General features: G+C 71.1%; 49 protein-coding genes and 2 pseudogenes (2 of these 51 only partly in view). 23 read left to right on the top strand and 28 right to left on the bottom strand.

Features of this window, described 5'->3' with window-relative positions; all coding sequences use genetic code 11:
- The 4 genes from A6A29_RS39975 to A6A29_RS39960 form a co-directional block, all read right to left on the bottom strand.
- Positions 1–1,298: the 5' portion of an ATP-binding protein gene (locus A6A29_RS39975; RefSeq protein ID WP_073728547.1), read on the bottom strand. The gene continues 736 nt to the left of window position 1, outside the view; only the first 1,298 of its 2,034 coding nucleotides appear in the window; its start codon is at positions 1,296–1,298; its stop codon lies beyond the left edge, outside the window.
- A gap of 177 nt (positions 1,299–1,475) precedes the next feature.
- On the bottom strand, positions 1,476–1,982 hold the full coding sequence (locus A6A29_RS39970) for a DinB family protein (RefSeq protein ID WP_073728545.1): 507 nt from the start codon (positions 1,980–1,982) through the stop codon (positions 1,476–1,478).
- 82 nt (positions 1,983–2,064) lie between these two features.
- Positions 2,065–2,637 (bottom strand): DUF4291 domain-containing protein, encoded by a 573-nt coding sequence (locus tag A6A29_RS39965; protein ID WP_073728543.1) that lies wholly within the window; start codon positions 2,635–2,637, stop codon positions 2,065–2,067.
- Positions 2,638–2,680: 43 nt separating this feature from the next.
- Complete coding sequence (locus A6A29_RS39960) at positions 2,681–3,109, bottom strand: GerW family sporulation protein (RefSeq protein ID WP_073728496.1); 429 nt, start codon at positions 3,107–3,109, stop codon at positions 2,681–2,683.
- A 162-nt stretch (positions 3,110–3,271) separates the two neighbouring features.
- Here A6A29_RS39960 and A6A29_RS39955 point away from each other — a divergent pair, with 162 nt between their 5' ends.
- A complete protein-coding gene (locus tag A6A29_RS39955) occupies positions 3,272–3,910 on the top strand; it encodes a hypothetical protein (RefSeq protein WP_198953569.1) in 639 nt (212 codons plus the stop codon).
- Between the two features lie 135 nt (positions 3,911–4,045).
- On the opposite strand, the gene A6A29_RS39950 is transcribed toward A6A29_RS39955, so the two are convergent.
- A complete protein-coding gene (locus A6A29_RS39950; RefSeq protein WP_073728494.1) occupies positions 4,046–5,101 on the bottom strand; it encodes an alpha/beta hydrolase in 1,056 nt (351 codons plus the stop codon).
- 126 nt (positions 5,102–5,227) lie between these two features.
- Between A6A29_RS39950 and A6A29_RS39945 the strand changes: the two genes are divergently transcribed.
- Positions 5,228–5,839, top strand: a complete 612-nt coding sequence (locus tag A6A29_RS39945; protein ID WP_073728492.1) for a TetR/AcrR family transcriptional regulator — start codon at positions 5,228–5,230, stop codon at positions 5,837–5,839.
- Between the two features lie 27 nt (positions 5,840–5,866).
- Here A6A29_RS39945 and A6A29_RS39940 read toward each other — a convergent pair whose 3' ends face one another.
- On the bottom strand, positions 5,867–6,757 hold the full coding sequence (locus A6A29_RS39940) for a sigma-70 family RNA polymerase sigma factor (protein ID WP_073728490.1): 891 nt from the start codon (positions 6,755–6,757) through the stop codon (positions 5,867–5,869).
- 107 nt (positions 6,758–6,864) lie between these two features.
- Here A6A29_RS39940 and A6A29_RS39935 point away from each other — a divergent pair, with 107 nt between their 5' ends.
- Entirely contained in the window at positions 6,865–8,022 is a 1,158-nt protein-coding gene (locus tag A6A29_RS39935) for an alkene reductase (protein WP_073728488.1), read from the top strand.
- On the opposite strand, the gene A6A29_RS39930 is transcribed toward A6A29_RS39935, so the two are convergent.
- Positions 7,953–8,828 carry a hypothetical protein gene (locus A6A29_RS39930; RefSeq protein ID WP_073728486.1) on the bottom strand — a complete coding sequence of 292 codons (876 nt, stop codon included), beginning with the start codon at positions 8,826–8,828 and terminating at the stop codon, positions 7,953–7,955. The genes A6A29_RS39935 and A6A29_RS39930 overlap by 70 nt on opposite strands.
- A 33-nt stretch (positions 8,829–8,861) precedes the next feature.
- Entirely contained in the window at positions 8,862–9,752 is an 891-nt protein-coding gene (locus A6A29_RS39925) for a hypothetical protein (protein ID WP_073728484.1), read from the bottom strand.
- A 162-nt stretch (positions 9,753–9,914) separates the two neighbouring features.
- Here A6A29_RS39925 and A6A29_RS45655 point away from each other — a divergent pair, with 162 nt between their 5' ends.
- A complete protein-coding gene (locus tag A6A29_RS45655; protein WP_158074509.1) occupies positions 9,915–10,193 on the top strand; it encodes a hypothetical protein in 279 nt (92 codons plus the stop codon).
- Here the strand turns inward: A6A29_RS45655 and A6A29_RS39915 are convergent.
- Positions 10,186–10,548 (bottom strand): annotated as a pseudogene (locus tag A6A29_RS39915) (substrate-binding domain-containing protein); the annotation flags it as partial. The gene A6A29_RS45655 and the pseudogene A6A29_RS39915 sit on opposite strands and share 8 nt — an antisense overlap.
- A gap of 251 nt (positions 10,549–10,799) precedes the next feature.
- On the opposite strand from A6A29_RS39915, the gene A6A29_RS39910 reads away from it, so the two are divergent.
- The gene (locus A6A29_RS39910) at positions 10,800–11,597 is read left to right on the top strand and encodes a phytanoyl-CoA dioxygenase family protein (protein WP_198953568.1); all 798 of its coding nucleotides are present in this window, start codon (positions 10,800–10,802) and stop codon (positions 11,595–11,597) included.
- Positions 11,594–12,178: a DUF6309 family protein gene (locus A6A29_RS39905; protein WP_241838824.1), complete on the top strand. Its 585-nt coding sequence runs from the start codon at positions 11,594–11,596 to the stop codon at positions 12,176–12,178. Before A6A29_RS39910 ends, A6A29_RS39905 begins: the two co-directional genes overlap by 4 nt.
- Here A6A29_RS39905 and A6A29_RS39900 read toward each other — a convergent pair.
- Entirely contained in the window at positions 12,107–12,856 is a 750-nt protein-coding gene (locus A6A29_RS39900; protein WP_073728895.1) for an SDR family oxidoreductase, read from the bottom strand. The genes A6A29_RS39905 and A6A29_RS39900 overlap by 72 nt on opposite strands.
- Before the next feature lie 90 nt (positions 12,857–12,946).
- Here A6A29_RS39900 and A6A29_RS39895 point away from each other — a divergent pair, with 90 nt between their 5' ends.
- Positions 12,947–14,278 carry an aspartate aminotransferase family protein gene (locus A6A29_RS39895; protein WP_073728478.1) on the top strand — a complete coding sequence of 444 codons (1,332 nt, stop codon included), beginning with the start codon at positions 12,947–12,949 and terminating at the stop codon, positions 14,276–14,278.
- A 17-nt stretch (positions 14,279–14,295) separates the two neighbouring features.
- Here the strand turns inward: A6A29_RS39895 and dnaE are convergent, their stop codons facing one another.
- A complete protein-coding gene (gene dnaE / locus A6A29_RS39890; RefSeq protein ID WP_073728476.1) occupies positions 14,296–17,892 on the bottom strand; it encodes a DNA polymerase III subunit alpha in 3,597 nt (1,198 codons plus the stop codon).
- 261 nt (positions 17,893–18,153) lie between these two features.
- On the opposite strand from dnaE, the gene A6A29_RS39885 reads away from it, so the two are divergent.
- Positions 18,154–19,092, top strand: coding sequence for a LysR family transcriptional regulator (locus A6A29_RS39885; protein WP_073728894.1), 939 nt, complete (start codon positions 18,154–18,156; stop codon positions 19,090–19,092).
- A gap of 169 nt (positions 19,093–19,261) precedes the next feature.
- On the opposite strand, the pseudogene A6A29_RS39880 reads toward A6A29_RS39885, so the two are convergent.
- From A6A29_RS39880 to A6A29_RS39860, 5 genes and pseudogenes are all read right to left on the bottom strand, one after another.
- Positions 19,262–19,603, bottom strand: a pseudogene (locus A6A29_RS39880) (flavoprotein); the annotation flags it as partial.
- Positions 19,604–19,669: 66 nt separating this feature from the next.
- Positions 19,670–19,873 (bottom strand): hypothetical protein, encoded by a 204-nt coding sequence (locus A6A29_RS46080; RefSeq protein ID WP_198953567.1) that lies wholly within the window; start codon positions 19,871–19,873, stop codon positions 19,670–19,672.
- Between the two features lie 334 nt (positions 19,874–20,207).
- Complete coding sequence (gene fabV / locus A6A29_RS39870; protein WP_073728472.1) at positions 20,208–21,452, bottom strand: enoyl-[acyl-carrier-protein] reductase FabV; 1,245 nt, start codon at positions 21,450–21,452, stop codon at positions 20,208–20,210.
- 232 nt (positions 21,453–21,684) lie between these two features.
- The gene (locus A6A29_RS39865) at positions 21,685–22,182 is read right to left on the bottom strand and encodes a cupin domain-containing protein (RefSeq protein ID WP_073728470.1); all 498 of its coding nucleotides are present in this window, start codon (positions 22,180–22,182) and stop codon (positions 21,685–21,687) included.
- A 92-nt stretch (positions 22,183–22,274) separates the two neighbouring features.
- A complete protein-coding gene (locus A6A29_RS39860; protein ID WP_198953566.1) occupies positions 22,275–22,712 on the bottom strand; it encodes a RidA family protein in 438 nt (145 codons plus the stop codon).
- A 97-nt stretch (positions 22,713–22,809) separates the two neighbouring features.
- On the opposite strand from A6A29_RS39860, the gene A6A29_RS39855 reads away from it, so the two are divergent.
- Entirely contained in the window at positions 22,810–23,481 is a 672-nt protein-coding gene (locus A6A29_RS39855) for a FadR/GntR family transcriptional regulator (protein ID WP_073728468.1), read from the top strand.
- Between the two features lie 145 nt (positions 23,482–23,626).
- Here A6A29_RS39855 and A6A29_RS39850 read toward each other — a convergent pair whose 3' ends face one another.
- Entirely contained in the window at positions 23,627–24,160 is a 534-nt protein-coding gene (locus A6A29_RS39850; protein ID WP_073728466.1) for a GNAT family N-acetyltransferase, read from the bottom strand.
- Between the two features lie 122 nt (positions 24,161–24,282).
- Between A6A29_RS39850 and A6A29_RS39845 the strand changes: the two genes are divergently transcribed.
- Positions 24,283–24,819: a DinB family protein gene (locus A6A29_RS39845; protein ID WP_073728464.1), complete on the top strand. Its 537-nt coding sequence runs from the start codon at positions 24,283–24,285 to the stop codon at positions 24,817–24,819.
- Positions 24,820–25,082: 263 nt separating this feature from the next.
- On the opposite strand, the gene A6A29_RS39840 is transcribed toward A6A29_RS39845, so the two are convergent.
- Entirely contained in the window at positions 25,083–26,531 is a 1,449-nt protein-coding gene (locus A6A29_RS39840; RefSeq protein ID WP_073728462.1) for an MFS transporter, read from the bottom strand.
- A gap of 367 nt (positions 26,532–26,898) precedes the next feature.
- Here A6A29_RS39840 and A6A29_RS39835 point away from each other — a divergent pair, with 367 nt between their 5' ends.
- The 3 genes from A6A29_RS39835 (at position 26,899) to A6A29_RS39825 (ending at position 31,087) form a co-directional block, all read left to right on the top strand.
- Entirely contained in the window at positions 26,899–28,383 is a 1,485-nt protein-coding gene (locus A6A29_RS39835; RefSeq protein ID WP_073728460.1) for an NAD(P)/FAD-dependent oxidoreductase, read from the top strand.
- A gap of 440 nt (positions 28,384–28,823) precedes the next feature.
- Entirely contained in the window at positions 28,824–30,032 is a 1,209-nt protein-coding gene (locus tag A6A29_RS39830) for a hypothetical protein (protein WP_073728892.1), read from the top strand.
- A gap of 65 nt (positions 30,033–30,097) precedes the next feature.
- Entirely contained in the window at positions 30,098–31,087 is a 990-nt protein-coding gene (locus A6A29_RS39825) for a hypothetical protein (protein WP_073728458.1), read from the top strand.
- Between the two features lie 265 nt (positions 31,088–31,352).
- Here the strand turns inward: A6A29_RS39825 and A6A29_RS39820 are convergent, their stop codons facing one another.
- Positions 31,353–31,553 (bottom strand): hypothetical protein, encoded by a 201-nt coding sequence (locus A6A29_RS39820; RefSeq protein ID WP_143197157.1) that lies wholly within the window; start codon positions 31,551–31,553, stop codon positions 31,353–31,355.
- Between the two features lie 437 nt (positions 31,554–31,990).
- Between A6A29_RS39820 and A6A29_RS39815 the strand changes: the two genes are divergently transcribed.
- Positions 31,991–34,750: a hypothetical protein gene (locus A6A29_RS39815; protein ID WP_073728453.1), complete on the top strand. Its 2,760-nt coding sequence runs from the start codon at positions 31,991–31,993 to the stop codon at positions 34,748–34,750.
- A 214-nt stretch (positions 34,751–34,964) separates the two neighbouring features.
- On the opposite strand, the gene A6A29_RS39810 is transcribed toward A6A29_RS39815, so the two are convergent.
- The 7 genes from A6A29_RS39810 to A6A29_RS45650 all read right to left on the bottom strand — a co-directional run bounded on the left by A6A29_RS39810 (position 34,965) and on the right by A6A29_RS45650 (position 43,351).
- On the bottom strand, positions 34,965–35,597 hold the full coding sequence (locus A6A29_RS39810) for an isochorismatase family protein (protein WP_073728450.1): 633 nt from the start codon (positions 35,595–35,597) through the stop codon (positions 34,965–34,967).
- A 61-nt stretch (positions 35,598–35,658) separates the two neighbouring features.
- Positions 35,659–37,299: a (2,3-dihydroxybenzoyl)adenylate synthase gene (locus A6A29_RS39805; protein ID WP_073728448.1), complete on the bottom strand. Its 1,641-nt coding sequence runs from the start codon at positions 37,297–37,299 to the stop codon at positions 35,659–35,661.
- Entirely contained in the window at positions 37,296–38,501 is a 1,206-nt protein-coding gene (gene dhbC / locus A6A29_RS39800) for an isochorismate synthase DhbC (RefSeq protein WP_073728446.1), read from the bottom strand. Before dhbC ends, A6A29_RS39805 begins: the two co-directional genes overlap by 4 nt.
- Before the next feature lie 71 nt (positions 38,502–38,572).
- Entirely contained in the window at positions 38,573–39,403 is an 831-nt protein-coding gene (locus A6A29_RS39795) for a 2,3-dihydro-2,3-dihydroxybenzoate dehydrogenase (RefSeq protein ID WP_073728444.1), read from the bottom strand.
- A gap of 246 nt (positions 39,404–39,649) precedes the next feature.
- A complete protein-coding gene (locus A6A29_RS39790; protein ID WP_073728442.1) occupies positions 39,650–40,585 on the bottom strand; it encodes an NAD-dependent epimerase/dehydratase family protein in 936 nt (311 codons plus the stop codon).
- Positions 40,586–40,736: 151 nt separating this feature from the next.
- On the bottom strand, positions 40,737–42,197 hold the full coding sequence (locus A6A29_RS39785) for a N,N-dimethylformamidase beta subunit family domain-containing protein (RefSeq protein ID WP_338012917.1): 1,461 nt from the start codon (positions 42,195–42,197) through the stop codon (positions 40,737–40,739).
- On the bottom strand, positions 42,194–43,351 hold the full coding sequence (locus tag A6A29_RS45650) for a glycosyltransferase family 4 protein (protein ID WP_073728440.1): 1,158 nt from the start codon (positions 43,349–43,351) through the stop codon (positions 42,194–42,196). Before A6A29_RS45650 ends, A6A29_RS39785 begins: the two co-directional genes overlap by 4 nt.
- 961 nt (positions 43,352–44,312) lie before the next feature.
- Here A6A29_RS45650 and A6A29_RS45645 point away from each other — a divergent pair.
- The 6 genes from A6A29_RS45645 to A6A29_RS39755 all read left to right on the top strand — a co-directional run bounded on the left by A6A29_RS45645 (position 44,313) and on the right by A6A29_RS39755 (position 50,082).
- A complete protein-coding gene (locus A6A29_RS45645) occupies positions 44,313–44,462 on the top strand; it encodes a hypothetical protein (RefSeq protein WP_158074508.1) in 150 nt (49 codons plus the stop codon).
- A 128-nt stretch (positions 44,463–44,590) separates the two neighbouring features.
- Entirely contained in the window at positions 44,591–45,505 is a 915-nt protein-coding gene (locus A6A29_RS45640; protein WP_073728438.1) for an aKG-HExxH-type peptide beta-hydroxylase, read from the top strand.
- On the top strand, positions 45,505–46,860 hold the full coding sequence (locus tag A6A29_RS39770; RefSeq protein WP_073728436.1) for a YcaO-like family protein: 1,356 nt from the start codon (positions 45,505–45,507) through the stop codon (positions 46,858–46,860). The genes A6A29_RS45640 and A6A29_RS39770 overlap by 1 nt, the downstream gene beginning before the upstream one ends.
- Positions 46,861–46,958: 98 nt before the next feature.
- Positions 46,959–47,789, top strand: a complete 831-nt coding sequence (locus A6A29_RS39765; protein ID WP_079183233.1) for a class I SAM-dependent DNA methyltransferase — start codon at positions 46,959–46,961, stop codon at positions 47,787–47,789.
- 143 nt (positions 47,790–47,932) lie between these two features.
- Positions 47,933–49,135 (top strand): cytochrome P450, encoded by a 1,203-nt coding sequence (locus A6A29_RS39760; RefSeq protein WP_073728434.1) that lies wholly within the window; start codon positions 47,933–47,935, stop codon positions 49,133–49,135.
- Between the two features lie 122 nt (positions 49,136–49,257).
- Positions 49,258–50,082 (top strand): aldo/keto reductase, encoded by an 825-nt coding sequence (locus A6A29_RS39755; RefSeq protein WP_073728432.1) that lies wholly within the window; start codon positions 49,258–49,260, stop codon positions 50,080–50,082.
- A 117-nt stretch (positions 50,083–50,199) separates the two neighbouring features.
- Here A6A29_RS39755 and A6A29_RS39750 read toward each other — a convergent pair whose 3' ends face one another.
- Positions 50,200–50,724 carry an SET domain-containing protein-lysine N-methyltransferase gene (locus tag A6A29_RS39750; RefSeq protein ID WP_079183232.1) on the bottom strand — a complete coding sequence of 175 codons (525 nt, stop codon included), beginning with the start codon at positions 50,722–50,724 and terminating at the stop codon, positions 50,200–50,202.
- A gap of 351 nt (positions 50,725–51,075) precedes the next feature.
- Here A6A29_RS39750 and A6A29_RS39745 point away from each other — a divergent pair, with 351 nt between their 5' ends.
- Positions 51,076–51,768, top strand: coding sequence for a TetR/AcrR family transcriptional regulator (locus A6A29_RS39745; protein WP_073728430.1), 693 nt, complete (start codon positions 51,076–51,078; stop codon positions 51,766–51,768).
- 52 nt (positions 51,769–51,820) lie between these two features.
- Positions 51,821–52,972 carry an FAD-dependent oxidoreductase gene (locus tag A6A29_RS39740; protein ID WP_073728428.1) on the top strand — a complete coding sequence of 384 codons (1,152 nt, stop codon included), beginning with the start codon at positions 51,821–51,823 and terminating at the stop codon, positions 52,970–52,972.
- 185 nt (positions 52,973–53,157) lie between these two features.
- Here A6A29_RS39740 and A6A29_RS39735 read toward each other — a convergent pair whose 3' ends face one another.
- The gene (locus A6A29_RS39735) at positions 53,158–55,920 is read right to left on the bottom strand and encodes a hypothetical protein (RefSeq protein ID WP_073728426.1); all 2,763 of its coding nucleotides are present in this window, start codon (positions 55,918–55,920) and stop codon (positions 53,158–53,160) included.
- A gap of 328 nt (positions 55,921–56,248) precedes the next feature.
- Between A6A29_RS39735 and A6A29_RS39730 the strand changes: the two genes are divergently transcribed.
- A protein-coding gene (locus A6A29_RS39730) for a serine hydrolase domain-containing protein (protein WP_073728424.1) crosses the window boundary here: on the top strand, positions 56,249–56,811 show its start. The gene runs 580 nt beyond the window's last position; 563 of the gene's 1,143 nt are visible here — the first part of the coding sequence; the start codon lies at positions 56,249–56,251; its stop codon lies beyond the right edge, outside the window.

Below are 56,811 nucleotides of genomic sequence, written 5' to 3'. Positions count from 1 at the left end.
AGGGCCCAGAGCGCGCGGGTGCGGTGCGGGCCGGGGGAGAGCGGCAGGGCCAGGGCCCGCTCGATATAGACGCGGGCCTGGTGCAGATAGCCGCAGCAACTCCAGAACAGGCCCGTGCAACCGGCCATCTCGACGGCCTTCTCGGGGTCCTCGGCCAGCAGGTGGTCGAGGGCCGCGCACAGATCCGCGTGGGTGTCGGCGATCCTGCGGTACCAGGCGACCTGGGACGGGCCGAGCCAGCCGGCGTGGGCCTGCGCCGCGACGCTCGCGAAATGCCGGGCGTGCCGGTCCGCGAGGGAGGTGTTCTCCGCCAGTTCCGCGAGCCACATGGCGCCGTACTCGCGCAGCGTGTCGAGCATCCGGTACCCCTCACCGACCCGCTGGAGCACGGACCGGGTGGCGAGTCTCTCCAGCGCCGGGGCGATCGCGTCGGTGGTGAGCGGACCGCCGGAGCACACGGCCTCGGCGTCGGCCGTCCCGACGACGCCGCGGAACACGGAGAGCCGGGCCCACAGGAGGCGTTCGAGGGGCTCGCACAGCTCGTGGCTCCAGCCGATCGCGGTGCGCAGTGCCCGGTGGTGGCGGGGCCACCGGGCCTCGTCGGTGAGGGCGTCGAGCCGGGAGGCGAGCCGGCCGGTGATCTCCTGCGTGCTGCTCTCGCGGAGCCGCGCGCAGGCCAGCTCGATGGCCAGCGGGACCCCTTCGAGGCGGCGGCAGATCTCCTCCACGGCCGTGGCGGTGCCCGGGTCGTCGAGCGCCAGAAAGGGTGCCGCGATCGCGGCACGGTCACGGAACAGACGCACCGCCTCGTCCCCGTCGTCGCCCGCAGGCAGCGGCGGCACGTCGAGGCAGTGCTCGCCCGCGATGCCGAGCGGCTGCCGGCTGGTGGTGAGGACGGTCAGCCCCGGCGCGGCGGCGAGGAGTTCGTCCACGAGGTGCCCACAGGAAGCGAGCACCCGCTCGCAGCAGTCGAGGACGAGCAGCAGCCGCCGGTCGGCCAGCCACTCGCGCAGCGCGTCCTCGGGGAGGCGCGAGCTGTGATCCAGCAGTCCGACGCCGTCGCAGACGGTCGTGGTGAGCAGCTGGTCGTCGTGGAGATGGGACAGATCGGCCCACCACACACCGTCGGGGAATCGGTCTTCGGCGCGGTCGGCCGCGCGCAGTGCCAGCCGGCTCTTTCCGACCCCGCCACTGCCCGTGAGCGTGACCAGCCGGTGTTCTTCGAGTGCCCGTTCAATGCTGCCCAGTTCGCCGCTGCGGCCGATGAAACTGGTCCTCACGACGGGAAGGTTGCCCATCACGCACGCCATCCTGCCCCGGCCGGATCCAGGGTCCACGTCCATGACGGATAACAGTCAAAAACGGCCGACAATGAATCCTGAAGGGTCAGGAATTGGCGTGATCTGACGCCGCGTGAGCAGATGGGTGTAGGAACGGGACGCCTCGCCGGACGCCGCCTCGCGGGGGCGCCGCGCCTACTCTCCGGTGACTCCGTCGATGGCTTCACGCAGCAGATCGGCGTGCCCGTTATGGCGGGCGTACTCCTCGATCATGTGGGTGAGGACGTAGCGGAGGCTGAACACCTCGTCGCGCCACCGCACACTGGTGTCGAGGGAGTTGACGGATTCGACGATCGCCCGGGACCGCGCGCAGGCCGTCCGCCAGAGCGTGAACGCCTCGTCGGGATCGGCCGTGTCCACATCGAAATCGGCGAACGTGCCGTCGGGATTCTTCGGCCAGTACGCGGGGATGTCCTCCATGTTCCAGACGACCTGGAACCAGCTGCGCTCGATCTCGGCCCCATGCCGTACCAGCCCGAGCAGGGACAGTCCGGACGACGGGACCGCCTTCCTCCGCAACTGGTCGGCGGTCAGGCCCGCACACTTCATCGCGAGAGTCTCCCGCTGGTACTGGAGGAATCCGGTCAACGAGGCGCGCTCGTCTGCCGTCCGTGAAGGTGTTGCCCGCTCGTGATCACGCATCGGGGCATCATGGCAGGGGCCGGCCGCCGAAGCCCCCGAATTTCCGGGCGCGGGGACGGCCGCGCGGACGGGCGCGGGGGCGTCATGCGGAGGCGTCGATGCGAAGGCGCCCGGCGGAGGCCGGGGGAGCCGGGTAGACGCGCTCCGCGGGGAGCAGCCGCTGGGCCTTCGGGGCGTTCCCGTTCTGTACGAGCCCCGCGACCTTGCGGGCCTGCGCGGTGATGTCGGTGAGGTCGACGATCCACTCGTCGACGAACGTCCGGATCAGCCCCCTGCCCACCCCCACCTGGATGCTGTAATGGTTGAGCGCCGCTCCGCGCAGGGAACGCTCCGGATCCCACTGGACATGAACCGGTGCTCGGGCGACGTGCGCGGGATCGGCCGTCGTCAGGACGGCCTGTGACAGGGCCTCTTCCCATCCTTCCCGGGTGATCCGTACGGCGAGAACGCGTTCCTGCCCTGATTTCCGTGCCCAGTTGCTGCGGTGCATGAGCCACAGGAACGACGGTTTGATCCACGTCATGCGAGTGAACGAGAACGGTGGCACGAAGCGGCTGGCGCGCACAGCGGGATCTGCGACCGCGGGCGAGTACGCCTGATAGACGACGATCGTGCGAGCGTCGTACTGGGCGCGTATCTGACGCTGGGGCAACATGCGGCGCACGCTGCCATGTCACGGATGCATCGGCAAAGGATTTCTAGACCCCCCGACGCCCGAGCTCGGCGAGCGCGCGGGCGGCTCGGGGAGCGGCGACCGCCGCCAGGAGCAGAGCCACGGGGATGACCGTGTCGGCCCAGGGGGGACGGATCGGGCGGTAGACCGCGGTGCCCTTGCTGATCTCGATGAACCCGAGGGGCCGGGCCGTCGCGCCGCCGCCCCCGCCGCCACCCTCGTTCGACTTCCCGTCACCGTCCTCCTGCGTGGCGCCGCCCCCGAACCCGAATCTGGCCGAGGCCACGGGGATGACGGTCACGTCCTCGCGGACGACCGGCTCCCCGAAGACGGCCGACACCGCGGCCCTGCCGCCGAGGCGGGCGGCGACCCGCTCCAGCAACCGGGTCGCCGCCTCCGTGCTCGCGCCCGCTGCCTTGACGGCGTCCTGCGGCGTTCTGCGTGGCGTTGTCATGGCGGTGCCTCCGAGCCGGTGAGCTGACGAGTGGGCGTACCGAGTATGGGCGTACCGAGTATGTCCCCGGAGGCGGGCCGGGGTCTGCCGCAGAAGGAGATCCGGCGGTGCGGCCGACGGGCGTCATCCGTGCGGCGGCGGTGGCGGACTAGGGTCGTCGGTATGCGAGGCGTGCGTGTGGTGTTGATCGGGGGAACCTCGAATGTCGGCAAGTCGACCGTCGGCCGGGCGGTGGCGGAGCGGCTCGGATTCGCGTACCGGTCGACGGACGGGCTGGCACGTCACCCGGGGCGGCCCTGGCGGACGCCGGATCACGAAGTACCGGAGCATGTGGCCGAGCACTACCGGTCGTTGACGGCCGATGAGCTGCTTATGTCCGTTCTCGACCACTACGAACGGCTGTGGCCCCGCATCGAGGAACTGATCACGGCCCATGCGGCGGGCGGCGGTGACCGGCCGGCTCTGGTCCTGGAGGGGTCGGCTCTCTGGCCCTCCCGGGTCGCGAAGACGGCGGCTTCGCGCACCGCCGCCGTGTGGCTCACGTCGGACGCGGGCACCGTGCGCGCCCGGGTGCGTGATGCGGGCCGTTACGAGGCGGCGACGGCCGGGGAACGGCACCTCATGGACACGTTCCTGGCCCGCACCGAGCGTTATCAGACACTCATGCTGGACGACATCGACCGGCTGGGACTCGATCGTATCGACGCGGGAGGCGGCCGGTCCGTCGAGGCGCTGGTCGACGCGGTGCTCGCGGCCGTCGACGCGCAGGACGTGGTCGGACGGTCCTCCGGCGGTCGGTGAACAGCCCCGCACCGGGGAGCTCCCGGCGTACGCGAGTGGATCGGCCGACGCACCCGGGCGGCATCAACTCCCTTGCGTACGGGGATGATGCCGCCCGGGTGCGTCGGACGGGTCGGTTGGACGACCGCGCTGGGGTCAGCCGTTCAGGGTCTGCTTGAGCCAGTCGACGATGACGGGCAGAACCTCGGGCAGCTTGGAGATGGCGCAGTGGCCGGTGCCGGGAACGAGCTCGACCCGGGTGTCCCGGCGATTGCCGAAGACGAGGGTGTCGTGCTGGGGGATATGGACGTCGTCGGCACCGTTGATGACGAGCATGGGCGCGTGGGCGTCCTGGTCGAGGTACGGGCGCAGGTCGAAGCTGGTGAAGGCGTCGCTCAGTTCGTCGGAGCTCGGGGGCCGGTCGAAGCCGAGCGCGTTGCCGACGATCCCCTCCATGCCGAAGGCGAAGCCGCGGCCGGGCGCGAACGCCGCTTCCACGGGGCCGCCGAGGACCACGGAGGCGTCCACCGCGGCGGTGAGGCCGGTGCGGGCCGAGTAGTAGCCGCCCATGGAGAGACCGAAGTGCGCCACCTTGCCGTTGCCGATCCTGCGGGCTTCGGCGATGATGCCCTCGATGATCTCGGTGCCGCCGTCGGGAGTCATGGGGAGATGGCTGGTCTCACCGGTTCCCGCGAGGTCGAAGGTGACGACCCGGGTCTGTGACAGCAGGGCGAGCTGGACCCACAGCGAGTGGAGATCCATCTTCCAGGAATCCACGCCGCCGCTGGCGAGCGTGACGGGCGCGTCGGCGGGCAGACCCGGTGCCGCCAGGACATGGATCGCGACCTGAGCCGTGCCGCCCCGGTGGGGAACGGTGAGGACGCGCCGTTCGAAGTCCACCGGGAAGCCGGATGCGGAGAGTGTGTACTGCTCGGTCTGCCGGGCGAGCGCGGAGCGCTTGGGCCCGTCGGCCAGGGTGGGGAACTTCGCCCAGCCGTAGGCCGCCGCCGCCAGGTCGTGGCGGCCGGTGGCGGCGTAGCTCTCGGCGAGCCGTGACCACTCGTGCACCCAGCCGCCGGGCGCGTCCGGCCACATGTCGTCGATCGCGGCGCGGGTGGCGTCGACGTCCTCGGCGGGCAGTCCGAAGCCCAGCATCTGCGGGTATCGCTCGATGAACAGTTCACGGGGGTCCAGAGGCCATACGTATGACATGTCCAACTCCTTGCACGTCGCTCCGGGCGACGCTAAAAGCGGGAATCCTTGCGTTAAGAACAATGACCCACTTCCTCGATAAAAGCAAGAAATCTTGCATTAGTATGGTGGTGAGGAGTGATGCACATGACTGAGGAAGAAGTCCGGCGCCGGCCCGGCGGCCGGGGCGCACGGGTTCGCCAGGCCGTGCTCGACGCGGCTGTCGACGCGCTGGTCGAGCACGGTGTGACCGGATTCAGCTTCGCGGATGTCGCCGCACGGGCCGAGGTGAACGAAACCTCCGTCTACCGGCGGTGGCGCACCCGCGAGAATCTGATCACCGACGCGCTGCTCGCCGTCAGCGACCGCCGCGTCCCGGTGCCGGACACCGGTTCCGTACGCGAGGACCTGTACGCGTTCGCCACCCTGGTGGTGGAGTACCTCAACAGCCCTCTCGGCGGAGCCCTCGCCCGCGCCGCCGTGATCACCGTGGAGGATCCGGAACTGGCCGCGGCCCGCGAGGAGTTCTGGCGATCGAGGATCCGGTCGGCCGGGGTGATGATCGAACGGGGCGTCGCCCGGGGTGAACTCCGGGCCGGGACGAATCCGCGCCTGGCCCTCGAAGCCCTGATCGCCCCCCTGCACAGCCGGGCGCTGCTGACCCGCGAGCCCCTGGACGAAGATCTGCCGCGGGCGCTGGCCGATCTGGTCCTGGACGGGCTGGGCGCGCGGGACGGCGGTCGGGCCGCCACGGCCTGACCCCCACCACCCCAGGGGTGCCGCCGGTCAGGGGCGCGCGTCGAGAACGGCCAGTTCGAGCCGCTGAAGGCGGTCCGGATCGGCGATCACCTCGTACGCTGCGATCCTGCCGCCCTCGATCGTGAGGGTGAGAGCGAGAAGCAGCTGCCCGCGCGGGGCCACGACGATCCCCACCGCTCCGCCCACCAGCGCCGGTGCCGCGAACCGCGAGTTCCGGGCGAGCAGCACGGTCTCCTCCGCCACGGCCCGCGCGCCGCGCACCACGGCAGCCGCGCCCGGCGGCAGGGCGGCGGGATCGGCCCTGCGTACGACATCGGGGGCCAGCACCGCGAGCAGGGCGCCCAGGTCGCCGCCGCGCGCGGCGGCGAGGAAGGCATCGACGACGTCGCGGTGCGCGGCCAGCTCGGAACCGGTGACGACGGGCGTGCCATGGACCTTGTGGCGCGCGCGGCTGGCGAGCTTCTTCGTGGCGACCGGTGTGCGTTCCACGATGGGAGCGATCTCGTCGAACGGTACGGCGAACGTGTCATGGAGCACGAAGGCGATCCGCTCGGCGGGCCCCAGCGTGTCCAGGACCACGAGCAGGGCACGGCCGACCGAATCCACCAGCAGCGCCTCCTGCTCGGGGTCACCTCCCTCGTCGCCGTCGACGAACCGTTCGGGAAGGTGCTCCCCGGCCGGTTCCTCGCGCCGCGAGGTGCGGGAGCGCAGCAGGTCGAGGCAGACACGGGACACGACGGTCGTCAGCCACGCGGCCAGATTCGCGATGCCGGCGGGGTCGACCCGGCTCAACCGCAGCCAGGCTTCCTGGACGGCGTCCTCGGCCTCGGACGGCGACCCGAGCAGCCGGTAGGCGACCGCCCGCAGCCGCCCGCGATGCGCCTCGAATCGCTCCGCCAGCCGGTCCTGCTCGTCCATCGGTCACCTTTCGCCGTCGCGCTCCGTCGACCCTACGAGGCGCACGATCGCGCCGAAGCGGCAGGCCATCCGGCACCTGCCGACCGTACGACGAGGAGAGCCGCACCATGAGCACACCCCCTGTCACCGCGCTCGGACAGCCCCTGCTGCGCCGGGTGGATCTCGCAGGCCTGTCGCTGCCCAACCGGGTGGTGATGGCCCCGGCCACGCGGGCTCGCGCGGCCAACGACGGACTGGTGCCCACCGAGATGCACGCCGCCTACTACGGTCAGCGGGCAGCCGCCGGGCTGATCATCACCGAGGGGGTCTGGGTCGGCGAGCGGGCCATCGGCTTCCCGGGCGTACCCGGCATCTACAGCCAGGACCAGATCACCGGATGGCGGCGGGTCACCGACGTCGTCCACGCCCTCGGAGGCCGCATCGTGCTGCAGCTGTGGCACACCGGCGCCGCCTCGCACCCCGACCATCTGCGCGGAGCCCTGCCCGCCGGGCCCTCGGCGATCGATCCGCACGAGAAGTCGTACACGCCGAGCGGGTTCAAGGACACCGTCACCCCGCGTGCGATGACCGCCGCGGACATCAGGAGCACGATCGCGGACTACCGGGAGGCCGCCGGAAACGCCCGGCGCGCCGGATTCGACGGCGTCGAGATCCACGCCCTCGGCGCCCATCTCATCGCGCAGTTCCTCAATCCGCGCCTCAACCGCCGCTCCGACGCGTACGGCGCGGGGCGCGCCGGCCGACGGCGGCTGCTGCTCGACATCATCGACGCGGTCGCCGAGCCGTGGCACGGAGAGCGTGTCGGCGTCCGCCTCTCGCCGTACTGGACGGGCGGCCGGTTCACCGCCGATGACCGTACGCTGGCCGACTACGACGCACTCGTGACGGAGCTGAACGACCGTCCCGTCGCGTATCTGCACCTCCGGGGGCGGGAACTCGCCGCCCCGGGCGCCGCCCCCGACTTCGCCGCCTTCGCACGCTTCCGGCGACGATTCACCGGCCCGCTGATCGCGAACCTCGGCTTCGACCGTGACTCCGGGAACGCCGTCATCGAGGCGGGAATCGCCGACGCGGTGTCCTTCGCGGCCCACTTCATCGCCAACCCCGACCTCGTCGCCCGATTCGCCCTGGGCCGCGATCTGGCGACCGGCGACCCGGCCACGTACTACATCGGCGGGGCCGGCGGCTATGTCGACTACCCGGTCAGCGACTGGCAGGACGACGGGCGACAGCCGCGGGAGCGGAACGCCCTCACGAGCGGCTGAAGGCGCTGGATACGGTCCAGTCTCCCGGCGAGCAGATCACCGTGGGTGAGGGAGAAATCGCCGTTGGGCAGCGAACCGTCGAAGTGGGCCCCCATCACCGAGTCGGGCAGGAACTGGCGCAGACGGTGGCGCATGTGGGGGTCGTGGTCGACGAACTCGCCCCACCCCTCGGGAGCTTCGTCGGTGCCGAAGAGCACCCAGTGGTCCACCGCGACCTCGGTGGTGAACCCGGGCGGCTCCCCCGTATGGCAGTCCAGCGCCGGAAGGGTCAGCCGGTCCGGGTCGTGCGGTGAATACCACATGATCAGCGGTTTGGCCCGGGCCGCCTCGGCGTTGTCGAAGCAGCACACGACGATGGTGTGCCCCGGGTAGTGGTTCGCGTAGAAGCGCAGCAGACGGGGGTTCAGTTCGGGGCGCTTGTGGGACGGGACCCGTGCGAGTGCGGCGGGCAGCGCGGTGGCGTCGGATGCCAGCAGCACCGTGTAGACGTCGTGGTCGAAGACCTCGACTTCGTCACCGGCGCCCCAGCCCATCCACGCGATGTCGGACGCCATGCCCGCGGCGACCGGCCGGACGGCATCCACCATCCGGCCGAGAACGTCCGAACTGCGCCCCGCCGGAAGGAAGTTCTCCCGGCCCATCCGGTACGCGGGAAGATGGAGGAGCATGGCGTTGGGGCCGTCGGCCAGATTCACCGCGGTGTTCTGGTAGCCGAGCACATGGACCAGCCCGTGGAGAGGGTGACGCAGCCGCCCGGCGTACAGAGTGGATCCGGAGAATTCGGCCTGGTCCACGGAGATGCACATGGGACCAGCCTATGGCCCGTCCCGGCGCGCCGGTCAGGTGTCGAATCTCGCCGAGACGGCCTGCTCCAGCGTGAGACCGCTCGCATCCTCGTCCGGTTCGAGGAACCCGTGGATCACGGCGAGGGCGACCGTGCCCATGAGGGAGCGGCGCCTCTCGTGGTCGACGACCCCGGAGCCGGGGTCACCGATGGCGCGCAGTGTCATTCCGTCGGTGGTCGCGGACAGCGCGTCGGCCAGGTCGCCGAGTGTGAGACCCGGACGCAGCCGCAGACCGCGCTCCCGCATCACCGCGCCGTACAGCTCCTTCCAGGAACCGAGATAGTCCTCGTACAGGGCGGAGACGGCCCGCATGATCTCCTCGTCCCCCTCGGCGGCGGTCATGAGGGCCAGCCCGAGCCGGACGGAGGGCATGGCGGCGCCCTCGGCGGTGTGCTGGTACGCCGTCTCGTGCACCGCGCGGACGAAGTCCGGCCCGCTCACCAGCTTCTCGGTGTTCGCGGCGCGCTGTTCCCGGTACTCCGGCCGGTAGTTCTCCCGCCACACCGCGAAGCTGATCAGATCGGCGACGAACTCCGACTGGGCGCTCCAGCGGTCCCGCAGCATCGCGACGGTGCCCTGCCGGGGGAACGGCCGGGGGTTGTTGGCGACCTCGGCGGCGATCGCGCGCTGGGAGAGGAAGCTGAGGAAGGGCCGCTCTCCGTGGGCACGGCCCGGGGAGCCGGGGCCGAGATGCCGCCCGAGCAGCCGCATCCCGGCCGCCAGATACGCGGCCGTGACCGGGTCGTTCGCCAGCCGGGACCGGAAGGCGCGGGTGCGTCGGTTGAGATGGCGCAGCACCCCGGACAGGTCCCGGTCGTAGGGGAAGGGAAGATCGCGTTTCGGCCCTTTGCCCCAAGGGGCGCGCGGCTCATTCACGTGTGCCATGGCCGCATACTTCCCCGGCACGCGCTCGACGGAAAGGGGCGCAGCCGCGCGGAGTTACCCCCGCGCGGACCGGTACCGCGCGACTGCGGGGCGGCGCGTCGTCGGGCGATCGCGCTAGACCGGGACTCCCGACCGACGAAGGGGTGATCGAAGATGCTCTCCATGGAGTTGAGCCATGCGGCGTGGGTGCCGGCGGCCGTCCTCATCAGCGGCGCGCCGGTCCGGCTGATCCTCGGCGTACTGGCCATCCACGCGACCCGCCGGGCGCTGCGCCCAGCGGGCGGCTCGAAGGCGGCCGACCGCCTCCGCGCCCACCGCCTCGCCGCAGATCGCGTGGATCTCCCCGTGGCGCACGGTGAGGAGACCTCGCTGAGTGCGGTGACGCCGGGGAAGGTCTTGGTGATGCCGCGCATCTCAAGGACCGGGCGGCCCGTCACTTGAGCTGTCCCGCCGTGAAGTACCCCTCGTTCACCAGGAGCTGGGTGTTGGACTTGTCGATAATGACCGGGTCCAGCAGATACGACGGCACGGTCTTCCTGCCGTTGTTGTAGTCCTTGGTGTTGTTGACCTCGGGCTTCTTGCCGGTGAGGACGGCGTCGCCCATCTGGACCGCCTGTGCGGCCAGCTTGCGGGTGTCCTTGAAGACCGTCTGTGTCTGCTCGCCCCGGATGATCGACTTCACCGAAGCCAGCTCCGCGTCCTGGCCGGTCACGACGGGCAGCGGCTGGTCCCCGCTGCCGTAACCGGCGCTCTTCAGCGCCGAGATGATGCCGATCGACATCCCGTCGTACGGGGCGGCCGGCCCGGCTGATCCGGGACGGCGCCCTGTCCGCACGCGTCCACACCCACGCCGCCGTGAGCGGCCGTCGTACGGTCGTGTCCCTCTGCCGCCCCTCGCGGCGGTTCCGGCCAAAGTGCTGGCCTTTGGCCATTGTCGGTCGGCGGGGCGTGCGCCGTAGTGGAGAGGGATAGAAAGGACCGGACGCTCGGCGGTACGTCTCTTGGCATCTCGGTGAATAGTGGGGGTTTCATCGCGTGATCGGTTTCATGGATCTCGAAGCGCAGGTGGCGAACTTCAAGGAGAACGGCTACCTCGTGCTGCCCGGACTGCTTCCCGGCACCCTGGTCGAGCGCCTCGCGCGCGAAGTCGACGAGTGGGTCGATTCCGGTCTGCGGCAGTTATCCATCGACGCGTGCTTACGCCCGGAGGAATGCGCTCCGCCGTCGGTGGTGGAGTTGCGGATGGAGGCGCACGGAGAACTCGCCGCCCACGCCCCCCTGCTGGAACTGCTCGGTGACGACAGCCTGCTGGGGCCGTCCTTCGTCTTCCACCACCTGCACAGCGACCGCCGCCCGCCCGGAGGCAGCGGCAAGAACTGGCACCACGACTACGAGCAGCGGCCGCAACGGGACCGCGATCAGCCCATGATCCACACCCTGCACTACATAGGCGGGCTCCAGCCCACGGTGGGCTCCCTGGCCGTGCTGCCCGGATCGCATCACCTCGTTGCCGAGAAGGACGCGTGGACACACCTCGGGACGACCGTGCGGCCCGGTGAAGTACTCATCGACGAGCTTCCGCCCGGCTCCACCGTGCTCCTGCACTCCGCGCTGTTCCACACCCGGCGCGCCGCGCCCGGTCCGACGGCGGGCGGGGGACCCCGCTACATGATCGACGCGTCGTACTGCCGGACGGGCACGCTGTGGCCCCCGGTCAAGCCGTACTGGCGCGAGGTACTGTCCGTGGGCCGGGAACGGGGACTGGGCCAGGGACGCTGGCCGGAACTGTTCGCCGACCGGCATTTCAGCGAATACGTCCGCACAGGAACGGGAACGCCGGCATGAAGGTGTTGGAAGCGGTCACCTTTGACGCACTCATGAGGCGATTCAGCCGTGAGCACCCCTATGACCCGGACGACGAGGCCAACTCGAACGACGAAGCCCGGACCCACATCCAGAACGCCCAGCTGACCCTCGGAGGCCGCTGGCACGAGGTGATGCTGGAGGGCACCGAAGTGCTCGACGTCGTGCTGCCCTGGCATCTCGGGGAGAACGGCGAGGTCGAGCTGATCCCGAGGACCGGCCTGACCGTGGCAGCGGCGGCATCCCGGCTCACCGCACTGGGAACGTCGTACGCCGACACCAATCCGCTGTGCCGGCGCAAGCTCGCACGTCAGACCCACGCCCGGCCCCGGCCGCTGTTCCTCAGCACCAGCGCGGTGCCGGGCCAGGACTACGAGGCACTGACGGTCCGCGAGGGGCTGATCCACCTCGACGGACTGCACCGGATGCTGGCCTGGCAGCAGGCCGGGCACCTGGTGCCCGGCCGCTGGGTGCGGGCCTACGTCGCGGGGCTATCCCCGGCCGATGTACGGCATGGAGCTCGGCATGACCAGGACGGACTGAATGTTCACCCCGGCCGGTAGCGCGGCCATGGCGCGCACCATGTCGACGACATGCCGCATGTCCATGGTCGGCTCGGCCCGGAGCGACCCGTCGGCCTGGCGCACCTCGGGCTGCGGCCGGTCGTGCGGGGTCACGTTGCCGATGTCGATCTGGCCGCAGGAGATGTCGTAGCGGCGGCCGTCGAGGGAGAGCGAACGGGTCAGCCCGGCCACGGCGTGCTTGGCCGCGGTGAAGGCGATCGAGTCGGGGCGGGGCGCCTGGGCGGAAGGAGCACCGTTGTTGATGATCCGCCCGCCTCGCGGCGACTGCCGCTTCATCATCCGGAACGCGGCCCGCGAACACAGGAAGGTGCCGGTGGCGATGGAGTCCATGACCCGGTGCCAGTCCTCGACGCCGACATCCTCGGTGGCGGTGTACGGCATGGTGTCGGCGGCGTTGTTGAACAGCAGGTCGATCCGGCCGAACCGCTCTCCCACCGTCGCGAACAAGTCATCGACGGCCACCGGGTCGGTGATGTCCGCGGCGACGGCCACGGCGCGTCCCCGGTCCGCCGCGGGCGCGAGCGCCGCCGTCTCCTCCAGCCGCGCCGTACGCCTGCCGGTCAGCACGACGCTCCAGCCGTCGGCCAGCAGCCCCAGTGCACAGGCCCGCCCGACACCGCTCCCCGCCCCCGTGACCACAGCCGTTCTCACCACCACGTCGCACACATCCTCTCTCCGTGAGTCAGCCACCGCACGCGTGGCTCTCGGAGCGTGTCCCCCCGTCCTCCCCTCCAAACAGGAGCAGCGATGAATGACGCTTTCCCGGCGCTCGGCGGTACCGAGGGCAGCAGGTCCTGGTTCGAGCGCGCGCAGGCATCCCTCGCCGGCGGGATCAGCTCCTCGGCCCGGCTGACCTCGACCGGACCACACCCGTACCCGCTCTACATGCAGAGCGGTTCGGGTGCCCGCATCCGGGACGTCGACGGCAACGAGTACATCGACTACCTCGTCTCCTACGGCAGTGCGATCCTGGGCCACGCCTCCCCGCTCCTCACCGACGCCCTCACCGAGGTCCTGCACACCGGCACGATGTTCGGCACCTGCAACATGCCGGAGGTCGAACTGGCCGAGCTCATCTGCCGGATGGTGCCCTGCGCGGATCTGGTGCGCTTCGCCAACTCGGGGAGCGAGGCGGTACAGGGCGCGGTGCGCGCGGCACGCGGATACACCGGACGGTCCGGAATCCTCAAATTCGAGGGGCACTACCACGGCTGGTCCGACACCCTGGCCATCTCCAACCGCCCCACCGTCGCCGAAGCCGGACCGTACGAGGCGCCCCACTCCGTACCCCACTCGCCCGGTATTCCGGCCGGTGTCGTGGACGACGTGGTGGTCTGCCCGTGGAACGACCCGGCGGCCCTGCGGGCCGTCCTGGACGCCCACCGCGACCTGGCGGCCGTCATCTGCGAACCGATCGTGGCCAACAACGCCTGCACCATGCCCGACGCGGGCTTCCTGGACCTCCTGCGCGACGAGTGCACGGCACGCGGGATCGTGCTGATCTTCGACGAGGTGTGCACCGGATTCCGCACGGGCCCCGGCGGCGCCCAGGAGCTCTTCGGAGTGCTGCCGGACCTCGCGGTGTTCTCCAAGGCACTGGGCGGCGGCCTCCCGATCGCCGCCTTCGCCGGCCGGCGCGAGGTGATGGAGCCACTGGCCCGCGCGGAGGTCAAACACGGCGGCACCTACAACGCGTCACCCCTGTGCGCGACGGCTGCCCTCGTGACACTGCGCGCCCTGAACGACCCCGCCGTCACCAAACGGATCGACGAGACCGGGCGCCGTGTGATGGAAACGGTGCGCCGCGCCGCGCACGACAGCGGCGTGCCGTGCGCGGTCCAGGGGGTCGGCGCCATGTTTCAGGTGGTGTTCACCCCGGACGGCACCCCCACACGGCAGTACCGGGACCTGTTGCGGACCGACCAGCCCCGGTACGACGCCTTCCGCCACGAGCTGCTCAAGCGCGGGGTGCACACCAACGCCTACGCCATGGCCTGCTGGTTCGTGCCCGCCGTGGTGTCGGAGGACGACCTCGCGGCCACCTGCCGGGCCGTGGAGGAGGCCTTCGCGGTCCTGTAGCCGCGCCCGGCACGGCATCACACGAGGCCCACCCAGGCTTCGGCCCCGAACGTGCCCTTCACGTCGGAGGCGATGGTGGTGGCGTCCACCCTGGCCTCCAGCGCGTAGACGGTGGTCTTCCGCGCGCCGCGGACGCTGAGGTGGACCGGGCTGTCGCCCGGGTGGTCCGCGAGAATCCTCTTCAGTTCGCCCACGGACCGCTCGGTGATCCGGTGGGAGGGGAGCGCGAGCCGCACGGGTGGCCTCCCGCCGTGCTCGGCCGAGGACACGTCCAGTACCGCGAGTTCCCTGCCGAAGATGTTCACGGTTCCGTCGCGGTCCTCGATCCTGCCGGTGACGGAGATGACGTTGTCCTCGGCGAGCGCGTGCTGCACGAGGCGGTAGGAGGCGGGGAAGAACAGGACCTCGATCCCGGCGTCCCGGTCGGCGAGGTGCACGATGGCCCAGGCGTTGCCCTGCTTGGTCACCTTGAGCTGGACGCCGGTGATCAGCCCGGAGAGCCGCACGTCCCCGGCCGTGCGGCCGGAGGCGAGCAGTTCGGCGATGGAGCAGTCCCGGGCGCCGGAGAGGATGTGCTCGGCACCGTCCAGCGGGTGGGCTGAGACGTACAGGCCGAGCATCTCCCGTTCGGTCGCGAGCAGCAGTCCGCGCGGCCACTCCGCGTCGTCGATGGCGAGGTCCAGGCCGAAAGCCGGTCCGCCACCGCCCCCTCCGCCCAGGCCGGCGAAGAGATCGTCCTGCCCGAAACCGGCCGCCTTCTTCACCGGGATGACCGCGTCGATGGCCTCCTCGTGAAGGGCGGCAAGTCCCTTGCGCGAATGCCCCAGGGAATCGAAGGTGCCGGCCTTGACCAGGGACTCGACAGCCCTCTTGTTCAGCGCGGGCAGCCCGGCCTTGTCCAGGAAGTCGGAGAAGGAGGTGAACTTCCCCTTGCTCCGGCGGGCGGCCAGCACGGCGTCGATGACGTTGTCGCCCACGTTGCGTACGGACCGCAGCCCGAACCGCACGTCGTCGCCGACCGCGGTGAACTCCGCGACCGATTCGTTCACGTCCGGCTGAAGAACACGGACGCCGTTCTTCCGGGCGTCGGCGAGGTAGACCGCGGCCTTGTCCTTGTCGTCGCCGACCGAGGTGAGCAGGGCCGCCATGTACTCGGCCGGGTAGTTGGCCTTGAGATAGGCCGTCCAGTACGAGACGAGTCCGTACCCGGCGGTGTGGGACTTGTTGAACGCGTAGCCGGAGAACGGAAGCATGACGTCCCACAGCGCCTTGACCGCCTCCTCCGTGTAGCCGTTGGCGCGCATGCCGCTGTGGAACGTGTCCCACTCCGCCGCCAGCACCTCCGGCTTCTTCTTCCCCATCGCACGGCGCAGCAGATCGGCGCCGCCCAGGGTGTACCCGGCCAGCTCCCGGGCGATGGCCATGATCTGCTCCTGGTAGACGAGCAGATGGAAGGTGTTCCCGAGGATCGGCTCCAGAGCCTCTCGCAGCTCGGGGTGGATCGGGGTGATCTCCTGGCGGCCGGTCTTGCGGTGCGCGTAGTTGGTGTGCGCGTTCGCCGCCATCGGGCCGGGCCGGTAGAGGGCGTTGACCGCCGCGATGTCCTCGAACCGGGTGGGCTCCATCTGCTTCAGCAGGACCCGCATGCCACCGCCGTCGAGCTGGAACACCCCGAACGTGTTGCCCTCGGCCAGCAGTCGGTACGTGGTGGCGTCGTCCAGCGGGATCACGACGGCCGAGGAGCCACCGTCCAGCGGATCCACGGTGGCCAGGTCGACGCCCCGGTTCTCGCGGATGTTCTCGATGGCCTGATCGATGACGCCCAGGTTCCGCAGCCCCAGGAAATCCATCTTGATCAATCCCATGGCCTCGCACGACGGGTAGTCGAACCCCGTGATCCGCACGCCGTCCGAGGCCCGCATGTGCAGCGGGATCCGGTCGGTGAGCCGCGTCTTGGAAAGGATCACCGCGGCGGCGTGCACACCGGTGCCGCGCGTCAGGCCCTCCACCCCGCGAGCGGTGTCGATCACCCGTTTCACGTCCGGCTCGTTGTCGTACATCTGCCGGATCTCACCGGCCTCGCCGTACCGCTCGTGGGACGGGTCGAAGACGGCCGCCAGTGGAGCGGACTTGCCGTTCTGATCCGGAGGGAGCGCCTTGGTGATCCGCTCGCCGTGTGAGTAGGGGTAGCCCAGGATGCGCGAGGAGTCCTTGGTCGCGTTCTTGGCCTTGATCCTGCCGAACGTGTTGACCATGGCGGTGTATTCGTCGCCGTACTTCTCGGTGACGTAACGGACCATTCTGTCGCGCTGGCGGTCGTCGAAATCGAGGTCGACGTCCGGCGGGTTGATGCGCTCGGGATTGAGGAACCGTTCGAACAGGAGGCCGTGCTCCAGGGGGCACAGTTCGGTGATGCGGGTGGCGTAGGCCACGAGGGAACCGGTGGCCGATCCGCGGCCCGGACCGAGGGGGATCCGGTTCTTCCGGGCGTGGGCGCAGATGTCCGCCACCACGAGGAAGTAGGAGCTGAAGCCCATGGGGCCGATGACCGTCATCTCGGTCTCGAACCGCTCCATGACGTGCGGGGGCACCGGGTTCCCGTAGCGCATCGCCAGGCCTGTGAGCACTTCCCTGCGCAGCCATGACTCCTGGGTCTCGCCCTCGGGTACGTCCGGGAACCGCGGCATCTCGTCGGCGTAGTCGAATACCTCGTCGTAGGACTCGACGCGCTCGGCGATCAGCAGGGTGTTGTCGCAGGCTTCCGGAAGCTCCGAGAAGAGGCGGCGCATCTCGGCGGCCGTCCTGAGGTAGTAGCCGGAGCCGTTGAAGCGGAAACGGCCCGGGTCGGCCTTGTTCTTGCCGACCCCGATGCACAACAGACTGTCGTGGGCATCGGCCTGGTCCTCGGTGACGTAGTGCGCGTCGTTGGTCGCCAGCAGCGGGATGCTCAGCTCCCCGGCCAGGCGCAGCAGACCGCCGCGGACCTCACGCTCGATGTCCAGACCGTGATCCATCAGCTCCAGGAAGTAGTTCTCGCGGCCGAAGATCTCCTGGTAGGCCGCGGCGGCGGCCTTCGCCTCGTCGTACTGGTCCAGCCGCAGCCGGGTCTGGATCTCGCCGGAGGGGCAGCCGGTGGTGGCGATGATGCCGTCGGGCCGCTCAGCGATCAACTCGCGGTCCATACGCGGTTTCCCGGCCGGGAACTGGCCCTCGTAACTGGCCCGCGTGCTGAGCCGGAACAGGTTCCGCAGGCCCTGGACGTTCCGCGCCCACATGGTCATATGGGTGAAACGGCCGCCACCGGAGACGTCCTTCGACCCTTCCCCGTCGGCGCTCACGGCGCGACGGCCGCCCGGCCCCCAGAACTCCTGCTTCCGGGCGAAACGCGACGAGGGCGCCACGTACGCCTCGATGCCGATGATCGGCGTGATGCCCCCGAAGTCCTTCGCGACCTGCGCGAATTCATGGGCGCCGAACATATTGCCGTGGTCGCTCATCGCGATCGCGGGCATCCGCTGCCGGGCCACCTCCCCGAACATCGGCTTCAGCTTCTGTGCGCCGTCCAGCATCGAATATTCGGTGTGATTGTGCAGATGGACGAATGAATCCGGCACGGGCGGTCGCCTCCGATGCGAGGGGGGAAGCCCCACCCCGGTCCGCGACGCGGGGGAGCCGTCGACGGCTGCCGAGGGCACCGGCATCGGTCGCCAGTGTGGGGCCGGGTCCGTCGCGGTGCGGTTACGCCGCCGTCCTGCTGCGCTGCCTGCGAAACCACACGTTGACCAGAGACATCAAAGCGAGCGTCGAGTACGGGAATCAAACAACTATTTCGCCCGGGAGAAACAACGATCGGTTGCGTGCCTAGGATGGGACACGTGGACCTCACTGCCGTGCGTACCTTTGTCACCGCCGTCGACGCGGAACAGTTCCAGGAAGCCGCCCTCACCTTGTCGATCACTCCGCAGGCGGTCTCCAAGCGCATCGCCGTGCTGGAGAAGGACCTCGGCGTGCAACTGTTCCATCGCACCGCGCGGGGAGCCCGGCTCACCATCGACGGGCAGGCGTTCCTGCCGCACGCCCGTGCACTCCTCGAAGCCGAGGAGCGGGCGGCGGCGTCCGTGCGACCCGGACGCCGCGCCCTGCGCGTCGATGTGATCGGCCGACGGCTCTCGGTGGCGGGTCTGCTGCGCGACTTCCACCGCGCACACCCCGACGTCGAACTCGATGTGGTGACCCTCCTGGACTCCGGTACGGCCATCGCGGCCATCCGGTCCGGAACGATCGACGCGACCTTCCGTGCCGTCACCATGCCCGGACGGGAGCTCCCCGATGGTGTCGAGGCCACCCCGGTGTTCGACGAGCCCCTTCAGCTGTTCACCGGACCGGCCCACGAGTTCGCCGCCGCCCGCGCGATCACGCCCGCCCAGCTCGCCGGGCGCCGCATCTGGATGCCCGGCAACATTCCCGGTACCGAGTGGGCCGCCTACTACGACGAATTCGCCGCCGCGTTCGGGTTCACCCTCGACGCGATCGGCCCCGACTTCGGCATCGAACCCCTCCTCGACACGATCGCGGATTCCTCGACGCTGGGGACCTTCGTCAGCGAACAGACCCCGCTCGTCTGGCCCGCGGGCCACGACCTGCGGCGCATCCCGATGCACGACCCGACCCCGGTCTACCCGCACTCCCTGCTCTGGCACACCGACAACCAGCACCCCGCCCTCGCCGCGCTCCGCGCCCACCTCGCCGCCGCGTACCCCGGCCGCCCCGACGGCGAGACCTGGACACCGGCCTGGGCCCGGCGTCCCGATTGAGCACGGGGAAGGCGCAGTGGCCGATGTCTCCGTCGGCGACCCGCGTGACGCTCGGCGCGGGGCCACGACCGGGGGCCGTTCCGGTCGCGGCCCCGCGGGCATCGAGCTCGGTCACGAGCAGCAGCCACCGGTCCCGACGGGTTCGGCAGGGCCGGTCGAGGGCGGGTTACGGGGCGTCGCAGCAGCCACCGGCGTCGGCCTGCTCGGCTGCCGGGTCGTCGAAGAGTCCGGCGCCGCCGCAGACTCCGGTTTCCGGGAGGGTGAGTTCGACGCGGTCGGCGGACTCGGTGTCACCGGCGAGGGCGGCGGCGACGGAGCGGACCTGCTCGTAGCCGGTCATCGCCAGGAAGGCCGGGGCGCGGCCGTAGGACTTCATGCCGACCAGGTGGATGCCGGGTTCGGGGTGGGACAGTTCGCGGTGGCCATGAGGGTAGACGGTGCCGCAGGAATGCTGGTTGGGGTCGATCAGCGGGGCGAGCGAGGCGGGAGCCTGGAGCCGTTCGTCGAGGCCGCCTCCGTCATGAAGACGCGGCTGGTTCCCGGTGGATCGCAAGGGACCTCTCCCAGGGTCCGCCGATCACCTGGTGTGTACGGGATCACGGACCAGGACGGCGAGAGGCCGCCGGTCATCGACTCCCGTCCGCTCGATGTTGAACCGGTCCAGTGCGTCGGAGATCAGCGCCATGTCCGCGGGATTCGGGTCGTCGGTGACGACGAGCTCCGCCCGGGGCACGACGAGCTCCGCCCGGGGCACGGAGTGTCGTGGTGCGCCGGCGGTCACCGACGCGATGGTCGAGCGCGGGCTGCTGACGTGGGGGCCCGAGCCGGGCCTGACCGGTGAGGGCGCGGTCTGGCCGGCCGAGGTCGGCATCACTGTGCCGGGCGGCTCGCGCCGCCCATTGGTGCGTGCGTGCGTGCCTGGACTGGACCGAGCGCCGCCCCCACATGGGCGGTGCCGTGGGTGCGGCCCTGTGCGGCCACGCACTCACCGTCGGCTGGTCACGCGGATCGGCACGACGCGCGCGCTCACCGTGAGCGACCTCGGCCGGCAAGCACTGCACGACCACTTCGGCGTGTCGACGGGAGAGCGCTGACAGCGGCATCGCTTCGGACGGTCAGGCTGTGGTGCCGGGCCACGGGATGTCGGTCCTGACCGGAGCGTCGTAGTCGACTCCGGGCACGGCGAAGCCGTACAGGCGCTTGACCTCCGTGTGGAACCAGTCGAGATCGGCCAGCTCGCCGATGGTGTCGGTGGTGGCGCGGTTCCAGCGATCCGTGACGGCCCTCTGCACGTCGGGGGCGAGTTCCCAGGTGTCGAGACGGATGCGGCCCTCATCGTCCGGGTCGAGCGGACGGGTGCCGGTGAGCCGGTCCCACAGATCGGTGAGCTGCGCGATCGGCGGTACGAGAGCGTCGCCGAGGGTCCCGCGCAGGAGTCCCAGGTAGAGGGCGATGCCGGGAATGGCCGTGGAGGACTGGGTGACGGCGGCGCCGTTGACGGAGGTGACCGCCCTGCCGCCGACGAGTTCGGCCAGTCGCTCGTCCAGCGTCCGGGCGGTCTGTTCGAGGTGGGCCTTGGCCACGCCGATGGTGCCCTGCCGGTAGATACCGGCGGTCAACGCTGAGCCGATGTACGAGAGCGCGACCGTCGTGAAACCTTCCGCGAGCAGGCCCCGCGCCGCGAGATGGTCGATCCACCGTTCCCAGTCGGCGCCGCCCATGACGGCGGTCGTCCGGGCGATGTCGTCACCCTCGGCGGGCGGCGACTCCACCTCTCGTACCTCGGGCGCACCGTCACCGTCGAAGACGAGAGTTTTCGTCCGGTGCGCCTCGCCGATGGACTTGAGGACGGACGCGTACGTGACGCCGGTGTCCGGGTCGGTGCGCCGGGGCGCGGCCACCGAGTAGATGAGGTAGTCCAGCCGCCCGTCGAAGCGCTGCTTGAGCAGATCGGCCACCTGGTCCTTCATGGCGTCGGAGAAGGCGTCGCCGTTGAGGAAGACCATGTCCCGGCCGTGGCTGCGGGCGAGCTGGGCGGTGGCAGCCGTGCGATACCAGCCCGCCGTTCCGGTACGCCTGTCGGGTGCCTTCTCGAAGCACACACCGATACCCCGGACGCCGACCCTCGCCAGGCCCGCGACGGTGGCGGCGAGCCCGTAGCCGGCGGACGAGCCGATCACGAGCGCGACCGGCGCACCGTCCGACGCGCTGTGCGCTGCACCGTCCGGCGAGGCGGCGGGGGAGTCGGCCGGGGAGGGGACTGCCTGCCACATCTGCTCGACGACACGCTCACAGCCGGTCGGGTGGGAGTCGATGAACAGGAAACCACGGTTACGGGGGGTGATGACGCGTTCGCTCACAGGCCTGTGTCCTTGGAATGGGGGAGGGGGGTGCGGCCGCGACCGATCCACCGCACTCCGTCAGTCTGCGACCGCACGGACCCGGGCGGGATTCCCGGCCGGGACAGTAACGGGCAGCCGATCTTGGAGACTCCAGCCACTCCCGCCACTCCCGCTCCTCCGCAGGATCATGAGCGCCGCCCCGCGCTCTTCCCCTTCCCGCACATCACGGACGTCGCCGCGCCGGGCATCGTCATGCGCGGGCGGCGTTCCAGACAGCGCTCGTCCCGAAATAGGAGTCGTAGAGTTCCTGCACTTCGAGGAGGCTCTCCGGCGGCACCTTGCCGTAACGGATGCGCTCCAGATGTCGGAAGTACTCGAAGCGCTCCACGCCGGGCGTGATGATGACCAGCATGTCCGCGATCTCGCCGGGTGCCGCGGCGAAGGCGTGCTGTGTGCCGGGCGGTACGACGACGACGTCCCCGCGCTCCGCGGTGACCACCTGATCCCCGGACAGGAGTTGGGCGGTGCCGTCGAGGACGTAGAACATCTCGGCGGACTTGCCGTGGTGGTGCGGGCGGGCACCGTTCGCACCCTTGTCGAGGGTGACCCGCATGCTGGAGAGCGCGCCGCCCGTGGCGGAACTGTCGACGAGCAACTGGTTGGTCACCGGGCCGCCCTTGCCGATCAATTCGGCGTCTGCGGAGCGCACGACGACGGTTCCGTCGAAGTCGGGGATGAAGAGGGACATTACCTGCTCCTGCGGTAGTCGACGCGCCGTCCGCCAAGGGCAGCGCGCCTTCGGCCAAGGGCGGCGCGCCCTTGGTCAAGGGTCACGCACTGTCAGCCGAGGACCGCTACGGCCTCGATCTCGATTTTCAGCTCAGGGCCGACCAGCCGGTTGACCCCGATATGGCTGCGTGCCGGCCTGTGCTCGCCGAAGAACTCCGCGTAGACCCGGTTGACCTCGTCCTGGGCGTCCATGTCGGTGTTGAAGATGGTGACCTTCACGATGTCCTGGATCTCGCCGCCCGCCGCCTTCAACGCGATGAGCAGATTGTCCAGGCAGGCCCGGGTCTGCTCCCCGATGCCTTCGGGAACGGTCAGCTCGGCCTCGTCGTGGGGGTGCTGATGCACGAGCGGGTAGGCGGTGGCGCCCGAGAGCCATACGGTGTCGCCGCGCGTGACGACCGCGGGGGCGAACGGCATCGCGTCTGCCCCGGTGTCCTCCCGCAGCTGTGCGGCCCAGGCCAGGGAATCGGGTGTGACGAACTGCTTCACCGTAGCTCCAAATTTGTATGATGACTGATGAATGATGGCAGGTGACCAGGATACGGTAGGGCTGGAAGATCGCAAATCGGCGGGAAAGGGAGCACTCATGCGCATGATCGGCCGCAGGTCCTCGGTCGACGAGGTCGTTGGTCAGCTCAATGAGGCTCTGGAGCAGGGCACTTGGGTGATCGGGGACCGACTGCCGACCGAGCAGCGGCTCACCGAGGAGCTGGGAGTGAGTCGTACGGTGATCCGCGAGGCGGTACGGGCCCTGGTGCACCTCGGCGTACTGGAGACCCGGCAGGGGGCCGGTACCTATGTGGTCTCCACGGCCAATCCCGCGCCCATGCTGCGCCGGTTCGGGACCGCCGATGTGCGTGAGGTGTTCGAGGTGCAGCTCGGCTTCGACGTTCAGGCGGCCCGGCTCGCCGCCACCCGCCGCACCGATGCCGACCTGCGGCGGCTGCGCAGCTTGCTGGCCGCCCGGAACCGCGCCACCGAACCGGAGGAGTTCGCCCGCACCGACGCCGACTTCCACCTGGCCGTGGTGGAGGCGGCGGGCAACAGCGTGCTGCTGGAGTGCTACCGCTTCTTCGTCGGCAGGCTCCATGACAGCCTGCACGCGCTGCGCAGCCAGGACGTGATCCAGGAGAGCGGCGCCGAGCCGCACGAAGCACTGCTGGCGGCGATCGAGGCCGGGGACGAAGCCGCGGCGGCCGACGCGGCCGCGGCGGCGATCCGCCCCAGCCTCAAGGCGCTCACCCCGCCGCAGGGCTGACCGGAGAGCGGTAGGGACGCCGCATGCCCGGGTGGTCTCGCCCCGCTCGCCGACACGCCGACGGAACGACTGGGGCAGCGGTTGGCTTGCCCCCTACGTCCTACGCCCTACGCCCAACGCCTCAGCGCCCTGGCGCCCTCACGCCTCAGCGGGAAGAGAGGGACCCGTCGGCCGCAGAAAGGCGGCGGCGGGTCAACACCTGGGTCGTGCTGCCGTCGTCCTCCTCGATGTCGCGGATGTGCTCGAAGCCGATCCTGCCCAGCAGGGTGAGTGAAGCCGTGTTCTCCGAGGCCACGGTGGCGTGCACCTCGGTCTGCCCGAGCGTGTCGAAGGCGTGGGCGACGATCGCCTCCGCCACCTCGGTCCCCAGGCCGGTACCCCAGGCTGCGGGAGCCAGGGCGTAGATGATCTCGTAGCCTCCGACGGTGTCGGTCCGCTTGACTTCGGCGTGCCCGATCAGCAGCCGGCCCCGACGAACGGCCCAGACGTCGAACAGGTCCTGGGCGTAGACCTTGCTGAAGATCCGCCCGAACAGGGCCCGGTCGGCTGCCTCGGGAGCAGGGCCCTCACCCATCCACCGGGACACCCTCGGGTCCTGGAAGAGCGCGACGAAGCTCTCTTCGTCTTCCGGTGTGTACGGGTCCAGGAGCAGGCGGGCCGTCCGCAGGGTGGAAGTCACGAGTGGCGACGCTACGCAGCACGATCCAACGCGGCAAACCACTTTCACCGGGGCGGAATTCGGTCCGGGTGCACCTGATAGTCGCTTTCCAGGTGACACGGCAGTGTGCCAGGGTCGGGCCGGTGAGCGCTTCCCGATGTGACCTGCTGCGTGGGCAGTTCGACCTGACCTGGTCGCTGTTCGAGTACCACATGGCGCGGCTGGAGCCCGAGGACTTCCTGTGGGAACCCGCACCCCTGTGCTGGACGGTGCGCGCGGCTGCCGACGGAAGGTGGGTTCCGGACTGGGCGGATACGGAGCCCGAGCCCGTACCGATCCCCACGATCGGCTGGCTGACCTGGCATATCGGCTGGTGGTGGAGCGTGAGCATCGATCACGCGCGGGGGCAGGTGCCACGGGCGCGGACCGACGTCGTTTGGCCGGGTGAGGGGAGCGCGGCCATCGAGTGGTTGCGCCTCCTTCGCGGGGACTGGCTGGGTGTACTGGACCGCCTCACCGACATCGACCTGGACGCCACCGCCCCGTTGTCGTGGCAGAACGACCCTTCGTACACCGTCGCCCACATGGTCGCCTGGGTGAATGCGGAGCTGATGAAGAATGTCGCCGAGATCGGTCAACTCCGGCTGTTGCGTGCCGCATCGGCGAAGGCGAACGGGTGAGGAACCGATCCATGATCTCCTGCGCGAACAGCGCGCCCCGGCCTGGCCGTCCGGCTGCCCCGGGTACGCAAGTGACGCTCGGCCGGGGTGTCCCGGCCGAGCGTCGCGGAAGCCCGAGCCGCAGCCGCTGACGGACAGCTCCGCGGCGGGTGGGCCCCGCCGGTGGCGGGTGGGTGCCGCCCCCTGAACTCCCCGTGCCGCCTGACAGGGCTCCTCCGGTCAGGCGGCACGTGCGTCGCGGGCGCGCGATGAGCCCGGCGGGTTCAGGCCGCGTCCGCCTTGGCGGTCTGCTCCTCACTGTGAGGGGAATCCGGCGCGGGGGCTGTGCGCAGGGTGAGCAGCGACGCGAGCGCGCCGACGGCGGCGAGTGCTGCCGCGCCGAGGAAGGCGGCGGAGAACCCGTTGGTGAGTGCATCGGGGTTGCCGAGTTCGCGGGCGCCGTACGCCGCGGACACGGCCGTCATCGCGGCCAGTCCGAGAGCGGAGCCGACCTGGTAGCTGGTGTTGACGATGCCGGAGGCCAGGCCGCCTTCTTCGGGGCGCGCACTGGACAGTGCGGTGCCGAGGGAGGGGATGAACGCCAGCGACATGCCGACCGCGGCCAGCAGGGAGGCAGGCAGGACGTCGACCCAGAAGGTGCCGTCGGCCCGGGCGAAGGACAGCCACAGCATGCCTGCCGCGAGGCCCAGCAGACCGGTGACGATCAGCGGCTTGGTCCCGAAGCGGGCGATCAGGCGGGGTGCCAGGACGACCATCATGATCATGGTGGCGACCGTCATGGGCAGTAGGGCCGCGCCGGAGGCGAAGGCGCCCAGTCCCAGGACCTGCTGGAGGTAGAGGTTGAGGAAGAACCACATCGGGATCCATGCGGCGGCCATCAGCAGCTGCGCGATGTTCGCCCCGGCCAGGTTGGGGGCCCGCCAGATACCCAGCCGCATGAGCGGCTCGCGGCGCTTGGACTGGATGGCTATGAACGCGGCGATCAGGGCCACGCCGGCCGCCAGTACGAGCCAGGTCTCGGCCGAGCCCCAGCCGGTTTCGGGGGCGCGGACGATGGCGTAGACGGCGGTGGCCAGTCCCACGGTGACGGTGGCCGCTCCCGCGAAATCGATGGAGCCGCGGCGGACCGGGGCCGAGGGCATGACCGACGGGGTGATGGCCAGCACGACCAGGGCGATCGGGATGTTGATGTAGAACACCCAGGGCCAGCTGGCGTACTCGGTGATGACACCGCCGAGGAAGACGCCGGCGGTGCCGCCTGCCGGGGCCGCGGCGCCGTACAGGGCCAGCGCCTTGGTCAGCTCCTTGGGGCGGGAGCCGAAGAGCATCATCAGCAGGGTCAGCGCGGACGGGGCGATCAGTGCGGCACCGACGCCCTGCAGGGCGCGGCCGGTCAGTTCGACCCAGACCTCGGAGGCGAGGCCGGCGGCCAGGGATCCCGCGGCCATCACCGTCCAGCCGACAACGAAGATCCGCTTGGCGCCGAACAGGTCGGACAGCCGCCCGCCGAGCAGGAGAAGCCCACCGAAGGCGACGACGTAGGCGTTGAACACCCAGGACAGGTTCTCCGGGGAGAAGCCCAGGTCAACCTGCATCTTGGGGAGAGCGACACCGATGATGGACGTGTCCATGATGACCGCGAACTGAGCCAGGGCGATGAGGACGAGCGCCGTCCAGCGGCGCGGACTGGGAGGGGCGGTTGGGGTTGACATAGCTATCTCCTATACCGGAGGGGGGTATCTCCTCGGGATCAGCAATATACCCCCCTCCGGTATTCCGAGCTGCGTCGGTCCCCGAATTGCCGACGGAAAGCGGGTGTCCTCGAAGTGCTCGCGGGTATGTCGTCCGGCGTCCACCGGTCCTTGCTCTTGGGTGTGGGCGAAGAGATCGGGCGGCGAGGAGATCGGGCGGCGAACCGTTCCTCGTCGCTCTCGACGAGGGCCGGGAGCCCGTGGGCGGTATGAGAGGCACCCTTCCGACGGCGGTCGGCCACACTCCGGCCGCTCCCGGGGGCGCGGGTTGTGCGGTCGTCGTGGTGGGAAGGCTGCCGCGACGGCCGTGGCGGGAAGGGAGCCTGGGATGTGGGGGACGACAGCGGATGTGGCCGTGGTGGGCAACGGAGTGCTGGGGCTGTCGATCGCCCTGGAACTGGTGCGTCGGTCTCCGGGGGCGCGGGTGGTCGTGGTCGGGCCGGCCTCGCGGCCGGGCTCGGCCACGACAGCGGCGGGTGCCATGCTCAACTGCTTCGCCGAAGTCACCGACTCCACCGCTCGGCACCCTGCCGCCCGTGCCGAATTCGCGCTCGCGCGTGAGGCGCTCGATGCCTGGCCGCAGTGGTTCGAGCGCTTGCACCACGAGGGAGCGGAGGGAGCGGCCTCGCTGCCCTCCACCCTGTCCCCGGGCACGTTCGTCATCCTGGGAGCACAGGCGACACCCGCAGCCGTGCGGAACTTCGAGGCCGTCCACGCCGCGCTCAAGGAGCACGCCGAGCCACATCACGAGGTGGACCCCGCAGAGATTCACGTCCTGCGCCCCGTCCCGCACGAGCGCCCCGTACGCGCCCTGTACCTGGAACGAGAAGGGTCACTCGACGCCCGCGCCCTGCTCCTGGCGCTGGAGAACGCGGGCCGCCGGACCGGTGTCACCTCCCTCGAAGGCGAGGTGTCCGAGCTGGTCAGCACCCATGGCGCGGCGTGCGGACTGCGCCTTGAGGACGGGCGGGTGGTCTCGGCGGGGGCGGTCGTGCTGGCCGCAGGCACCGCTTCGCAGCAGCTCCTGGGCCGGGTGGCGCCCGATCACACGGCGCCACCACTGCTGCACGGCACCGGCTTCGCCGTGCAGACCCTGCGCCAGGAGCCCGTGGGCTTCGACCACGTCATCCGCACCCCCACCCGCTCGGGCGCCTGCGGGATGCACCTGGTCCCTCTCGGCGGCGGCGTGGAGTACATCGGCGCGACCAACATCGTGCTGTTCGACCCTCCGGCCGGACCCCGCGTCGGTGTCACCCAGTCCCTGCTGCGTTTCGCCACCGAGCAGTTCGACGTCCGCCTGGGCATGTCCGCGATCCAGCGATGGCACTACGGCAGCCGCCCGGTCACACTCGACCGGTTTCCCCTCCTCGGCCCCGCCCCCATCGACGGACTGTTCCTCGCCACGGGCACGTACCGCGACGGATTCCACAGCTCACCAGTGATCGCCCGCCGTCTCGCCGACATGATCCTGGACCCCGGCCCCGTCCCGGATTCCTTTGGTCCGTTCACACCGTTCCGAGCCCCGATCGAGACGACGACCGTCGACGCCGCCATCGATCGGTACGTCGCCGACGCGGTCGAAACGGCGACCGAGTACGGGCTGCGGCTGCCCTACTTCCTCGACACCGGACCGGTCGCCTCCCACGCCCGACGCGAAGCCCGACAGGCCCTCGAACGCCTGGACCGGCCGCTCGCGCTCGCCCCCGAGATCCTTGGCGCCGTCCGCGACGCCTCCCCGGCCCACGTCCAGCACCTCAACCGCTACCTCCACGCCACCCATGCCCGCCACAGCGCCCCGTCGACGGCCGACTGACCCTCGGGCGGGTGCACCGCACGCGGTGGCCTTCGTATTACGGGTGATGGCTCGTCCAGGCGTCACCCACCGGGCCGACGAGGAACGGCCCGACCTTCAGGGCGTGTCGGGAGTGGCGGTCCGTCGTTGGTCGACGTGCGGACCGGGTCCATCCGGCGAGCGGTCCGGTCGGCGGATCACCGGGAAGCCGGTTCCGGCATGGAGGAGAAGCACGATGAGCGTGGGGATGCGCAGCACGGCAAGCGGTATGGCGAGCGGCAACCAGGTGGGCCTGCCGCCGATCCTGCCGGGTCATCGCTGCGGGATCAGCCGCGTCGTGTGCACCGCCCTGTTCGCGGCTGCGGTCTTACCGGCGGGGAGCGGGCGAGGACGGGTGGCCGGCCGAGGTGGAGGCGACTGTGGCGGCGGGTGAGCCGGTGGAGCACCCGGCGGTGAGGGAGATGCTGGCGCTGAGCGGGCGGGCGATGCCTCTGTTGCGCGCGTGGGTGGCGGGGGAGCCGGGCTGCGGTGTGGCGAGGGCGCTGCTGGCACTGGCGACCGGGGACAGCCTGGACGATGCCGCGCTGCAGGAGCAGTTGGTGGTCGCGCACAGCGACGCGCTGGCCGCGGGGGAGTGGCAGGCGAGCCTGGTGTACGGGGTGTTCCTGTACACGCACCGGCAGTACCGGCTTGCGGCCGATCATCTGACGCTGCACTTCGACCGGTGGCCGGCCGACGAGGTGGCGGGGCTCATGCTGGGAGCCTTCTCCTCCTGCGGGGATCCGGCCTACCGCGCGCACGGCGACGCTCTCGTGGAGCGGCAGTCGATGCTGGCAGGCCCGGACAACTGGCCGTGGACGAGCTGGCTTGCCGCGACCAGGTCGGAACAGGGGCGCGTACAGGAGGCTCACGCACTGGCCGAGCAGGCACTGGACCTGTACCCGCGCGCGGGTGTGGCCGTCCATGCCCTCGCCCACGCGGAACACGAGATGGGGCTCGGCCGCGCTTCCGTCTCGTTCTTGGACAGCTGGCTCGCCTCCGACCCGCAGGCGGTGCAGCTACGTCATCTGAACTGGCATGCGGCGCTGCAGTCGATCGCCGCCGGTGACTTCCCGGACGCACGGCGGCGGGCGGACGCGGCGCTGGGGCGTGCGGATGTCGGGATGCGGGCCGCGACGAACTGGCGCCTGCTGCTCGCCGGTCAGGCACCGGCCGGACGCAGCGATCCGGCCCATGTACGGGAGTTGCTGAGCGCACCGGGCGGGACGGCGGAGGTCTTCCATACCTTCAACCTCGCCCTCGCCCTGGCCGTGGAGGCCGCGACCGACGACCTGCGTGCCCTGGCCCGCCGGGCCGCCGCCGATGAACGCCCCGACTACCGCGAGGTCCTGGCCCCCGTGGTCCAGGCGCTGGCAGAGATCACCTCGGGCCGACCGCGGACAGCGGTGATTCTGCTGAGCACCCTGGGCGAGAAGGCGGAGCGCATCGGTGGAGTACGCGTGGAACGCGAGATCATCCAGGACACCCTCGCCCGCGCCCTGATCGACTCCGGCGACCACGTTCGCGCGGCCGGTCTGCTCCACCACCGTACGACCACCCGCCACCACCACACCTACGAGGACCTCCTCCTCACCACCGCCGCGCCGGCCGGGGTGACCGTGAACCGCTGACCCTCCCCGCTCCCTGCGCGGGACCCCGATCCACCCGACCGCCGCCTTCCCGCTGGAGATGTTCCATGGCCGTGCCCCAGATGATCGTCGTCTCCTTGCGAGGCAGCGGCACCCCGCTCCTCGCCGACGTCACCACCGCCCTCGGCTACACCTCCTACGGCACGATGAGCGGCGACCCACGCGGAGGCGACGACCGGCCCGGCCCGGGTGAGGTCTACCCCCTGCTGGAGGCCGCCTGCGGCCAGGACCGGGCCACCCTGCTGCTGCACGGGCAGAGGCAGAACCGCGAAGCGCTGGAGACCGTCTTCCAGGAAGCGGTCAGCGCCCTGTGGCGGGTCTGGTGGATGCGCCTGGGCCAGCCCACCACGCTCGCCTCACCCGTCGACCCGGGCACCGAGGCCCGCCTGGCCCACCTGCCGGACAGCGCACTGCTCAAACTGCTGCCGGGCCGTGGCTGCTGGTACCTCACCGGCCTGGACCTCCAACGGGCCGACGCCGGATTCCTGCGCGCCTGGCACGCCGGGCGGCAGCCACCCCTCGTCTTCCACCACCGCGACATCCGCGACCGGATCATCAGCCAGATCCGGATGCTCTCCCAGCCCGCCGACCGCGTCGGCTCGATGCCCGAGCACCTCATCTACCGTGACATCCTCGCGGCCCTGCCCACCCTGGACGACCGGATCACCCTCGCACTGACCGACCCCTGCTTCCCCGGCATGGAAGAGGCCCGTCGCAGCCAATGGATGCTGCACCACCCCGCGGTCTGTGTCCTCACCCACGAAGAACTCACCGGACCCACCACCGGAGCCCGTGCACAGGCCCTGACCCGCCTTCTGCGCGCCGTGGGCCATCCCGACCCGTCCGCGGCGCTCGCCGGCACCCCATCACTGGCCACTGTCGACGACGCCGAAGTCGCGGTGGGCACCGGACGGACGCTCTTCACCCCCGCCCACGAAGACCTGCTCCACCGGCACCACAGCGACCTCCTGCCCGCGAGCCCACCGCGGAACAGCGTGCTCCCGGACCGGCACAACGCCCCGGCGCCCATCGGGTGACCTCGCGGAGACCCCGCGCTGTACGCCCACCATCGGCAGCCAAGGCGGACTGCTGCGGCCCGGAGCGCGGCGGCTCCCCTCCACCGGGGCGCCGTGGCGACACTCCGGCTTTCTCCGCTCGGCGGCGCGAAGTACCAGCCAACCGTGAGCAGCATCGGAATTCCCCTCACACCGGCCACGATCAGAGCCGCGGCCGGCCCGGATACACCCGCGAGCCATGCGCCGACGGCGCTCCCCAGGAAGATGCGGTCACCGCCGGCGGGGATCAACGCGGCGAGATGCCGGAGTAGTGCTCCGCCCCCATGACGACCGACATCAGACGGCCGGGCGTCACCGCCAGGAGATGGCTGAACGAGGTAAGTGTCGAGTCCGCCGTCCACAGGAAGACGCCGCGGAACTGCTCGTCGCGCATTCCTGTCACCGGTCCGGCATGGGTGATGCCCGCGTTCACGACGAGAAATTCCACCGGCCCGTGCTGTTCGGATGCACGCGGGAAACGCACGATCGCACGTGACGCACCAACCACGCGGGCAGAACGTACCGATGGTCACACCTGATCGCCACACCCCCTGTTCAGGTACGCGCACGGCGCACCGCCCACCGTGATCCTCGCCGGTGGCAAGCGCAACGACGTCACCACGGGTGTCCGCGAGCACAGGTCACCGGGCCCCGTTCGCCGCGCGGACGTCGGACCTCCGGTCCGGGCCAGGATGCTCGCTCACCGGACCGGTCCCAGCGCTTCCGTCCGCCTCCCGTCCGACAGTTGTCGGATTCCTGTCAGATTCCTGTCAGATTCCCGAGGCAGGACAACCGGTGACGGCACGTCACCCTCTCCCCGGTGCGGGGGGCGCCCCTGGGGAGACCGGGGGCGCTGAAGCACACCAACGACGAGGAGACACCATCGTGAGACAGCTCTCACGCGCGCTGACGGCCGCCCTGGCGGTCGCGGCGCTGGCGGCGGGTGCGCCGGCGCACGCGCAGCCGACCCCCGAGTCCATACCCGGCGCGCCTTCGGGCGCCTCCGGGGAGCGACTGCCGGAGGGGTGGCGTTTCCAGGGCGGGGAACTGATCTGGAGCTCGCCCGAGCCCGTGGGCATGGGCGGCGCCCTGGTCGAGTTCCGCTCGGGGGAGCGCACCCTCGGCGTCCCGGAGCCCTCCCCCGACCACCGCGTCTTCCGGCTCCGCCTCGACGGGGCGAAGGTCGGACCGGTGGGCGAACTCCAGGTGGTCGCCGGTTCGCGGCGGCTGGACGCCGCAGGGGCCGGCCACGCACCCGGTCAGCGGCGCTCGGCGGCCGCGACGGAGCCCCAGGAGCCGTTCCCCGCCAACCCGGTCGACCCCGGTGTCGCCGGGAAGTACCGCACCACCAGCGGTGAGTACGTCCTGAAGTCGGTGAAGCTGCCGGGCTACGCCGAGCCCGTGGAGATGCGTGCCACGGTCGTCGGCCCGACGGACGCGCCGGGGAAGCGGCCGCTGGCACTCTTCCTCCACGGCCGCAACGCCACCTGCTACGAGCCCGACGAGAAGATGCCCGCCCTGCAGTGGCCGTGCAAGCCGGGCTACAAGGAGGTCCCGAGCTACCGCGGCCATCTGCACGACCAGAAGCGCCTCGCGTCCCAGGGCTATGTGACGGTCTCCATCTCCGCGAACGGTGTCAACGCGCAGGACGGCCGCACGGCCGACCACGGGGCGCAGGCCCGTTCGTCCCTCGTGCGCCGGCACCTCGCCCGCTGGGCGACCTGGAGCGCGAACCCCGCGAAGGCCCCCGAGGCCGTGCGCGCCATGAAGCCCGCCGACCTCTCGAAGGTGCTCCTGGTCGGCCACTCCCGGGGCGGCGAGGGCGTCAACCGGGCGGCCCTCGACAGCGTCTCCCCGCCGCCGCCCGCCGAGGACGGCTACCGGGGACCGGTGAGCTGGCGAATCCGCGGCACCGTTATGATCGGCCCCACCCTCTTCGGCCAGAACCCCACGCCCGACGTGCCCTCCATGACCATCCTGCCGGGCTGTGACGGCGATGTGAACAATCTTCAGGGCCAGATCTACCTCGACGGCACCCGGGGCATCGGCCGGGGCACGGCGCTGCACAGCGCGGTGTACATGGTCGGCGCCAACCACAACTTCTTCAACACCGAGTGGACGCCCGGCCAGGCCGAGGCCCCGGCCGCCGACGACGTGTGGGACGACGAGGACCCGGTCTGCTCGTCAAAGGCCGAGACCCGGCTGAGCGCCGAGCAGCAGCAGACGGCGGGCACCACCTACATCGCTGCCGCCGCGCGGCTCTTCCTCGCGGGAGACGACCGGGTCCGCCCGCTGCTCGACGGCTCCGGCCGTCGCGCGCCCTCGGCCGGCCCCGCCCGGGTGCTGACCCACGCCGTCGGCGGCAACCGCATCCCGGCGATCCTGCCCGACGCTCCGCTCTCGGTGTCGAACGGGCGCGTGTGCCGGCAGGTCACGACGAGCGACACCGATGCCTGCAAGCCGAGCTCCGAGCCCGGTCAGTCGCCGCACTTCGCGTCCTGGACGGCCACCGACGACGAGCCGGACCGCAACGCGGTCACGGCCAGTTGGACCAAGCCGGGCACCCCGGTCCGGCTCACACCGGGGCGCGCCTTCTCACTCGCGGGCTCCGACGCGCTCGCCCTGCGGGTGATCGTGCCGCCGAACACCCGGGGCACCCGGCTCGACGTCGCCCTCACCGACACCTCCGGCAAGCGGGTGGGACTCGGTCAGGTCACCGTCGACGGCCTTCCCGGCTCCGCGTTGACGGCCGCGCACTGGGCCCGTGAGGTCCGTGTCCCGCTGAAGGCCGCTGTCGGCGCCGGTGTCGACCTGAAGCGGGTGCGGTCGCTGGAGCTCACCCCGCTCAGCGACTCCGGCCGGTTCTGGCTGATGGACGCCTGGGGCTGGCGCCCCGGCACCCCGGTGGTACGCCCCGTCGCGCTCCCGCGGGTCGACATCGGCAGACTGACGGTCAAGGAGGGCGACTCCGGCACCCGTACCTACCGCGTGCCCGTCCAGGTCACCGGTAAGGGCACCGGCGTGATCAAGCTCTCCGTCCTGGACCCCGAGACGGACAGGACCACGGTCCGCACCGTGACAGTGAAGGCCGGTGGCTCCGTGGACGTGCCGATCACGGTCAAGGGCAACCCCCGCTTCGACTTCGACCTCAAACACGAGGTCGCGGCCAAGGCCGTGCGCGGCACGGCGGTCGGCAGCGCCCTCGGGGGCGTCCTCGTCGAGAACGACGACCCCATGCCCACGGTCACCGTGACCCCGGTCGCCGACTCGGTGACCGAGGGGCAGACGCTCACCTGGAGGGTGAGCCTCTCCGAGCCCGCCGACATCAACATCGAGACGCCGTTCACCTTCCTGCCGGTGCTCGAAGGCACGGAACTGTCCACGAAGGACGTCGACGAGGAGTGGCTCGCCGGTCTCGGCGGGTCCGCCGACCCGGAGCGGCCCCTGTCCACGATCGATTCCTACCTCTGGACCGGCGTCCCCGAGGGCGAGACGAGCATCGAGGTGTCCGTGCCCACGATCGCCGACGCGCTGACCGAGCCGGAGGAGTCCCTGCGGATTCAGGCGCATGTCTACCAGGCGGACGGCGAGTTCACGGAGGGGCCGATCGTCACAGGAAAGGTCACGGACGGGGCCCGGCGCTGACGCCCGGGGCCCACATCCCGCGCTGACGGCACCCGAGCGCACCACCCACCTGGCCGATGGCACCGGCCCCCGCAGCGGGGGCCGGTGCCATCGGCACGAGGAGGCCATGAACGTTCACGAGGGCGGGCTCGGGCCGTCCGGCCCGAGCCCGGTTCCGCAGTGCCGGTGGCCGCGAATCAGGCGCGTGGTCGCCCAGGATTCGGGACCACCGCGGTCACTTTCCTTCGAAGACGGTTCGGGTGGTGGTGACGACGGCACACTTGCCCGCCGCCCAGCGCAGTGCCATCGCATGGTCCTCGGCGGAGAAGTCGGCGACCGCGTCGGCCACCACGAACGCCTGGATGTCCTGCATCCAGGCGTCGCACGCGGTCATGAGGACACCGATGTGGGCGTACACGCCGGTGATGACGATCTGATCGCGGCCCTGTTCACGCAGCCGCTCCAGGAGATCGGTGCGGACGAAGCCGCTGTACTTCCATTTGGTGAGCACCGTGTCGCCCTCGTCGGGCGCGACATCGTCCGCGATGGCGGCGGCGTACGGGTCGGCGGGCAGGCCCGGACCCCAGAAGTCCTGCTGCAGACCGCGCTCGTCGGGGCTCTGGCCGCCCGGCTGCGCGGTGTAGAGCACCGGCACGCCGAGGCGCGTCGCCTCCTTCTTCAACGCCGCTACATGTGACAGCAGTTCGGGGATCGGCGAGGACCCGGAGTCATAGGCCGACAGGAAGTAGTTCTGCAGATCGTGGACGAGGAGCACCGCGCGATACGGGTCGACGGTCCACTCGACCCGGTTGGCGGGCAGCTCGTCGGCGGCCGGCATGGGATACGGGGCAATGGCGGGCAGGGCCATGGTGCGGAAGATTCCGTTCGGGATCGCTGGGAAGCCGGGCCGGCGCGCGGGCCCGGGAGGGTCAGGCGTGCGGGGAGAGGGGGGCGTCACGGGCCGCGGCGGCGGTCCGCAGACCCTTCTTGGAGACCTTTCCGACGCCGGTCTGCGGGAACGCGTCCACGAACTCGACCCGGTCGGGCACCTTGTACGCGGCCAGACCCCGGCCCCGTACGAACCGTTTGATGTCCACCTGCTTCAGCGGACCGGCGCCCGAGCGCAGGATCACGTACGCACAGATGCGCTCACCCAGATACGGGTCGGGCTCGGCCACCACATTGGCGTCGTGCACGGACGGGTGGGCGAGGATGTGGTTCTCCACCTCCTCGGCGGCGATCTTCTCACCGCCCCGGTTGATCTGGTCCTTGGCGCGCCCCTCGACGACGAGGTGGCCGCTCCCGGTGACCCGGACGACGTCGCCCGTACGGTAGAAGCCGTCCTTCGTGAACGAGCGGGCGTTGTGCTCCGGCGCCCTCCAGTAGCCCCGGATCGTGTACGGCCCCCGCGTCAGCAGGTGGCCCGTCCCGCCCGGCGCGACCTCGCGGTCCTCGTCGTCGACGACCCGGATCTCGTCGTCCGGCGAGATCGGCCGCCCCTGGGTCGTGACGATCACCTCGACCGGGTCGTCCAGCCGGGTGTAGTTGACCAGTCCCTCGGCCATCCCGAAGACCTGCTGAAGGGTGCAGCCGAGCGCCGGCCGTACCCGCCGCGCCGCCTCCTCGCTGAACTTGGCCCCGCCCACCAGCAGGACGTCCAGGCTGCTGAGGTCGTGCGCGGTGCGGGTCGCCGCCTCGGTCCACAGCAGGGCCAGCGGCGGGACCAGCCCGGTGATGGTCACCCCCTCCCGCTCGATCAGCGGGAACGCCACCTCGGGGGAGGGCTGCGGGCACAGCACCACGCGCCCGCCGGCATGGAGCGTACCGAGTGAACCGGGGGAGGAGAGCGGGAAGTTGTGCGCCGCGGGCAGCACACAGAGATAGACGCTGTTCTCGTCGACCCCGCAGATCTCGTTGGAGCCGCGCAGCGAGTAGATGTAGTCGTCGTGGGTGCGGGGGATCAGTTTCGGTACGCCGGTGCTGCCGCCGGAGAGCTGGAGGAAGGCCAGGTCGTCCGGGCGCGGAGCGCCGTAGCCGACCGGATCCCGCGCCACGTCGGACAGCGCCTCGAACGCGCCCGGATCCCCGGCGGCGACGAACACGTGCCGCAGTGTGCCCGCACCGGCGCGGGCCTTCGCCGCGAGCTCCCGGTAGTCGTAGCCGCCGTGTTCCGCCGCGATGACGTACGCGACCGCCTCGGTGAACTCGCAGAAGTACGAGATCTCCGTCTCGCGGTGGGCGGGCAGTGCGAAGACGGGCAGCGCGCCGATCCGGAACAGTGCGAAGACGACCTCGAAGAACTCCGCGATGTTGGGCAGTTGCACCACCACACGGTCGCCCTTGCCGATGTTCCGGGCGAGGAAGCCCGCCGCCAGCCGGTCGGCACGCCGGTCCAGTTCCGCGTAGCTCCATCGGGTTCCCGCGATGGGATCGACCACGGCGATCCGGCCCGGGTGCGCCTCGGCCCGTTCCCGCAGCATGGAGCCGAACGTCTCGCCACGCCACCAGCCGGCGGCCCGGTACCTTTCGGCGAACTCCGGCGGCCAGGTGGGTGCGTCGTGCGGGCTCACAGCTCGGCCCCCACGGCGCTGAGGAAGGTCCGGAACTTGGCCGCCGTCTCGGCGGTCTCCGCCTCGGGCTCGGACGCCGCCACGATGCCGGCGCCCGCGTACAGGCGCAGGGTGCGTGCCTCGGCCTCGGCGCAGCGGATCGTGACGACCCACTCGCCGTCGCCCCGGGCATTGCCCCAGCCCACCACGCCGGTGAAGAAGCCCCGGTCGAACGGCTCGGTCTCCGCGATGACCTGACGTGCCGTCGGAGTGGGGGTGCCGCACACGGCGGGGGTCGGATGCAGCGCGCAGGCGAGAGCCAGGGCCGAGGTGTCGGGAGCGGCGAGCGTGCCGGTCACCGTGGTGGACAGGTGCCACATGGTGGCGGTACGGATCAGCGTCGGCCGGGCGGGGACGGTCAGCTCCGCGCAGTGCGGGGCCAGCGCCTGGTGGACCGCGTCCACGACGACGGCGTGCTCATGGAGATCCTTGACGGACTCCAGCAGTGTGGCGGCCCGGCGGACGTCCTCGGCGAGGTCGGCGCTGCGCGGGGTGGACCCGGCGAGCGGATTGGCGACCACCTGCCGCCCCTGCCGGGAGACCAGCAGTTCCGGACTGGCGCCGATGAGGGTACGGCCGGCCCCGGTCGGCAGCGCGAAGGTGTAGCCGACGGGGTCGCGGCGGGCCAGCCGCTGGAGCATCGCGGGCAGGTCGAGGGGGGTGCCGGAGGTGAGTTCGAGGGTGCGGGCGAGCACCACCTTGCTGAACTCCCCGCGCCACATGCGCTCCACGGCCGAGGCGACGCCCGCTCCGTAGACCTCGGGTGCGGGCACCGGGCGTATCCGCCAGTCCGCCGCACCGGACACGCCGACGGGCAGGGCGATCAGCGGATCGGAGGCGAGCGGCGGTGCGACGCGCAGTGCGCCCGGCACGCTCAGGGCGGCCGGTGCCTCGTGGTCGAACGGGATGGCGCCGATGACCACGGGCGATTCCTGTCCGGTCTCGCCGGCCTCGGCCAGGGTGGCGTTCACCCGTTCGTCCAGCGGCCGTTCGTCGTGCGGCACATGGCGTGCGGCACCGTGTGCCAGCAGGGTGCGGTCAGGGGTGGCGAGGAAGAGGTCGCCCGGTGTGTAGGCGTCCAGAAGAGAGGTGGCCGCGCCTACGGCCGGGTGAGCCGGATCGGCCGGGGGTATGTGCGTGGCGACCTGGGATGCCGTCGACACGGGGACTCCATTCTCGATGGTTCCGCCAGCGGGTGCGGGGGGATGAGGTGTACGGGAGAGCTGAGGGCGGCTCAGCGCAGGGTCGCGCCGCCGTCGACGTACAGCTCCTGAAGGGTGATGTGCCGGGCGCGGTCCGAGGCGAGGAACGCGACGGTGTCGGCGATGTCTTCGGGGGCGGCGATCCGGCCCAGTGGTATGCCGGTGCGGTAGGTCGCCGGGTCTCCGTCGATGACGCGCTGTTCGGCGCCGGAGTCGGTCCACAGGGCGCGTTGCATCGCGGTGTCGGTGGATCCGGGTGCGACGACGTTGCACCGTACGCCGCTGCGGGCGAGTTCGAGGCCCAGGCATTTGGTGAACATGGCGGCCGCCGCCTTCGAGGCGGCGTAGGCGGCCATGCCGGTGCGGGGGATCCCGGCGGCGTTGGAACCGACGGTGATGATGCAGCCGTTGCCCCGGCCCGTCATCAGCGGCGCGACGGTCTGCGAGACATTGAAGACACCGCCGGTGTTCACGGCGAAGGTGTCCGACCAGTCCTGGGCGGTGAGTTCGGCCGCGGGGCCGGTGCGCAGGATGCCCGCGACGTTCACGAGCACGTCGACGGGGCCGAGTTCGCGGTCGATGCGCGCCACGGCGCTCTCCACCGCGGGCCGGTCGGTGACGTCCATCACGTACGGCTCCAGCCGACCCGCCGAGCGCTCGCTCATGGGTTTCTCCGCCTGTTGCCGGTTCCATGAGGTGGCCAGGGTGTCGATGCCGTCCTGCGTGCGGTCGGTGGCGGCCACCCGGGCGCCGAGAGTGGCGAGCAGATCGGCGACAGCCGCCCCGATGCCTTGTGCGGCACCGGTCACCAGGACGGTGCGGCCATCGAACTCGCCACTTCCGCCCGGTATGTGCTCAGGCATGAGCAACCTCCTACGGGGTGTTAGGTAAGGGTAACCTAAGTTACATTGGCCGCCCGCGAGAACGCCGGACTGCCGATGTCTGCTTAGGTTAGCCTCACCTTACGTAAAAGCCACGCAGGAGGCCACGGCCTCTGATTCCGAACATGACCCCCGCTTCGCCCAGTTGAAAGGAGGGGCGCATGCCGGCGGACGGGCGCGCCGCCGAGTGCCGGGCGGCCGAAACCGGTCGGTAACCGGGTCCTTGAGCTACTGACCGCGGGTGCGGAACCACTCGGCGGTACGTTCCAGCCCCTCCCGCAGAGGTACGGGCTCCACCTCGGGGAAGAGGGAGCGCAAGCGTGCGTTGTCGGCGTGGGAATGCCGTACGTCGCCCGGACGGGGAGGAAGGTATTGGGGGTTGAGGGGCTTGCCCAGTACGGACTCCAGCTCGGTGATCAGCTCCAGGAGCGAGGTCCGGGTACCGTAGGCGAGGTTGACAGGCTCGGCGGATACGGCTCCTCGCAGGGCTGCCCGGGTGAGGACCCGGCAGACGGTTTCGACGTAGGTGAAATCGCGGGTCTGGTGACCGTCACCGTGCACGAGGACCGGGTGACCGGCCGCCATCGCGCTGATCCAGGCGGGCACCACCGCGGCGTACGCGTGCCCCGCGGGTTGTCCGGGCCCGTAGACGTTGAAGAAGCGGAACGGAAGCACCGGTAGGCCGTAGCAGTGGTGGAACGCCCCCAGATACGCCTCGGAAGCCAGCTTGCTCACGGCGTACGGACTGAGCGGGGCGGTGCGCAGCCCCTCGTGCTTGGGCAGATGCGGATTGGCGCCGTAGACGGAGGACGAGGAAGAGGCGATCACCTGCACCCCGCCCGCACGCCGGGCGGCTTCCAGCACGCAGAGGGTGCCGGTGGCATTGGCGTGGTGGCTGGCGATCGGATGGGCCACCGACCTGGCCACGGAGGGGAGCGCGGCCAGATGCACGATCGTGTCCGCGCCCCGGAACACCCGGTCCAGGAGGGCGCCGTCGAGGACGCTGCCCTCGGTGAAGTGCACGTCCAGGCCGCGGAGGTTCTCCTTGAACCCGGTGGACAGGTCGTCCACGACCCGGACTTCGGACACCTCGGGTCGCCGCGTCAACGCGTGTGCGAGGTTGCTGCCGATGAATCCGGCGCCCCCGGTGATCACCATCTTCATGCCCACCACTCCTGGTCTGAGGGTTCGGAGAACGTCGATACTGGAGCCGTCGAGCCGTCGAGCCGTACGGCAGGCCGAGTTGCCGGCGCGGAGGCCCGCTCGCGAACTTCAAGGAGTGAGTGCGCCCTCCTCGGTGCGATCCCGCCCCGCCTCAGCGGAGCAGGCTGATCACATTGCGGGTGATGGCGTCCACCAGTGGGTCGAGGGTCAGCAGCCGCGCCCAGTCGGTGGTGGCCGCGTTGAAGACCGTGCCGCCCCTGGTGTAGAGGCCGAAGGTCGCGGCCCTGCCCGGGTCGGTGTTCTCCCGGGCGGCGGTGTACCAGCCGGAGTCCGGGGCCGTGGGGAGGTCGGCCACGCCCAGGATGGTGAAGTCGGCGGGTGTGCCGTCCGTGCCGGTCGCGACCGCCCGTCCGAGGGGGTCGCGCCGGTGCGCGGCTCCGTCGCATTCGTAGCCCACAAGCGCGTGTTCCTCGCCGAGGACATCGCCGTCGCTCAGCCCGGTGCCCGCGAAGACGGGGTGGCCGGTGTGCTGGAGCGTGAAGCCCAGGGGTTCGCGGAGACCGGCCCAGTGGCCGCCGCCGTTGCGGTAGCTGACACCGATGAGGGAGTTCTCGGGCTCACCCTCCCACCAGTGGTCGGGAGCGCCCCGCATCCGGTCGCAGTCCGAGCCCTGGGGGACTCCGGGCGGGTACTTGGCGCATCTGATGGCCGTGCCGTCGGCGGTCGGTGTGACCCGCCACCAGCAGGTGTTGGCCCCGAAGACGGCGATATTGCCTCCCCGGTCACGGAAGGCGGTGATGTGCCGACGGGTGCGCGCACTCCAGTACTCGTCATGTCCGGCGGAGAGCAACAGCCGGTATCCGGACGCGTGTCGGGGGCTTTCGTGGAGGTCGAGGTCGGTGCAGTAGTCGACGGTGTGCCCCGAGGTCTCCAGCCAGGAGATGAAGGGAGCGTCCCAGTGGGCGAAGGTCTGCCGCGGCGTCCGCGGATCGTGGGCGTCGGGCTGCCCTTTCACGGGGCCGCCGATGCCGCCCCCGGGGCGCCGCAGGGTGATGGTGCGGTACGCCTCGTCGTGGGGAAGTGCCCCGTACAGGCTGGCGCCGCCGCTCCTGTTGTACGCGTGGTAGGTGAAGACGGGCACCTTGTACAGGATGCGCGTACGGTGTGCGGGTTCGCGTGCCGTCACCACGAAGAGCATCCGGGAGTGCCGGGCGTCGAGTGCCTCGGCACCGGCCGGCGGCGCGGCGGCGGGCCGGGCGCTACCGGGGCCGAACACCGCGATGTACACGCCCGAGGGCCAGTCCCCGGGAACCGCGAAGTCATGGCCGGGCCAGTGCCAGTCCTCGTCATGTCGGCCGGGGGGCGCGTACCGGCCCGGTCCTGCGGTACTGCCCATGAGACGGGGGCGAGCGCCGCAGCGGTAGAAGTCGGCCCGGAACCGCTCCGCCCGGGTCGAGACATGGAACCGCAGGATCTCCCCGGCCCGAACGCTCGGCCGTGCGGGATATCCGTCCACCGACGCCCCGGTGGGCAGCGGCGCCTCGCCGCACGCGGCGGCACCGGGGAGCGCGGCGGCGTCGCTCCGGCTCTGCGCGGCGCCCGGCTCCGTCACCTCGGGAGCCCGGCTTCCCCGGTCCCGGGGCGGTCCGGGTGGCCGATGTCCGCGAGGACGTCATCGGCCCGGCGGCGCCAGGTGTAGCGCTCCAGGACCTGACGCCGGGCTTCGTCGCCGAGCCTGCGCCGCAGGGCGCCGTCGGCGACGAGTTCGCCGAGGGCTTCCGCCCACGCCGCCGGATCCTCGGGCGGGCGGAGCAGGCAATTGACCCCGTCCTGGAGGACTTCGCGCAGAACCGGGAGATCGGAGGCGATCATCGGGAGTCCGTGGGACATGTACTCGAACACCTTCATGGGGGAGGCCCAGCGCCCGGTCTCGCCGAGCCGGCCCCAGGTGTAGACCTTGGTCTCGTAGGGGGCGAGGACGATGTCGAAGAGGCCGTAGTAGGCCGGGAGCGCGGACGGCGGCCGGTGCCCGTGGAAGTACACGTGGGAGGCCCGGCAGGCCTTCTCCCAGCGGGCCCGGTCCTCGGCCGTGCCTCCGACCAGGTGGAAGTCGAGACCGGGAAAGCGGTCCGCGAGATCGAGGACGAGGCCGATGCCGCGTCCGTCGTACAGGTGCCCCACATAGCCGACCCGCGGTACGTCCGGGCGGCCCGGCAGCTGCGGTGCCTGCGTCGTGGCGGTGGGACCGGGAGGGTCGGCGCAGTCGGGTGCCACGAGGATCGGCAGGGTGCCCAGGTCTTCGTACTTCCTGCGCAGATCGCCCGCGAGGGCATGGGTGATGGCGACGACGCGGGCCAGACCCGGCTTGCCGAGCAGTTTCCTCTCGGTCCCCACCGGGACCAGGTCCTTGCGCAGTTGGTGGACCTCGTACACGAAAGGTGCCAGATCGGAGAGGACGGACAGGGCGTAGGGGTCGCGTCCGTAGACGATGTCCGGGCGGGGGCCGCGGGCCACCATGCGGCGGATCGTGTCCGCGCGCTGCCAGTATCCGTTGGGTGTGTGGTCGGGGGCGGCGACGAGGCGGATCGGGAAGCGGTTGCTGACGCCGTAGTAGGTGTACGGGTCCTCGGCCGGGTCCGGGCCGGGCATGGAGTAGAGGGTGATGTCGTGTCCGGCTGCGGCGAAAGCGTCGCACATGCGCATGACGTGGACGCCGTTGGCGAAGAGGGAGGGGATGCTGCCGCCATGCAGGTAGCTGATGCGCATGGTGCCTACTCCTGCGGGTCCGATGGTGCGGGCGACCGGTGGCGGTCCCTGCCGGGGGCGCGGCGAAGTGCGCGGTCTGCGGCGGGGCTGCGACGTTGCGCGGGGTCTGTGGCGGGGGTACGACGTTGCGCGGGGTCTGCGGCAGGGTGGTGATGTCGCACGGGGGCGCGGCGAGGCGCGCGGTCTGCGGCGAGGCGGCGGCGAAGTGAGCGGTCTGTCGGATCCACTGGCATCTCCTCGTGTGGGCCGCGATGAGTGGACAGTGAGTGAGGGCCTCTGCCGGTCCTTCCACGGTGTTGTCGGTCCATGCCTCCCTCTTCGACACGCGGTCGCCCGCGCCGGGCCGCGCCACCCGATCGGGTCGGGTGCGAGGAAACGCCGTGGCCACGGCCGCCGGTCGGGCGAGGTCATCATCGCGGGTGCCGGTCGGTGTTCCAAGAGCGGCATTTCAGCCTTTCCCTGGTCCGATTCGCTCGTGGGGACGCGCGACGGGACACCCCCGGCGGGAACCCGCAGCGCCGTGCGCGCGGGAGCGGTGCCAACGGGCTCCGGCGGGCGACGGCACGCCCCCGACCCCGTGTCGTCGGCCGGGTGCACCCGTGCCGAACGTACCCCGCGCCTCGAAGGGGCATCCTTTGAGCCTCTTCGCATGAGCCTCTTCGCAGCGAAACGAGCCGGAGCCGCCTCCCCTCTTCTGGACAGAGATTGGCTGGACTGTGCTGGTTCCCCTGCCGGACAGGCCAGTTCCCGTGTGGTGGCCGACGCGGTGGGCGGCCGACTCCCGTGGGTGGAGGGGCCGTCGTCGGCGGAGCGGGAACCGCAGGTCGGAGGTGATGCGCGACGGCCGTTGCCGGGCTTGACGCGACGGAGCGGGAGCGTCCCGGGCGGGGTTCGTCGGGGTCGGCCGCCCTCCCTCCCTGTCCTCAGTGTGACGATCCGACCGCACCTTGTGATCACGGCGGTGCCGTGCGTACCTTGGCGCCGCCGGGACTCCCCGTCGGACGTCGGTGGAGCCGGTCGCCGAAGGGAGATCGATATGCACGAGGAAATCGAGCAGGTCCCCGAAGAGGAACTGCCCGAGCTGGCACTGATGATCGACGTGCCCAGCTGACGGTACGTCACCTCGGGCGGCGGGCCGTTCAGGGCCCGCCGTCCCCCGACGGCGACACGGAGGTACCCGCGGTGCGAGTGGAGCCCGACGCACGCCGGAGCGCTGAAGAACGTTCCGTACTGGCGCGTATGACCCGGTCGGCCCTGGAACGGGCCGGGCTGGACGTCTCCCCGGAAGAGGCCGTGCACCCCGCGGTCGTCGAGGCCGCACACATCGCTCAAAGCGTTCTGCGAAAGGGACCTCCGGGCCCGGAAGGCATCGCGCGCCTCTCCGGCATGCTCGCCCGTGCCCGGTCGGGCATCGCGGACACACCGCCGTCCGGTCTGCCCTGGCCGGTCGGACTCGCCGCGCCCCAACCCCACCTCGAACGCAGCGTCGCCCGCGCGCTGAAGGCCGTCCCCCGCACCGACGGCGACATCGGCGACCGAAGCCGCTCGGCAGTCGTCGCGTGGCGCGAAGGGGATACGGAGGTGATCCGCGGGACGATCGCCCTGCTCGCGGACATCTGGCCGGGCGCGTATGCCGAACTGAAGGAGATCCTTCGCCAGACGGTCCTGCTGGACGGGCCCGCACTGGACGGCTTCACGGATTTCGCGGTCCATGGCGCCGTGTTCATCCGGCGCGACCGGCTGGGACCGGACACCGGCGGACTCCCCGGAACCGTCCGGCTCGCCGAGGCACTCGTCCACGAGGGCACCCACACCCGGTGCAACGCCGCCTCCGTGGCGGCGGAGCCGTTCCTGCGCCCCGCGGCCGACGGCGGGCCGCTGGTCACCACCCCGCTGCGCCTCGACCCGCGGCCGCTCACCGGGCTGTTCCAGCAGATGGTGGTCCTGGCCCGGAGCGTCCTGCTGTACCGGCGCCTGCTCGGGGAGACCGCGGCGGACACCCGCACGACCGCGGCCGTGCGGGCACGCCACGACGAGCTCGCCCGCTCCGCCACCGATGCCGTGCACATCATGACGGGACATGCCGAAGCGCTCACCGACCACGGTGAGGCGGTCCTGAGGGATGCCGCCGAGGTGGTCCGGGTGCGTGCCTGATGTCCGTCTCCCCGTGGGAACCACAGGTGTTCACCCCCTACGCCGCCTGGCCGGAGGTCGTTTTCGCGCGGGTCGCGGCACGCTCGCCGCAGTTCGATCCCGTCTGCGCCGCCGGCAACCGGCCCATCGTGGTGGGCAGTGCCGCCGGTCACCGTCCACCGCGCGTCGTCGCGAGCGCCCGCGGTGAACTCCTCGAACGTGTCAGCAACATCCTCGCGGGCCGCGCCGCCGAGTCGGACGCCGGGATCGTGGCGACCCACGGCGAACTGCGCCGCAAGGGGATACCCGCCCTGGACCCCGCCGAACTGATGTCCGGAGGCCCGGCCGGCACCGTGGACGACTTCCGCCACGCCCGCCGGCTCTGGGTACGCGGCCGCTCCCTCCGCACCGGTGCGGACATGCATGTACCGGCCGGTGCCGTGTTTCTGCACCACCGGCCGCCGGCCGGCTGCGACCCCGGCCCCGGCGCCGGGTCCACCGGTCTCGCGGCACATCCCGACCCGGAGGCCGCCGTGCAGCACGCCGCGTGGGAGGTCCTCGAACGCGACCTCATCCGCCGAAGCTGGTACGGACTTTCCCGCGCTCCCCAGGTGATTCCCGCAGGTGAGCTCCCGGGACCACTGGCGAAACTCCTGGACGGAATCGGCGTGACGACGACGGTGCTCGATCTCCCGGCACCCGTCGGATCACGATGCGTCGCCGTATGCCTGCACGCACCGGACGGCACCCGGCAGGCGTTCGGGGCCCGTTGCGGCCCGGACGGCCAGGGGATCGCCCCGCTGATCGAGAAGGCCGCGTACGAGGCACTCATGGTGCGCTGGAGCGTGCACACCCCGGTGGCCGAGGACACCTGGACGCGTCGGCAGGGCCGCGACGCCCCGGACTCCGCCGTCGAGCACGCGCTCTGGGCCTACCACCGGCAGGACAGCCTGCGCCTGTGGACGGAACGAGCCCCGCTGGCGCCCCGGGAAACCCCACCGCCATCGGCCGGCCCGGATCGCGTCGGACCCGGACCGCGCACCGGCCCGGACCGTTCCGGAACCGAGTCACACACCGTCGCCGATCCTTCCGGAACCGTGTCGCACACCGTCGCCGATCCTTCCGGAAACGGATCGCACACCGTCGCTGACCCTTCCGGAAACGGATCGCACACCGTCGCCGATCCTTCCGGCACCGCCGTGCTGTCCAGCCACACCGGCCAGGACCTCATCCTGGTGGATACGACGTGCGAACCGGCGCGGGGCCTCGGCTCCGCCGTGGTGCGCGTCGTGGCCCCCGGAGCCCACGCCCTGCCCACCGGTCCGGACGACGAACGCCATCTTCCGGCCGCTCCGGGCCCGCACCCCTTCGGCTGACCGGCCCGAGCGCTCGCGAGGCCCGCGCACACCCCCATTCCCGTGGTCCGCCCGCACCACGGGGACCGAACCGACCGCAGGCCGAGGAGACCCCGACCATGCCCACGTTCCACGACCACCCCGCACCCGCGTTCACGGCGGCGACCGGCAGTGCCCCCGACAACGCGGGCGACCCGGGCAACGCTCCGGCGCAGCCCCCGGCCCCTTCTCCGGGATACGCCGACATCCATGCCGACGACTACGACCGCTGGTTCGGCAAGCCGGGCATCACCGCGGCGACCGTGGACACCCTCGCCTCGCTCGCCGGTGACGGCCCCGTCCTCGAACTCGGCATCGGCACCGGGAGAGTCGCGTTGCCCCTGGCAGCGCGCGGTCTGGACGTCCACGGCGTCGAGGCGTCGGCAGCGATGGCGGCACGGCTCCGCTCGAAGCCCGGCGGCGACCGCGTCCACGTCACGTTGGGCGACTTCGCCGACCTGCCGGTCGCCGACACGTACTCCCTCGTCCACGTCGTCGGAGGCACGTTCTTCGAACTCGCGGGACGCGACGCCCAACAGCGCTGTCTGACGGCCGTGGCCACCCACCTCGAACCCACCGGCGTCTTCGTCCTCGACGCGCATCTGCCCGAAGCCCTCGCCGTGGCCGCGGCATCGGGCGTACCCGAGGTGGTGTCCGAGACCGACGAGCACCTCATCCTCTGCCACCGCCGGATCGATCCCTCCACCCAGACGTACCAGTCGCACTACCTCATCCACGAGGCGGACCGCACCCGTCACCTCAGGGTCCACTTCCGCTACGCCTCACCGGGCGAACTCGATCTCATGGCCGAGCGCGCCGGACTCCGGCTGCGACAGCGTCTGGGTTCCTGGCGAGGCGGCCCGCTCGCCCCGGACAGCACCTACCACGTCTCCGTCTACGAACTCCGCTGACGCCCCCGCCCCCGCCGACCCGCCCCGTCCCCATCGACCTGCCGCTGATCGCCTGCGTGCCCGTCAGCCGCCGCAGCCTCCGCCCGCCCGGCGGCGGGCGAACCGCTGTGGCTCAGCGGCCGAACACCTTCCTTGGAGCTCTCGTGACCCACGCGGACCCCGAACCGCCCCCTCACACCGTGGACTTCCCCTTCCCCCATCACGACGGTCTCGGCCCGCTGCCGGAATTCGCCCACCTGCGCCGCGAGGCACCGTGCGCCCGCATCCGGCTGCCCAGCGGCGATCCGGCCTGGCTGGTCACCCGATACGCCGACGTGCGCACCGTGCTTGCCGATCCGCGTTTCAGCCGCAGACGTGCCACGCAGGGAACAGGGCCGCGGATCGCACGCGTGCCCACCCTGCCCGACTCGATACTCGCCGCGGACCCACCGGAGCACAGCCGGCTGCGCAAGCTGGTCGCCCCGGCCTTCACCGTCCGCCGCGCCGAGGCCATGCGGCGGGACGTGGCCCTGCTGGTCGACGAACTCCTCAGCACCCTCGCCGCCCACGACCGCCCCGCCGATCTGGTGGCGCTGCTCGCCCGCCCCTTGCCGCTGGCCGTCATCTGCGACCTGCTGGGCATCCCGCGGCAGGACGGCGACCGGCTCGACACCTGGTGCGACAGGCTGCGCAACCTCACGGCCAGCTCCGATACCGAGGTCACCGCCGCTGTCGGAGAGATGACCGGTTACCTGGGCGCACTCGTCGCCGCCAAACGCCGCCACCCCGGCAACGACCTCCTGAGCACCCTGATCTCCGCCCGCGACGAGGACGATCGGCTCAGCCAGGACGAGCTGATCTCCTTCAGCCTCGTGCTGCTCGCCGGAGGCTACGGGACCACCGCGGACCGGCTGGCCGGCATGGCGCACCTCCTGCTGGACGAACCCCAGCGGTACGAGCGGCTCCGGCGCGAGCCCGGCACCATTCCGAAAGCCGTGGAGGAACTGCTGCGGTACGCCCAGACGAATGTTCAGGCGAACCTGCGCGTGGCCACCGAAGAGGTGGAACTCGGCGGGAACACCATCGCCGAGGGCGATGCGGTCATGGCGGTCAACTCGTCCGCCAATCACGACGAGACCGTCTTCGAGAACCCCTCTCTGCTCGACTTCGACCGTGACCGCAATCCGCACATGGGCTTCGGACACGGCGTCCACCACTGCGTCGGTGCCCAAATCGCCCGCGTCCAGCTCCAGGAGGCCCTGGCCGGACTCGTACGCCGGTTCCCCGGCCTGCGCGCGGCGGCTCCGCCCGAGTGGAAGACCGGCTTGAAGACCCGGGCACCTCGTTCGCTCCTTGTGACCTGGTGAGCCGTTCACCGCGAGCGCCCCACCGTCACCCGTGCCCGTCACCCGTCACCCGTGCCCGTGCCCGTGTCGTGCTCGTGCCGTGCCCACGCCCGTTCCCGTACCACGGATCGGAAGGCTCCCGTATGCAGTGCCTCACCCTCAACAACGGCATCTCCATGCCGCGAGTCGGCCTCGGCGTCTGGCCGCTGACGGATGACCAGGCGTACACCGCCGTCACTCACGCCCTTGGGTGCGGCTACCGCCGTATCGACACCGCCCGGGTCTACGACAACGAGGAGGGTGTCGGCCGCGCGATCAGAGATGCGGCGATCCCGCGTCAGGAGGTGTTCCTCACCACCAAACTCTGGAACGCCGACCACGGATACGACGCCGCGCTCCACGCGTTCGACGCGAGCATCCGGCGCCTGGGCACGGACTACGTCGACCTCTACCTGATCCACTGGCCCATCCCTCGGCGTAACGCGTACGTCGAGTCGTACAGAGCGCTGGAACGGATCTACGCCGAGGGGCGTGCGAAGGCGATCGGCGTCTCCAACTTCACCGCCGCGACCCTGGGCAGACTCCTGGCGGAGACCGGCATCGTGCCGGCCCTGAACCAGATCGAGCTTCACCCCTACTTCCCGCAGCGCGCCATGCGTACGTTCGCCGCCGAGCGGTCCATGGTCACGGAGGCGTGGAGCCCGCTCGCCCAGGGGCAGCAGTTGCTCGCCGAACCCGTTCTCGCCCGGATCGCGGAGAGGAAGGGGAAGTCACCGGCCCAGATCGTCCTCCGCTGGCATCTCCAACTCGGGAACACGGTGGTCCCCAGATCCGTGACCCCCTCCCGGATCAGGGAGAACCTGAGCGTCTACGACTTCGCTCTCGGCCCGCAGGACCTGCGGGACATCGCCACCCTGGACAACGGTGTCCGGATCGGGCCCGACCCGGACACCGTTGTCCAGCGGTGAGTCGGCTGTACAGCCGGCACCAACGGCGTCACCTGTCCCGCTGTTTCGTAGTCCCGCTGTGTGCTGCCCCGCTGTCCAGTCAGCTCAGTCCGCTCGTCCGCGTTCAGTTTCGGTCTGTCAGCGGGGCTGAGGTCCTTGCGGCAGGTGGAGGAGATAGGGAGCGACGTAGCCGCGGTAGGCGTGCCTGCGATCCGACGGGAGGTCCTGCCAGCCGGTGATCCGGCCGCGGCACAGCCGGGATCCGCACTGGCAGCGGGGCGGGAAGTGCTGGACGGTGTGGTTCCGCATGGCGTAGTCGAAGGTGACCTCCTGCCCGACGTGCACCGGGAAACGGGCCACGAGGTCGTGAGCGCCGGAGTCGTTGACCTGGACTCCGCAGTTCGGATCGCACGAGTGATTGACGCGGGGCATCAGGCCGGCGTGCCGGATGAACCGGTCCGGACCGATCTGTGAGGCGTGGGCATCGTTGCGGTCGAGCTCGGCCTTGATCGCACCGGCCAGCACCACCTCCCCGATCCGGAACGCATGGGTGGCGAAGACCCCCGCTCCCTTGCCCGGTGTGTCCCGCAGCTCCGTCCCCGGGCTGTGCGTCGGCTCGCCCGGTGCGGGGGGCGGGGTGGCGGTCACTCGGTCGGGGTGCATGCGGAGCCCTTCGGTCGGTAGTGGCGGGCTCTTGTGCGGCCCGCTGAGGATCGAACTGCTCTGGACGGCGCCGGAACGCTGTCGTGTTCCATACAAGCGGCCCGCTACCCCGATGGGCAGGCGGATACCGGCCGGACAGCGGAGTTCACCGGCCATGTGGACGGCCGGAGCTTCGGTGCGGGAACGCCGGTGTCCGCCGTTGTCGGGACATTGACCTGCACCGAAGGGCGCGATCGCCTCACGTCGGGGTGGAAGCCCTACGGCGGGAATGAGCCGGGATCGTCCGGCCGCACGCATCCGGAAATCGGCCACGAACTTGTTCGTAACGAACGTGTTCGTTACGCTGTTCGCATGCCTTCGAGAACCCCCGTGCCCCGCAGCCGTCGTGAGCGGCCCGCCAAGCCCGCGCTCACCTACGAGGGCATCGTCGCCACCGCCGTCCACCTGATGGAGACCGAGGGACTGCGGCGCGTCACGATGCGCCGGCTCGCCCAGGAACTGGACACCGGTCCCGCCTCGCTGTACGTGTACGTGGCCAACACGGCCGAGCTGCACGCGGCGATCCTGGAGGAACTCCTCGGCGCCGTCGATCTCTCCCCGGTGGACGGCGAGGGGGACTGGCGCGGGCGGCTGACGCTGTTGCTGGAGTCCTATACGCACATCCTGTTCCAGAACCCCGGCCTGGCCCATTCCGCCCTGGTCGCCCGGCCTTCGGGCCCTCACTACCTGGCCCTGGTGGAAGCCGTTCTCGTGCTGCTCCACCAAGGCCAGGTGCCCGATGAGCAGGCCGCCTGGGGCGTGGACGTGCTCCTCCAGGTGGCGACCGCCACCGCCGCCGAGCAGTCGAGCCGTGCTCGATCCGCCGACGCGGCGGACGAGCACAACGCCCTGGTCGTCGCGCTGCGCGACGTCTCCTCCGACACCCACCCGCGCATCGCCGCGCTCGGCGACGATCTCGTCTCCGGAGCCCCGGGACAGCGCCTCGCCTGGGTCTTCCGCGCGGTGATCAACGGCACCCGTGCCACCCCGCGCGACACACCGTGACACCCCTGTCCGCCTGCGGCTTTCCGCCCCCGGACCGAAGGAGAGCACCACCATGAGCACCACACCCCACTACCCCATCGCCGTCATCGGTGCCGGACTCGGCGGTCTCACGCTCGCCCGCGTCCTGCATGTCCACGGCATCACGGCCACCGTCCTCGACCTGGAAACCTCCCCGAACGCCCGCACTCAGGGCGGCATGCTCGACATCCACGAGGAGACCGGACAGGCCGCCCTGCACGCCGCTCGGCTGCACGAGCGGTTCCTCACCAAGATCCACCCCGGCGGCGAGGCGATGCGCGTCCTCGACCGGCACGCCCACGTCCTGCTCCAGGCAACCGACGACGGGACCGGCGGCCGGCCGGAGATCGACCGCGGGGACCTGCGCGACCTGCTTCTCGGCTCCCTGCCGGACGACACCGTCCGCTGGGGCAGCAAGGTCACGCAGACCCGGCCGCTGTCCGACGGACGACACGAAGTCACCCTCGGCGACGGCACGGTCTTCACCACCGGCCTGCTGATCGGCGCCGACGGCGCATGGTCCCGCGTACGGCCGCTGCTGTCCGGCGCCACGCCCGCGTACACGGGGATCGCCTTCGTCGAACTCGATCTCCTGGACGCCGATGCCCGCCACCCCGAGTCCGCGCGACTGCTCGGGGGCGGCATGTTCTTCGCCCTCGGCGACCACAAGGGCTTCCTCGGCCACCGGGAGACCGACGGCAGCCTGCACATCTACACCGCGCTCCGGATCGCGGAGGACTGGCTCTCCACGCTGGACTTCAACGACACGGAGTCGGCCAAGTCCGCTCTGCTGCGTCAGTTCACCGACTGGGCACCCGAGTTGCGCGGACTCATCACCGACGCGGACGGCCCACTGATCCCCCGGCTGATTCGTGCCCTGCCCGTCGGCCACCGCTGGAGGCGGGTACCGGGTGTCACGCTGCTGGGTGACGCGGCACACCTGATGTCCCCGTTCGCAGGCGAGGGCGCCAACCTCGCCATGATCGACGGCGCGGACCTCGGACGGTGCCTGGTCGAGCACCCCGGAGATCCCGAGGCGGCTCTCGCCGCATACGAGGAGATCCTCTTCCCCCGCAGCGAGGAGATCGCGCGCGAGTCCGCCCGCGGACTTGAGACCATCTTCGACGACAGCGCACCGCAGCCGCTGATCGACATGTTCAACGCCTTCGCGGCGGAGCCGGTCTGACGTGAGTCCTGTGGACGTTGTCCGGGTGTCGTGTCTCCCGCCGCGCGAGCGACTCGTCGATGGGTTCGAGAACCCGGGCCCATGCGCGTTCGGCACCCGGGGCGGGCAGGAACGAGGCGACCCCGGGCAGGCCCCTCGTAAGGGGGCCTGCCCGGGGCCGACCTGCCGGAATCCGCGTCCAGGGGCTACGGGCCGCCGGTCACCGTGCCGGTGACCACGGGCCCCTCCCGGGGCTCCCACTGGTCGTCGTAGGTGATCAACCGGAGCTTCAGGAACTCATCGGGTTCGCTCTCCCCGTCCGCGACGGTGGGCACGCTCACCTCGCTGCTCAGCGCCCCCGCCGGCACGTCGGCGTAGACCGACGGCTCCTCCTCGATCCCGGACAGCGCTCTGGCCGGTCCGGGCAGCTGGCCGAAGTTGTCCTCCAGCCACTCCGGGTCGACATCCATGGTGGACAGCTCCGGACCCCCGGTGACCGGGAGGATGGTGAAGTTGCCGGAGATGTCCACGTCGGCGGCCTCCGACAGCGTCATCCGCCAGACCAGCGGCCGTCCTTCGGCGACGCGGTCCGCGACGGGCGTCACGGTCACCTCGGGCATCGGGTCGTCATTGAGCGCCGTCACCCCGCCGCGGTGGGAGCCGACCACCGCGCCGCGCACCGCCTTGACGTACGCCTCCTGCGACGTGCCGAAGCTGTAGCGGGTGTTGCCCCGCACCTCGACCGGCACATCGACGGCGTGGGTTCCGGCGCGCACGGTCACCGTGCGGTACGCGACCTTGTCCGTCCCGGGCTCGGGGACGAACAGCCGTACCCGGCCGGTGCCCTTGCCCGCCACGCGCACCGGCACGCGGTAGTGCCGTACGCCGGAATCGCCCTCCTTGACCGTCAGCCGGCCGACATCGACGCGGGGCATGGCCGCGGGCTTCACGGCCGGAGTGCCGGGGCGCCAGCCCCAGGCATCCACCAGCCACGCCCGGCCGGAGCCGGAGCGCGGTATGAGCTCCAGGGAGGTCACCTGCTTCAGGTCGAGACCGGGACGTGCCGCGGACAGTGGCAGGCGGATCTCGCGCCCCCAGTAGGAGGCGGTCCGGTCACTGCCCGGCAGCCCGTCGACACGGACCCGGCCCAGCACCGCGCGGTGGCCCGAGGCGTCGACGACGGCGACGTCCAGCCGGGTGCCGGTGGTGTTGGGCGGCACGATCACCCGGAGCGCCAGCGCCTCGGCTCCCGACAGCGAGACCGGGCGCGCGGAACGGACCCGGACCGGGGACCCGGCCTTGGACCATGTCATCGCCACCGCGTCGCGTCCCGGTTCCGCCGCGGTCTCCCAGGCCGCGAAGTGGGGCGATGCCCCGGCCACGTCGGAGGGGAGGCAGGCGCGCGCCGGGTCGGAGTCCACCGCCGCGCACAGCCGCCCGCCGCGGACGGAGACGGACGGGCCGGGCAGGAAGGCGGGCGTGCGGTGCGCGCCGACGGCGTCGGTCAGCACCCGCGCGGGGCCGGCCGAGGGCATCCGTACGCCGGAGCCGTCCAGCAGCGGTCGCGCCCGGTCGTCACCCGCGACGAACAGCCGGGCCGAAGCGGCGATGTACGCGGCCCCGGCCGTCTGCTGCTGCGGGGCGGTCAGCCGGGTCTTCGTGCCAGGGGTGCACACCGGGTCCACCGCGTCGTCGGACCCGAAGTCGTCCTCGGCGGGCGCCTTCGCCTGCCCGGGGGTCCACTCGCTGTTGAAGAAGTTGTGGTTGGCGCCGGTCATGTAGACCGCGCTGTGCAGGGCGGCGCCGCGGCCGACACCGCGCGTCCCGTCGGCGTAGATCTGGCCCTGCAGGTCGGACACATCGCCGTCGCACCCGGGCAGGACGGTCGTCGACGGCACGTCGGGAACCGGGTTCTGCCCGAAGATGGTCGGGCCGATCAGCACATTGCCGCGGATGTTCCAGCGCACCGGACCCCGGTACCCGTCCTGGTCGGCAGGCGGCGGGGACAGGCTGTCGAGCGCCGCGCGGTTGACGCCCTCGCCGCCGCGGGAGTGACCCACGAGCAGCACCCGGGACAGGTCGGCCGGGGAGACCGCGCGTACGGCGGCGGGAGCGGCGCCGCGGTGCGCGGCCCAGTCCGCCAGGCGGGCGAGGTGCAGGCGCACGAGGGAGGAGCGCGCCTGGGCGCCGCCGTCCTCGGCCCGGTCGTCCTGCGCGTTGATGCCGTTGGCGGAGATGGACACCGTGACATAGCCCTGCGAGGCCAGGAGCTTCTGGGCGCTCCCGTAGCCCTGGTAGCTGGGGACGGGACGGGTGCCCGGCTTGCAGGGCCAGTCGATGTCCTGGTCACCCGCCGTGCTGTAGCACGTGTAGTGACGGCCGTGCAGGAACAGGGCCAGCGGCCGTTTGCCGGGGGCGCCGACGGGTCCGACCACGCGGGCCCGCATCTCGACCGCTGCCGGGAAGCCCGGCAGGCGGACCGACGTCAGCGCGTACTCACCCGCCGCGGTGCGGTAGCGGCCGGGGATGCCGGGATCGGTCTTCGCGGCGGGCAGCGTGGCGGCGGGCCGTGCGGGCGGGGCGAGTTGCGGGAGGCGCGACGTCGGCCGCTTCCCCGCCTCGTCCAGTCGGCGTCCGGCGGCCAGTACCCGCAGATCCTCCGTCCGGCCGAGCCGTGCGGTGTCCAGGGACAGACGGAACGACCGCCGGTCCTTCGCCGCCACGGGCAGCCCGAGCAGCCGGTCCCCGGTGTGGAACTCGACCCGTGCGTCGCCCATCGGCACCGGGTCGGCCGAGGTCCAGATCAGCTGCTTCCCGGCGTCGCCGCCGGCGAACCGCCATCCGGGGGGAAGGTCTCCCTCGGCGTTCGCCGAGTGCGCGGACCGCAGTGGGTCCGCTGTCGGCAGAGCGTGTGCCGATCCCAGTGTCGTCGCGGCCAGCGCGAGCGCCGCCACGGTGGCGCCTGCCATGTGCAGGACCCGTATCAAAGTGGTACTCCTCGGCATCACTTGCGCTATGGCGCCCCGGTCACTCCGAGGCTCTTGCGCCCCCGAGGACGGAAACCTGTGGCCAAAGGTTGCTCCGTGGAAGGGAATTCGATGCCGGGCGCCCGCCGCCGAGCAGGAGACGGCGTGCCGGAGAGGGCTCCGGGACCGCCGCTCTCCGCCGCCCGGCCAAAACCGTTCGTGCCGGTACCGCCCGCCGCCGTACTGTGACCGGTCGACAACCGTGGGGCGCGCGGGTACCGCTCCGGGCCGCCCCCACGAGGAACCATGATCACGTGGAGGGCAGGGCACAGTGGAGCACTACGGGGGATGGGCCGACGAGCACTACGGAGTCATCGCCGACACGTTCGCGCGGAACTTCGCCGACTTCCCCGAACTCGGTGCCGCCGTCACCGTGTTCGTCGACGGCCGCAAGGTCGCGGAGCTGTGGGGCGGCGTCGCGGACCGGCGGACCGGCCGGTTGTGGAACCAGGACACACCCGTACCGGTCTTCTCCTGCGCCAAAGGCATCGTGAGCCTGTGCGCCCATCTCCTCGCGCAGGAGGGGCGTCTCGACCTGGACGCCCCGGTGAGCCGGTACTGGCCCGAGTTCGCGCGGCACGGCAAGGAAGTCATCACCTGCCGCACGGTCCTCGGACACCGGGCGGGCCTTCCCGCACTCGACCGGACCCCCACCTTCGAGGAGATCGCCGCCTGGACACCGGTGATCCGGGCCATCGAGGAGCAGAACCCGCTGTGGGAGCCGGACACGGCGTACGAATACCACGGCCATGTCTTCGGCTTCCTCGTCGGTGAGGTCGTCCGGCGCATCACCGGGCTCACCCCGGGCGCGTATTTCCGCCGCACCGTGGGCGA

The organism is Streptomyces sp. TSRI0281 (genome assembly GCF_001905125.1).
GTDB lineage: Bacteria > Actinomycetota > Actinomycetes > Streptomycetales > Streptomycetaceae > Streptomyces.
Note: the sequence above shows the minus strand (reverse complement) of the source record. Positions and strands in the feature narration are given on the sequence as shown.

What these genes read in the sequence shown, in the direction of transcription:
- A6A29_RS39970 (WP_073728545.1), bottom strand. Translation starts at nt 1,982, where the DNA reads ATGCGTGATCACGAGCGGGCAACACCTTCACGGACGGCAGACGAGCGC.
- A6A29_RS39965 (WP_073728543.1), bottom strand. Translation starts at nt 2,637, where the DNA reads ATGTTGCCCCAGCGTCAGATACGCGCCCAGTACGACGCTCGCACGATC.
- A6A29_RS39960 (WP_073728496.1), bottom strand. Translation starts at nt 3,109, where the DNA reads ATGACAACGCCACGCAGAACGCCGCAGGACGCCGTCAAGGCAGCGGGC.
- A6A29_RS39955 (WP_198953569.1), top strand. Translation starts at nt 3,272, where the DNA reads ATGCGAGGCGTGCGTGTGGTGTTGATCGGGGGAACCTCGAATGTCGGC.
- A6A29_RS39950 (WP_073728494.1), bottom strand. Translation starts at nt 5,101, where the DNA reads ATGTCATACGTATGGCCTCTGGACCCCCGTGAACTGTTCATCGAGCGA.
- A6A29_RS39945 (WP_073728492.1), top strand. Translation starts at nt 5,228, where the DNA reads ATGACTGAGGAAGAAGTCCGGCGCCGGCCCGGCGGCCGGGGCGCACGG.
- A6A29_RS39940 (WP_073728490.1), bottom strand. Translation starts at nt 6,757, where the DNA reads ATGGACGAGCAGGACCGGCTGGCGGAGCGATTCGAGGCGCATCGCGGG.
- A6A29_RS39935 (WP_073728488.1), top strand. Translation starts at nt 6,865, where the DNA reads ATGAGCACACCCCCTGTCACCGCGCTCGGACAGCCCCTGCTGCGCCGG.
- A6A29_RS39930 (WP_073728486.1), bottom strand. Translation starts at nt 8,828, where the DNA reads ATGTGCATCTCCGTGGACCAGGCCGAATTCTCCGGATCCACTCTGTAC.
- A6A29_RS39925 (WP_073728484.1), bottom strand. Translation starts at nt 9,752, where the DNA reads ATGGCACACGTGAATGAGCCGCGCGCCCCTTGGGGCAAAGGGCCGAAA.
- A6A29_RS45655 (WP_158074509.1), top strand. Translation starts at nt 9,915, where the DNA reads ATGGAGTTGAGCCATGCGGCGTGGGTGCCGGCGGCCGTCCTCATCAGC.
- A6A29_RS39910 (WP_198953568.1), top strand. Translation starts at nt 10,800, where the DNA reads ATGGATCTCGAAGCGCAGGTGGCGAACTTCAAGGAGAACGGCTACCTC.
- A6A29_RS39905 (WP_241838824.1), top strand. Translation starts at nt 11,594, where the DNA reads ATGAAGGTGTTGGAAGCGGTCACCTTTGACGCACTCATGAGGCGATTC.
- A6A29_RS39895 (WP_073728478.1), top strand. Translation starts at nt 12,947, where the DNA reads ATGAATGACGCTTTCCCGGCGCTCGGCGGTACCGAGGGCAGCAGGTCC.
- A6A29_RS39865 (WP_073728470.1), bottom strand. Translation starts at nt 22,182, where the DNA reads ATGTCCCTCTTCATCCCCGACTTCGACGGAACCGTCGTCGTGCGCTCC.
- A6A29_RS39855 (WP_073728468.1), top strand. Translation starts at nt 22,810, where the DNA reads ATGCGCATGATCGGCCGCAGGTCCTCGGTCGACGAGGTCGTTGGTCAG.
- A6A29_RS39840 (WP_073728462.1), bottom strand. Translation starts at nt 26,531, where the DNA reads ATGTCAACCCCAACCGCCCCTCCCAGTCCGCGCCGCTGGACGGCGCTC.
- A6A29_RS39835 (WP_073728460.1), top strand. Translation starts at nt 26,899, where the DNA reads ATGTGGGGGACGACAGCGGATGTGGCCGTGGTGGGCAACGGAGTGCTG.
- A6A29_RS39830 (WP_073728892.1), top strand. Translation starts at nt 28,824, where the DNA reads ATGCTGGCGCTGAGCGGGCGGGCGATGCCTCTGTTGCGCGCGTGGGTG.
- A6A29_RS39825 (WP_073728458.1), top strand. Translation starts at nt 30,098, where the DNA reads ATGGCCGTGCCCCAGATGATCGTCGTCTCCTTGCGAGGCAGCGGCACC.
- A6A29_RS39810 (WP_073728450.1), bottom strand. Translation starts at nt 35,597, where the DNA reads ATGGCCCTGCCCGCCATTGCCCCGTATCCCATGCCGGCCGCCGACGAG.
- A6A29_RS39795 (WP_073728444.1), bottom strand. Translation starts at nt 39,403, where the DNA reads ATGCCTGAGCACATACCGGGCGGAAGTGGCGAGTTCGATGGCCGCACC.
- A6A29_RS39790 (WP_073728442.1), bottom strand. Translation starts at nt 40,585, where the DNA reads ATGAAGATGGTGATCACCGGGGGCGCCGGATTCATCGGCAGCAACCTC.
- A6A29_RS45650 (WP_073728440.1), bottom strand. Translation starts at nt 43,351, where the DNA reads ATGCGCATCAGCTACCTGCATGGCGGCAGCATCCCCTCCCTCTTCGCC.
- A6A29_RS45640 (WP_073728438.1), top strand. Translation starts at nt 44,591, where the DNA reads ATGACCCGGTCGGCCCTGGAACGGGCCGGGCTGGACGTCTCCCCGGAA.
- A6A29_RS39770 (WP_073728436.1), top strand. Translation starts at nt 45,505, where the DNA reads ATGTCCGTCTCCCCGTGGGAACCACAGGTGTTCACCCCCTACGCCGCC.
- A6A29_RS39765 (WP_079183233.1), top strand. Translation starts at nt 46,959, where the DNA reads ATGCCCACGTTCCACGACCACCCCGCACCCGCGTTCACGGCGGCGACC.
- A6A29_RS39755 (WP_073728432.1), top strand. Translation starts at nt 49,258, where the DNA reads ATGCAGTGCCTCACCCTCAACAACGGCATCTCCATGCCGCGAGTCGGC.
- A6A29_RS39750 (WP_079183232.1), bottom strand. Translation starts at nt 50,724, where the DNA reads ATGCACCCCGACCGAGTGACCGCCACCCCGCCCCCCGCACCGGGCGAG.
- A6A29_RS39745 (WP_073728430.1), top strand. Translation starts at nt 51,076, where the DNA reads ATGCCTTCGAGAACCCCCGTGCCCCGCAGCCGTCGTGAGCGGCCCGCC.
- A6A29_RS39740 (WP_073728428.1), top strand. Translation starts at nt 51,821, where the DNA reads ATGAGCACCACACCCCACTACCCCATCGCCGTCATCGGTGCCGGACTC.
- A6A29_RS39735 (WP_073728426.1), bottom strand. Translation starts at nt 55,920, where the DNA reads ATGGCAGGCGCCACCGTGGCGGCGCTCGCGCTGGCCGCGACGACACTG.